Annotated in this window: 49 protein-coding genes (1 of these 49 cut by a window edge); 24 read left to right on the top strand and 25 right to left on the bottom strand. The window is 67.6% G+C overall.

Features of this window, described 5'->3' with window-relative positions; all coding sequences use genetic code 11:
• The 3 genes in view from V2S85_RS20320 to V2S85_RS20310 are tightly spaced (each overlapping or abutting the next) and all read left to right on the top strand, a layout consistent with a single transcriptional unit that may run on beyond the window.
• Positions 1–1,682 carry the 3' portion of a TonB-dependent receptor gene (locus tag V2S85_RS20320; RefSeq protein ID WP_330704641.1) on the top strand. The gene continues 559 nt to the left of window position 1, outside the view, so the window shows 1,682 of its 2,241 coding nt (coding positions 560–2,241); its start codon lies beyond the left edge, outside the window; it ends in the stop codon at positions 1,680–1,682.
• Complete coding sequence (locus tag V2S85_RS20315; RefSeq protein WP_330704640.1) at positions 1,682–2,707, top strand: DUF3089 domain-containing protein; 1,026 nt, start codon at positions 1,682–1,684, stop codon at positions 2,705–2,707. Before V2S85_RS20320 ends, V2S85_RS20315 begins: the two co-directional genes overlap by 1 nt.
• Entirely contained in the window at positions 2,704–3,654 is a 951-nt protein-coding gene (locus V2S85_RS20310) for an alpha/beta hydrolase (RefSeq protein ID WP_330704639.1), read from the top strand. The genes V2S85_RS20315 and V2S85_RS20310 overlap by 4 nt, the downstream gene beginning before the upstream one ends.
• 16 nt (positions 3,655–3,670) lie before the next feature.
• Here the strand turns inward: V2S85_RS20310 and V2S85_RS20305 are convergent, their stop codons facing one another.
• Positions 3,671–3,970, bottom strand: coding sequence for a DUF1330 domain-containing protein (locus tag V2S85_RS20305; protein WP_330704638.1), 300 nt, complete (start codon positions 3,968–3,970; stop codon positions 3,671–3,673).
• Positions 3,971–4,148: 178 nt separating this feature from the next.
• Here V2S85_RS20305 and V2S85_RS20300 point away from each other — a divergent pair, with 178 nt between their 5' ends.
• The 3 genes from V2S85_RS20300 to V2S85_RS20290 all read left to right on the top strand — a co-directional run bounded on the left by V2S85_RS20300 (position 4,149) and on the right by V2S85_RS20290 (position 7,873).
• Positions 4,149–5,612 carry an aldehyde dehydrogenase family protein gene (locus V2S85_RS20300; protein WP_330704637.1) on the top strand — a complete coding sequence of 488 codons (1,464 nt, stop codon included), beginning with the start codon at positions 4,149–4,151 and terminating at the stop codon, positions 5,610–5,612.
• Between the two features lie 255 nt (positions 5,613–5,867).
• Positions 5,868–6,638 (top strand): arylmalonate decarboxylase, encoded by a 771-nt coding sequence (locus tag V2S85_RS20295; protein WP_330704636.1) that lies wholly within the window; start codon positions 5,868–5,870, stop codon positions 6,636–6,638.
• A gap of 32 nt (positions 6,639–6,670) precedes the next feature.
• Positions 6,671–7,873, top strand: coding sequence for an FAD-dependent oxidoreductase (locus V2S85_RS20290; protein ID WP_330704635.1), 1,203 nt, complete (start codon positions 6,671–6,673; stop codon positions 7,871–7,873).
• A 167-nt stretch (positions 7,874–8,040) separates the two neighbouring features.
• Here the strand turns inward: V2S85_RS20290 and V2S85_RS20285 are convergent, their stop codons facing one another.
• The 8 genes from V2S85_RS20285 to V2S85_RS20250 all read right to left on the bottom strand — a co-directional run bounded on the left by V2S85_RS20285 (position 8,041) and on the right by V2S85_RS20250 (position 17,893).
• Positions 8,041–8,814, bottom strand: coding sequence for an SDR family oxidoreductase (locus V2S85_RS20285; protein WP_330704634.1), 774 nt, complete (start codon positions 8,812–8,814; stop codon positions 8,041–8,043).
• Positions 8,815–8,828: 14 nt separating this feature from the next.
• Positions 8,829–10,301 carry an amidohydrolase family protein gene (locus tag V2S85_RS20280; protein ID WP_330704633.1) on the bottom strand — a complete coding sequence of 491 codons (1,473 nt, stop codon included), beginning with the start codon at positions 10,299–10,301 and terminating at the stop codon, positions 8,829–8,831.
• Entirely contained in the window at positions 10,298–11,683 is a 1,386-nt protein-coding gene (locus tag V2S85_RS20275; protein WP_330704632.1) for an MFS transporter, read from the bottom strand. Before V2S85_RS20275 ends, V2S85_RS20280 begins: the two co-directional genes overlap by 4 nt.
• A gap of 25 nt (positions 11,684–11,708) precedes the next feature.
• Positions 11,709–12,041 carry a hypothetical protein gene (locus tag V2S85_RS20270; RefSeq protein ID WP_330704631.1) on the bottom strand — a complete coding sequence of 111 codons (333 nt, stop codon included), beginning with the start codon at positions 12,039–12,041 and terminating at the stop codon, positions 11,709–11,711.
• Positions 12,042–13,214 (bottom strand): class I SAM-dependent methyltransferase, encoded by a 1,173-nt coding sequence (locus tag V2S85_RS20265; protein ID WP_330704630.1) that lies wholly within the window; start codon positions 13,212–13,214, stop codon positions 12,042–12,044. It abuts the gene before it with no gap.
• 22 nt (positions 13,215–13,236) lie between these two features.
• A complete protein-coding gene (locus tag V2S85_RS20260) occupies positions 13,237–15,540 on the bottom strand; it encodes a TonB-dependent receptor (RefSeq protein ID WP_330704629.1) in 2,304 nt (767 codons plus the stop codon).
• Positions 15,541–15,676: 136 nt separating this feature from the next.
• Entirely contained in the window at positions 15,677–17,041 is a 1,365-nt protein-coding gene (locus V2S85_RS20255) for a RidA family protein (protein ID WP_330704628.1), read from the bottom strand.
• 84 nt (positions 17,042–17,125) lie between these two features.
• Complete coding sequence (locus tag V2S85_RS20250; protein ID WP_330704627.1) at positions 17,126–17,893, bottom strand: glucose 1-dehydrogenase; 768 nt, start codon at positions 17,891–17,893, stop codon at positions 17,126–17,128.
• 216 nt (positions 17,894–18,109) lie between these two features.
• On the opposite strand from V2S85_RS20250, the gene V2S85_RS20245 reads away from it, so the two are divergent.
• Positions 18,110–19,240, top strand: coding sequence for an MFS transporter (locus V2S85_RS20245; protein WP_330704626.1), 1,131 nt, complete (start codon positions 18,110–18,112; stop codon positions 19,238–19,240).
• A 91-nt stretch (positions 19,241–19,331) separates the two neighbouring features.
• On the opposite strand, the gene V2S85_RS20240 is transcribed toward V2S85_RS20245, so the two are convergent.
• The 6 genes from V2S85_RS20240 to V2S85_RS20215 form a co-directional block, all read right to left on the bottom strand.
• The gene (locus V2S85_RS20240; RefSeq protein WP_330704625.1) at positions 19,332–19,787 is read right to left on the bottom strand and encodes a nuclear transport factor 2 family protein; all 456 of its coding nucleotides are present in this window, start codon (positions 19,785–19,787) and stop codon (positions 19,332–19,334) included.
• Between the two features lie 14 nt (positions 19,788–19,801).
• Positions 19,802–20,719 carry a polysaccharide deacetylase family protein gene (locus V2S85_RS20235; RefSeq protein WP_330704624.1) on the bottom strand — a complete coding sequence of 306 codons (918 nt, stop codon included), beginning with the start codon at positions 20,717–20,719 and terminating at the stop codon, positions 19,802–19,804.
• Entirely contained in the window at positions 20,716–21,639 is a 924-nt protein-coding gene (locus V2S85_RS20230; RefSeq protein WP_330704623.1) for a polysaccharide deacetylase family protein, read from the bottom strand. The genes V2S85_RS20235 and V2S85_RS20230 overlap by 4 nt, the downstream gene beginning before the upstream one ends.
• The gene (locus V2S85_RS20225; RefSeq protein ID WP_330704622.1) at positions 21,639–22,322 is read right to left on the bottom strand and encodes an isochorismatase family protein; all 684 of its coding nucleotides are present in this window, start codon (positions 22,320–22,322) and stop codon (positions 21,639–21,641) included. The genes V2S85_RS20230 and V2S85_RS20225 overlap by 1 nt, the downstream gene beginning before the upstream one ends.
• The gene (locus tag V2S85_RS20220) at positions 22,319–23,272 is read right to left on the bottom strand and encodes a hydroxymethylglutaryl-CoA lyase (protein ID WP_330704621.1); all 954 of its coding nucleotides are present in this window, start codon (positions 23,270–23,272) and stop codon (positions 22,319–22,321) included. Before V2S85_RS20220 ends, V2S85_RS20225 begins: the two co-directional genes overlap by 4 nt.
• 297 nt (positions 23,273–23,569) lie before the next feature.
• Positions 23,570–24,373, bottom strand: a complete 804-nt coding sequence (locus tag V2S85_RS20215) for a GntR family transcriptional regulator (protein WP_330704620.1) — start codon at positions 24,371–24,373, stop codon at positions 23,570–23,572.
• A gap of 215 nt (positions 24,374–24,588) precedes the next feature.
• Here V2S85_RS20215 and V2S85_RS20210 point away from each other — a divergent pair, with 215 nt between their 5' ends.
• From V2S85_RS20210 to V2S85_RS20180, 7 genes are all read left to right on the top strand, one after another.
• Positions 24,589–25,785, top strand: coding sequence for a CaiB/BaiF CoA-transferase family protein (locus V2S85_RS20210; RefSeq protein ID WP_330704619.1), 1,197 nt, complete (start codon positions 24,589–24,591; stop codon positions 25,783–25,785).
• On the top strand, positions 25,785–27,203 hold the full coding sequence (locus V2S85_RS20205; RefSeq protein WP_330704618.1) for a 3-isopropylmalate dehydratase large subunit: 1,419 nt from the start codon (positions 25,785–25,787) through the stop codon (positions 27,201–27,203). Before V2S85_RS20210 ends, V2S85_RS20205 begins: the two co-directional genes overlap by 1 nt.
• Positions 27,203–27,829, top strand: coding sequence for a 3-isopropylmalate dehydratase small subunit (gene leuD / locus V2S85_RS20200; protein WP_330704617.1), 627 nt, complete (start codon positions 27,203–27,205; stop codon positions 27,827–27,829). The genes V2S85_RS20205 and leuD overlap by 1 nt, the downstream gene beginning before the upstream one ends.
• Positions 27,826–29,205: an FAD-dependent oxidoreductase gene (locus V2S85_RS20195; RefSeq protein ID WP_330704616.1), complete on the top strand. Its 1,380-nt coding sequence runs from the start codon at positions 27,826–27,828 to the stop codon at positions 29,203–29,205. Before leuD ends, V2S85_RS20195 begins: the two co-directional genes overlap by 4 nt.
• A gap of 139 nt (positions 29,206–29,344) precedes the next feature.
• Positions 29,345–30,199, top strand: coding sequence for a helix-turn-helix domain-containing protein (locus V2S85_RS20190; protein WP_330704615.1), 855 nt, complete (start codon positions 29,345–29,347; stop codon positions 30,197–30,199).
• Between the two features lie 207 nt (positions 30,200–30,406).
• Positions 30,407–31,288, top strand: a complete 882-nt coding sequence (locus V2S85_RS20185; RefSeq protein ID WP_330704614.1) for a helix-turn-helix domain-containing protein — start codon at positions 30,407–30,409, stop codon at positions 31,286–31,288.
• 2 nt (positions 31,289–31,290) lie between these two features.
• Positions 31,291–32,268 carry an alpha/beta hydrolase gene (locus tag V2S85_RS20180; RefSeq protein ID WP_330704613.1) on the top strand — a complete coding sequence of 326 codons (978 nt, stop codon included), beginning with the start codon at positions 31,291–31,293 and terminating at the stop codon, positions 32,266–32,268.
• 396 nt (positions 32,269–32,664) lie between these two features.
• Here the strand turns inward: V2S85_RS20180 and V2S85_RS20175 are convergent, their stop codons facing one another.
• From V2S85_RS20175 to V2S85_RS20155, 5 genes are all read right to left on the bottom strand, one after another.
• Entirely contained in the window at positions 32,665–35,046 is a 2,382-nt protein-coding gene (locus V2S85_RS20175; RefSeq protein WP_330704612.1) for a TonB-dependent receptor, read from the bottom strand.
• 524 nt (positions 35,047–35,570) lie between these two features.
• A complete protein-coding gene (locus V2S85_RS20170) occupies positions 35,571–36,587 on the bottom strand; it encodes a phosphotransferase enzyme family protein (protein ID WP_330704611.1) in 1,017 nt (338 codons plus the stop codon).
• Entirely contained in the window at positions 36,581–37,432 is an 852-nt protein-coding gene (locus tag V2S85_RS20165) for an alpha/beta hydrolase (RefSeq protein WP_330704610.1), read from the bottom strand. The genes V2S85_RS20170 and V2S85_RS20165 overlap by 7 nt, the downstream gene beginning before the upstream one ends.
• Positions 37,433–37,452: 20 nt before the next feature.
• Complete coding sequence (locus V2S85_RS20160) at positions 37,453–38,571, bottom strand: class I SAM-dependent methyltransferase (RefSeq protein WP_330704609.1); 1,119 nt, start codon at positions 38,569–38,571, stop codon at positions 37,453–37,455.
• Entirely contained in the window at positions 38,568–38,942 is a 375-nt protein-coding gene (locus tag V2S85_RS20155; protein ID WP_330704608.1) for a hypothetical protein, read from the bottom strand. Before V2S85_RS20155 ends, V2S85_RS20160 begins: the two co-directional genes overlap by 4 nt.
• A 130-nt stretch (positions 38,943–39,072) precedes the next feature.
• Here V2S85_RS20155 and V2S85_RS20150 point away from each other — a divergent pair, with 130 nt between their 5' ends.
• Together V2S85_RS20150 and V2S85_RS20145 are read left to right on the top strand one after the other, a co-directional pair.
• Positions 39,073–39,924, top strand: a complete 852-nt coding sequence (locus tag V2S85_RS20150) for an alpha/beta fold hydrolase (RefSeq protein ID WP_330704607.1) — start codon at positions 39,073–39,075, stop codon at positions 39,922–39,924.
• On the top strand, positions 39,921–41,303 hold the full coding sequence (locus V2S85_RS20145) for a flavin monoamine oxidase family protein (RefSeq protein ID WP_330704606.1): 1,383 nt from the start codon (positions 39,921–39,923) through the stop codon (positions 41,301–41,303). The genes V2S85_RS20150 and V2S85_RS20145 overlap by 4 nt, the downstream gene beginning before the upstream one ends.
• 225 nt (positions 41,304–41,528) lie before the next feature.
• Here the strand turns inward: V2S85_RS20145 and V2S85_RS20140 are convergent, their stop codons facing one another.
• Positions 41,529–42,920, bottom strand: a complete 1,392-nt coding sequence (locus V2S85_RS20140; protein ID WP_330704605.1) for an MFS transporter — start codon at positions 42,918–42,920, stop codon at positions 41,529–41,531.
• Between the two features lie 85 nt (positions 42,921–43,005).
• Here V2S85_RS20140 and V2S85_RS20135 point away from each other — a divergent pair, with 85 nt between their 5' ends.
• Positions 43,006–43,908, top strand: a complete 903-nt coding sequence (locus V2S85_RS20135) for a LysR family transcriptional regulator (RefSeq protein WP_330704604.1) — start codon at positions 43,006–43,008, stop codon at positions 43,906–43,908.
• 218 nt (positions 43,909–44,126) lie between these two features.
• Here V2S85_RS20135 and V2S85_RS20130 read toward each other — a convergent pair whose 3' ends face one another.
• From V2S85_RS20130 to V2S85_RS20120, 3 genes are all read right to left on the bottom strand, one after another.
• Positions 44,127–44,615, bottom strand: a complete 489-nt coding sequence (locus V2S85_RS20130; RefSeq protein ID WP_330704603.1) for a hypothetical protein — start codon at positions 44,613–44,615, stop codon at positions 44,127–44,129.
• Between the two features lie 26 nt (positions 44,616–44,641).
• The gene (locus V2S85_RS20125) at positions 44,642–47,059 is read right to left on the bottom strand and encodes a TonB-dependent receptor (protein WP_330704602.1); all 2,418 of its coding nucleotides are present in this window, start codon (positions 47,057–47,059) and stop codon (positions 44,642–44,644) included.
• Between the two features lie 130 nt (positions 47,060–47,189).
• On the bottom strand, positions 47,190–48,572 hold the full coding sequence (locus V2S85_RS20120; protein ID WP_330704601.1) for an MFS transporter: 1,383 nt from the start codon (positions 48,570–48,572) through the stop codon (positions 47,190–47,192).
• A gap of 145 nt (positions 48,573–48,717) precedes the next feature.
• Here V2S85_RS20120 and V2S85_RS20115 point away from each other — a divergent pair, with 145 nt between their 5' ends.
• The 6 genes from V2S85_RS20115 to V2S85_RS20090 are packed head-to-tail and all read left to right on the top strand — an operon-like array spanning position 48,718 to position 55,187.
• On the top strand, positions 48,718–49,530 hold the full coding sequence (locus V2S85_RS20115; protein WP_330704600.1) for an alpha/beta hydrolase: 813 nt from the start codon (positions 48,718–48,720) through the stop codon (positions 49,528–49,530).
• The gene (locus tag V2S85_RS20110) at positions 49,521–50,693 is read left to right on the top strand and encodes a Xaa-Pro peptidase family protein (protein WP_330704599.1); all 1,173 of its coding nucleotides are present in this window, start codon (positions 49,521–49,523) and stop codon (positions 50,691–50,693) included. Before V2S85_RS20115 ends, V2S85_RS20110 begins: the two co-directional genes overlap by 10 nt.
• Positions 50,694–50,715: 22 nt before the next feature.
• Entirely contained in the window at positions 50,716–52,104 is a 1,389-nt protein-coding gene (locus V2S85_RS20105) for an LLM class flavin-dependent oxidoreductase (protein WP_330704598.1), read from the top strand.
• Positions 52,101–52,940, top strand: a complete 840-nt coding sequence (locus V2S85_RS20100) for an alpha/beta fold hydrolase (RefSeq protein WP_330704597.1) — start codon at positions 52,101–52,103, stop codon at positions 52,938–52,940. Before V2S85_RS20105 ends, V2S85_RS20100 begins: the two co-directional genes overlap by 4 nt.
• Before the next feature lie 5 nt (positions 52,941–52,945).
• Complete coding sequence (locus V2S85_RS20095) at positions 52,946–53,899, top strand: alpha/beta hydrolase family protein (protein ID WP_330704596.1); 954 nt, start codon at positions 52,946–52,948, stop codon at positions 53,897–53,899.
• A 10-nt stretch (positions 53,900–53,909) separates the two neighbouring features.
• Positions 53,910–55,187, top strand: a complete 1,278-nt coding sequence (locus V2S85_RS20090; RefSeq protein ID WP_330704595.1) for a M24 family metallopeptidase — start codon at positions 53,910–53,912, stop codon at positions 55,185–55,187.
• Positions 55,188–55,357: 170 nt separating this feature from the next.
• Here V2S85_RS20090 and V2S85_RS20085 read toward each other — a convergent pair.
• Positions 55,358–56,499, bottom strand: a protein-coding gene (locus V2S85_RS20085) for an IS3 family transposase (protein ID WP_330704594.1) whose coding sequence is annotated in 2 segments (ribosomal slippage) — positions 55,358–56,259 and positions 56,259–56,499 — 1,143 coding nt in all. Because the reading frame shifts where the segments join, the coding sequence is not laid out codon by codon here.
• 205 nt (positions 56,500–56,704) lie between these two features.
• On the opposite strand from V2S85_RS20085, the gene V2S85_RS20080 reads away from it, so the two are divergent.
• Entirely contained in the window at positions 56,705–56,959 is a 255-nt protein-coding gene (locus V2S85_RS20080; protein WP_330704593.1) for a hypothetical protein, read from the top strand.
• The last annotated feature ends 99 nt before the right edge of the window (positions 56,960–57,058 follow it).

Genomic DNA, 57,058 nt, shown 5'->3' with positions numbered 1-57,058 from the left:
TAGCCGGAAAGATTTCCGCACCCATCACCGACTCGCTGCGCGTCATGGCCGTGGGCACGTATTCGCACTTCGGCGGCACCATCAAGAATTCGCAAGGCGCGAACCTGGGCGGGTGGGATTACAAGATCTCCGGCTCGGGCATGATCGACTTCGATCCCGGCACCGGCCTGACCGCCAACTTGTTCTACTACCATTACCAGGACAAGCAGGACGGCGGCGCGAACTACATGTTCACCAACGACTGCGGTGGCGCGATCTCGCCGGTGGTCCTGCCCAACCGCGGCGGCAGCGACCAGCGTTACGCCTGCGGCACGCTCAAGGCGCCGGACGAAGTGAACGTCGATCCGGGTTCCTTCTCCAAGCGCAAGACGAACCTCGTCATCGGCCGCATGGGCTACGATTTCGGCCCGGTCGCGCTGCGCTACACCGGTTCCTACGCCAAGTACGATACGTATGCGCTGCAGGACCAGCACCTCAATTCCTACGGCGGCACGCTGACCACCGCGCAGCGCCGCTTCACCCAGCCCTACGTCGGCCCGGTGCGCGAATGGAGCAACGAGCTGCGGCTTGAATCCTACGGCAACAAGGTGCTCGACTGGGCCGTGGGCGGCTACTGGTACGACCGCAAGGCCAACCAGTCGGTCAAGGTCGGCTACGGCTACGACCAGCTGACCCCCTCGCTCAACCTGGTGAACATCGAGAACGCGACGATGAAGTCGGTGTTCGGCCTTGCCAGCTTCAAGATCACCCCGACGCTCAGCATCGAGGCGCAGGGCCGCTGGACCTGGGAAGACAAGGACGGCACGTACACCAACCTGCTGACCAATGCCGTGCTCTCGCCCAGCCAGGACTTTTCCTACGGCACCTACCGCGTGACCGGCAACTGGGAATGGAGCGGCGACAAGATGCTCTACGCGGTCGTCGCCAGCGGCACCAAGTCGGGCGGCTTCAACAACACCGCCGTCGTTTCGGAGCAGTCCTACGGCCCTGAAAAGAACACCAGCTTCGAGATCGGCAGCAAGAATTCGTTCCTGAACGGACGCGTCACCATCAACGTCGCGGCCTATTATATCGACTGGAACGACGTGCAGATCTCCGTCCCCTCGGCGATCAGCGGCCAGACCAACCCGGTCACCAACGCCGGTTCCGCGACGGTCAAGGGCTTCGAGTTCTCCACCGCGCTGCGCCCGGCGCCGGATTGGGAAGTCTCGTTCGGCTACAACTACAACGATTCGACCTGGGATGACGGCACCGTCGATTACAGCTCCTCGCGCAATTGCCTGACGGCGGCGGCCTGCGGGCTGACGGCGTCAGGCACCGGCATCGACGTCAGCGGCTTCGCCATTCCGCGCATCTCCAAGCACCAGATCGCGGCGGCAAGCACTTACACGATCCCGCTGGCGACCTCGGAGCTGTACCTGCACGGCGACATGTCGTTCCGTTCGGAACAATCGAACTCGTCGATCGGCATCCAGAACCTGCCCGCGCAGACTTTCGTGAACGCGCGCATCGGCTGGAAGAAGGACGGCTACGAATTGTCGATCTTCGCCAAGAACCTGTTCGACAAGCGCTATATCATCTCGTCGATCACCGAGCCGGAGTTCTACCCTTCGACCACGTTCACCACCGGCTTCCTCGGCAATGGCCGGGTGCTGGGCGCCACTTTCGAAGCGGCATTCTGATGGCATGGCGGGGTATCGCGGGCGCGCTGGCAACGGCGCTGGCGCTTTGCCTCGCCGCACCGGTTTCGGCAGCGTCTGGACCAGCGGGCAATCCCCGCGCCGATGCCGGGCCGGCCCCCGACTATGCCCGGGATGAAAGCTGGGCGCTGCACGACACCGCGCGAAATCCGCGCGGTGTCGACGTGTTCTACATCCACCCTACGACGTTCATATCGCAGGACTGGAACCAGCGGATGGACAATGCCGAAACGCGCGCCTGGACGCTCCAGAGCGTCGCCGAGCGGCAGGTCAGCGCCTTTGCCGCCTGCTGCCGCCGCTTCATGCCGTTCTACCGGCAGGCATCCAGCCACGCCTTCGTCGAACGCGGCGGGCGCGGGGCGGCAGCCTACGATATCGCCTATGAAGACGTCGTGCGCGCGTTCCACGCCTACCTCGCACAGAGCCACGGCCGCCCGTTCATCATCGCCGGGCACAGCCAGGGCGCGCTGCTGGGCTTCTGGCTGCTGCAGCGCGAAATCGCCGGGACGCCGCTCGCGGCAAGGCTGGTCGCGGCCTATCTGCCCGGCATCGGCATCCCCCAAGGGGCGCTGCCCGCGGACGTCGGGCCGTGCCTGACACCCGCGCAGACGCGCTGCCTCGTCTCGTGGAACGGTTTCACTGCCAGTGCCGACGCTGCCGCCTGGACGCAGCGCTCGGTCGCCGACTATGCCGCGCCGGGGCGCGATCCGGCGATCCTGTGCGTCAACCCGATCACCTTCGACGCCGCCCGCCCCGCCGCTTCGGCCGCCGAGGGCAAGGGCATGCTGCCGGTCGCGCTCAAGGGCAGGTCGCTCCTCCCGATGGTTCCGCACCCCGCCGATGCCGCATGCCAGGACGGCGTGCTGCGCGTCACCCCCGCCGCCGGAGTGGAGGCGCCGCCGCTTCCCAATGGCGCGCTGCACATGCACGACATCGCCCTGTTCTGGGCCGACATTTCCGCCAACGCCGCATTGCGCGCCCGTAGCTGGCGCAAGGAGCACCGATGACTTTTGATCGCCGCACCCTGATCGCCGCAGCCATGGCTTCCGGCGCTGCCCTGCCGGTCCTTGCCGGAACCGCGCGCGCTGCCGCAAGCGCGTCCCCCGCCCCCTCGGCTCAGCCCGCCGGCCCTTGGACCGAGCACGGCTTCGTGCCTCGCGCCGGGGGCCGCCTCGCCTGGCATGCGCTGGGACCGAAGGACGGCGAAGTCGTCGTCCTCCTTCACAAGCTGGGCGGCTGGGCGGCGGACTGGCGCGGCGTCGCCCCGCTGCTGGGCGAGAAGCGGCGCGTCATCGCCTTCGACCTGCCGGGCCACGGCGATTCGGCGATGCTGGGCCTGCCGCCTTACGTGCAGACGGTGCCCGAAACCGCGACGATGCTGCTCGCCGCGCTCGACGAGCTGGGCATCGAACGCGCCAGCTTCGCGGGCAATTCGCTGGGCGGTGTGGTGTCCACCGAGATCGCCGCGCTCTGGCCGCAGCGGGTGGACAAGCTGGTGCTTGCCAGCGTGAGCCTGTTCGAAGGCTATGGCCGCGCCGGGCTGGCCGCAGCGGACGCGAAGCGCGACCCCAAGGTCTACGACGCCGAATGGCGCCCGGTCCCGCGCGCAACGGCCAACGGGGCGGCGATAACCGGCGGCGCGGCGGGCTTCGGCACGCTGGTGCCTGCGGTGGAAATCGAACAGGATGCCAGCCGCGCCGTCGCCGACCGCTGGGTCCGCCCCAGCGAGCGCGGCGTTGGCCTGCTCAACACGCAGGCGGCGCTCGCCCGCACCATCGCCCCGCTGCTGTTCGTCTATGGCGACCGGGGCCACTACGTGAAGTACGTCGAGACCGGCAAGGCGATGCGCCACGATGCCGAGATCGTGCAACTGGCCGAGACCGGCTCGTTCGTCCATCAGGAACGCCCGGTCGAAGTCGCCGCCGCGATGCGCAAGTTCCTCGACGCGAAATGAGCTTTGCGGGGCGCCGTTATCCCACCACGCGGATGACGAAACGCCCCGCCCGCGCCCGCAGCGGCGCAAGCGCGGCGTAGTCCGGCGAGGCGATATAGGCGCGCGCGGCTTCGGCATCCGCGAAGCCCAGCGCCACGACGACCTCGCCCGTCGCCGCCCCCTCGGCGGAACCGCCTTCGAGCACCTCGCGCACCGTGCCGCGCACCAGCATGTCGCCGCCCAGTTTCGCGTTCACGCGCGCCACGGCGGCGCGATAGTCGGCGAACGCGGCAGCGTCGCTCACGGTGACGGTGGTGAGGATGAAGGCGCCGTGCATGCTGATCTCCTGTCTCTGAAGGCCAGCGCCTAGCACCGCGCAAATCCCTTCGCCCCGCCCTGCCGCAAGCGCTCCTCGCGGTGCGAGAACTCCGGCTTCGCACATGCCGGACGCCCCCTCCCCCCGTGATAGTCCCCCGTGACAGACCAAGGCCATCAACCCCGGGGGAGCAACGCCGATGATGCAGGAAGCCGAGACGATCTACAGCGAAGTGCCCGCGAGCATACCGGGCTGGATCGCCTCGCTGCGCTTGCAGCAGACGATCGCCAACCGCGACGTCGAGGCCGCCACGCGCGATGTCGTCCACCCCGCCGACGGCGAAGTCGTCGCCCGGTGCCCCGAGGCCACGGTCGCGGATGTCGATGCTGCGGTAGAGGCCGCGCAGGCCGCCTTCCCCGGCTGGGCCGTGCTCGGCTGGAGCGCCCGGCGCGAACGGCTGGAGGCCTTCGCCGATGCCATCGAGCGCAACCGCAAGGCGCTCGCCTTCATCGTCGCCGCCGAGACCGGGCGCCCGCTGCGCCGCGCCTGGCGCGAGGTGTTCTTCTCGATCGGCTTCGTGCGTTCGATCGCCGCGCAGCAATTGCCCGAGACGGTCTACGACCGCGAAGGCATCCGCGCCCGTCTGGTCCACCGCCCGCTCGGCGTCGTCGGCGCGATCGCCCCGTGGAACGCGCCGGTGATCCTCGCCGTCGCCAAGATCGCCAACGCATTGCTGGCGGGCGATACCATCATCCTGCGCCCGGCCCCGCAGACCCCGCTCTCGGCGCTGTTCATGGGGCAACTGGCGCGCGAGGTGTTCCCGGCGGGCGTCTACAACACGATCACCGGCGACGCCTCGGTCGGCGCGGCGATGGCCGCGCATCCCGGTATCGCCAAGATTTCCTTCACCGGATCGACCGGCACCGGCCGCCTGATCGCCGCCGCCGCCGCGCCCACGCTCAAGAAGCTGACGCTGGAACTGGGCGGCAACGACGCCGCGATCGTGCTGGACGATGCCGACCCCGCCGCCGTCGCCGCCTGCGCCTATGCGATCTCGCTGGAAAACGCCGGGCAGTTCTGCGCCGCGATCAAGCGCCTCTACGTCCACGAAAAGCTCTACGGCGCGGTGCGCGACCGGCTGCTGATGCTGATGGAGAACGCCACCGCCGGTTCGCCGTTCGATGCCGCGACGATGATGGCCCCGCTCCAAAGCCAGGCCCAGCTCGACCGCGTGCAGGGCTTCGCGCAGGACGCGGCGGCGCGCGGCTGCACCGTGCACCAGCGCCCCTTCGCCGCCGGAACGCCCGGCTTCTTCATGGCCCCCGCGCTGGTCGAAGGGGCTGCCGCCGGGATGCCGATCGTCGACGAGGAGCAGTTCGGCCCGGTCCTGCCGATCATGCCCTTCAGCGACGAGGAAGAGGTGCTCGCGCTTGCCAACGCCGGTGAATACGGCCTCGGCGGCTCGGTCTGGAGCACCGACGTCGAGCGCGCGCTGGCGCTTGCGGAACGGCTGGAAAGCGGCTCGGCATGGGTCAACCAGCACGGTGCCTACGACGCGACGCTGCCGCTGCCCTTCGCCAAGCAGTCCGGCCTCGGCATGGATTATGCGCACTTCGGCGTGCTCGAACATGCCCGCGCGATGCTGATCAATGCGCGCGTGTGAAACGCCTTCTGGAAAAGGCTCGAATGCGCATTTTCGAACGGCACCGGCCCACGCCCCCACCCGGCCTCCCATCGAGGATACACTAGTGGGAGGCCGGGTGGGGGCGTGGGCCGGTGCCGCGAAATCCGCCTACGGCGGATTCCCACACAAACCTCGTTTTCGCCTGTCGATCAGCCGGGGTTTCAATCCTCGCAAGCCGTCCGCCGAGGCCATAGCCCCGATGCGGGACCAGCACGTCTCTCCAAGGAATATCCGATGACCCAGCAAGCGCCGCCGCGCGGCCCCGACAACCTTGGCTTCCGCCGCATCTTCGGCGTTCTCGGCCCCTCGACCAACACCGTGGTCCAGCCGGATTTCGACGCCATGCGGCCTTACGGCGTGACCAACCACTACAGCCGCATCGTCGTCGACGACGCGCAGGCGGTGTCCGACGAGACATTCATGGCCGGGACCATGGAGATCGACAAGAACACCGCCGCCGCCGTCGCCGGGGTGATGACCTGCCGCCCGGACTATCTCGTCATGGGCATGTCCGCCGTCACCTTCTACGGCGGCGCCGAGGGCGGGCGCAAATGGCGCGAGAAGATCGAGGCGCTGGCGGGCGTCGGCGTCTCCACCGGCGCCGAGGCGGTCGCCGCCGCGCTGGGCGCCTACGGCAACATCCGCCGCGTCGCGGTGATCTCGCCCTACTGGCCGAGCGCCAATGCCCAGGTGAAGACCTACCTGTCCGACCACGGCTACGAGGTCGTGCGCGACCTGCCGCTGCAGTGCCGGTCGTGGACCCAGATCGCGCAAGTGCCCGAAGCGCGGCTGCGCGAAGGCTTTCAATACCTCGAAGGCGACGACGTCGAGGCGATCGTCCAGGTCGGCACCAATCTTTCGACCGTGGCCTTCGCCGCCGCCGCCGAACTGTGGCTGGGCAAGCCGGTGATCGCGATCAACACCGCCACGTACTGGCACGCCCTGCGCGCCAACGGGATCGCCGACCGCATGCCCGGTTTCGGCCGCCTGCTCACCGATTTCTGACCTCTTTCCCTTTTCCTCGCGACAGGACACTCATGACCACCACCCGCAGAACCCAGGTCGTCGTCGCCGGCGGCGGCCCCGTCGGCGCCGTTGCCGCCGCCTACCTCGCCCGCCACGGCATCGACGTGCTGCTCGCCGAAGCCGGCGCCGACTGCGCGCAGGACTTGCGCGCCAGCACCTTCCACCCGCCGACGCTGGAAATGCTCGACGCACTGGACGTCACCCCGGCGCTGATCGAAAAGGGCCTGAAGGCGCCCGTCTACCACTGGCGCGACCGCCGCAGCGGCGAGATCCTGGCCTTCGACCTGACCGAGATATCGGACGTCACCCGTTATCCGTTCCGCATCCAGTGCGAACAGTACCACCTCGCCCGGATGCTGACCGAAAGGCTGGAGACGCTCGACCGCGCCGAAGTCCTGTTCAACCACCGCGTCGTCCACTTCACGCAGGACGAGGCGGGCGTCGAGGTCCATCTCGAAAGCCCCTACGGCATCGAGACGGTCAGGGCCGACTACCTGATCGGCGCCGACGGTGCGTCCTCGATCGTGCGCAAGTGGCTGGGCACCGAATTCGACGGCTTCACCTACCCGGAACGCTTCCTGACGCTGAGCACCACCTGGCCGATCGAGCAGGCCATGCCCGGCCTCGCCCACGTCAACTACGTGTCCGACCCGGACGAGTGGATGGTGCTGCTGCGCGTGCCCTCGGTGTGGCGCGTGCTGGTCCCGGCGCATGACGAGGACGAGACATTCCTGCGCTCCGACGCCAAGAAGAACGCCGTGTTCGACGGCATCATGGGCGACGGTGCCGCGGTGGAAACGCAGCACCGCACGATCTACCGCGTCCACCAGCGCGTGGCGAAGCAGTTCCGCCAGGGCCGCGTGCTGCTGGTGGGCGATGCCGCGCACCTCAACAACCCGCTCGGCGGCTTTGGCATGAACAGCGGCATCCACGATGCCTTCAACGCCTGCAGCAAGCTGGTGGAGATCATCAAGGGCGGCGCCAGCGCCGATCTGCTCGACCTCTACGACCGCCAGCGCCGCCAGGTGACCTTCGACTTCACCCAGCGCCAGACCATGGAGAACATGGAAGCGATGCGCGCCGGACAGGGCGAAACGCATGCGAAGCGCGAAGCCGCGATGCGCGCCCTGCTCGCCGACGACGACAAGCGCCGCGCCTACCTGCTACGCCAGGCGATGTTCGAGAGCCTCGAACAGGCCGCCGCGATCGGGTGAGGGTATGCGTGTTCTTCCGTCACCCTCGCATCGGGTGTGGCGGAAGAAGGCGGCGCGCGGGTTCTGGAGGCTTCGACAAGCTCAGCCTGAGCGGATTTGGGCGGCCTCTTCCCAACGTCCGCTCACCCTGAGCTTGTCGAAGGGTCGCGCGCAGGCCCCGCGCGCACTCACCGATACGCCGAAAGGATATCCCTCGGCGGCTGCTCGGCCCTCCGTTCGGCGATCTTCTCGGGCGTCAGCCATGTCAGGATCGCGCCGTTGTCCTGCCCTGATTCCAGCGCCTCGCGGATCCAGACGGCAAGCGTCTCGGGATGGTCGCCGATGAGGTTCACCACCGCCTCGCGCGCGGCGCGCTGACTGTCGGGCACGCGGGCGTGTTCGCGGAAGAAGCCTTCGGTCATCACCAGTCCGGGGCTGAAGCCGCCGATGCGATAAGGCTGCCCTTCCGCTTCCGCCGCGAGGGCGCGGGTCATGAACGTCAGGGCGGCCTTGCTGGTGGCATAGCCGTTCATGCCCGGCACCGGCTGGCCGTCCGCGCCTGCCCCCAGCATGTTCCAGACTTCCCCGCCGCCCTGCGCCGTCATCCCGGCGATGGCGACGCGGCAGGCGGTCATCGTGCCGACGAGGTTGACCGCGACCATCCGCGCGAATTCGTCCCCGCCCATGCCCGCCAGCGGCCGCCCGGTCAGCGCGAGACCGGCATTGTTGATCCACCAGTCGACGCGGCCCGCCTCGGCGATCACGCGGTCCCACAACGCCTGCACCTGCGCTTCGTCGGTGACATCGCAGGCGATCATGCGCACGCCGTCGAAGTCGGGCGCCTCGCGCATCGCGCAGCCGAAGACGGTATGGCCCGCCGCCCCAAGATCACGCGCGATGGCGCGGCCGAGACCCTGCCCCGCGCCGGTAACGACCGCGACGCGGCCGGTGCTGGTGCTCATGCTGCTTGTGTCCTTCAGTGGTACGCCCAGCCGCGATAGCTCTCGCCGGCGCGGCGGGTGGGCAGGAAGCGGTCGAGGTCGGCCTCGCGGGTGATCGCCGCCAGCGCGGCGTCGGCCTCGCGGATCACTTCCTCCTCATCCCAGCGGGTCGAACGGCCATCCTCGATCAGCCTTTCGCCCGCGACGAAGACCGAGTGGACCTGCGAGCCCTTGCCGCCCCAGACGAGCGCGCCGAGGAGCCGGCTGTCGTCCCAGGTGGGCGCGATCTCGGCGCGGGCGACGTCGATCAGGACCAGGTCCGCCGCCTTGCCCGCCTCCAGCGCGCCGCAGGTGTTCTCCAGCAGCAGCGAACGGGCGCCGCCCAGCGTCGCCATCTCGATGCAGCGCTCGGCATTGAGCCACAGCGCCGCCTCGGGCCGCTCGCCCCCGGCGGCGAGGCGCGCCTTGACCGCAAGGTTCTGGCCGAAGATCGCATGGCGCATGTTCTCGAACGGATCCTGGCTATCGCTGACCAGCGGCGCGTCGGTGCCGAGGCCCGGCAGCATTCCGGCGGCGAGGAAGTCATGCACCGGCACCCCCTGCCCGTCGAAGAAACGCAGCGTCGGCACCAGCGCCAGCCGCGCGTCGTGCTGCGCCAGCAGGGCATATTCGTGGCGCTGCAGGTTGACGCCCTTGCCCGCGTAGATCGCCCCGTGATCGAGCAGGCCATGGGCGCGGTAGTAGTCCGCCTGGCCGCCCTCGAACCCCCGCGCCTTCAGCATGGCACCGCGGCTGTTGTCGGTCATGTCGACCCCGAACGGCAGGCCCAGCGCCAGCGTGCCTTCGTGGATGCGGCGCATGTCCTCTGGATCGGCGCGGAAGCTGTAGTTCACGAAGCTTCCCGCGACGGTCAGGCGGTCGCTTGAGAAGGCGCGCAGGCGCTCCAGTTCGGCCAGCCCTGCATCGACGCTCTCGCGGCCTTCCTCGGGTACGCGGTCATCGACGATGCAGCGGCACAGGAAGCCGCGCATGCCGCTGTCGGCAAGGGCCTGCCAGCTGCCGTCCACCGAGTCCTTGCGGGCATTGGTGAAGTGCTCGTCATGGGTGGCGGTATAGCCCGCTTTCAGCATCTCCAGCGCGTGGAGGCGGACGATCGCATATGTCCGTTCGGCGTCCATGCGCCCGGCGGCCGCGAACAGTTGTTCCAGCAATCGGCGCACGGCGGCAGGGATGTCCAGAACCGGCCAGCGATCATCGTTATAGCCGCGAAAGGCGTTCTGGATCAGGTGGTTGTGGCCATTGGCGAAGCCCGGCATCGCCACCATGCCGCGCGCGTCGATCACCGCGCGCGCGGGCGGCAGGCCATCGGCCATCGACCCGACCGCCGTGATCCGCCCCCCGGCGAAAGCCACGAAGCCGCGCGTGAAGACCCGCCGCCCGGCATCGAGCGTGACGACGTAGGCGTCGCGGATCAGGGTGTCCGCGATCGCCTCGGCCGGGTGGTTCACGCCGCCCCCTGTCCGTTTTCGGCTTGCGCGAACTTGCTCTCGTCCAGATCGTAGAAGCACAGCGCGACGATGCTGAGGACGAGGAAGCCGAAGGGGATGAACGAGGCCAGCCAGTAGATCGCCTCGATCGCCGAGGCGGGCTGCACGCCGTGGGCGGCGTTCTGGATGTAGCCGGTCTTGCCCAGGATGATCCCGGTCAGCGCCGCGCCCAGCGCATAGGCCAGCTTCTCGATCAGGGTGTAGACGGCCGAGAGCATGCCTTCGCGGCGCATGCCGGTGCGGCGATAGTCCCACTCCATCGTATCGGGCAGCAGCGACTGGCCGAACAGCAGCACCGCGCCGCCCATCGCCCCCAGCGCCACCGCGCGGCCATAGACGGCGACCAGCGGCTCGTCGGCGCTTACGAAGTACCAGCTGACGTAGATCGCGCCGTAGAGCAGCGTGCCCGCCATGTAGATCAGCCGCTTGCCGCGCATGCGGGCGAGACGGACCCAGATCGGCTGCACGCAGATCATCACGCCGTAGAAGATCAGGAAGTAGATGCCCATGCGCGCATCGCCCAGCTTGAGCACGCGCTGGAACAGGAACGGCATCGCCGCCTGCGTCACCGCCAGCGCCATGAGCTGCAGCAGCTTGACCACCAGCAGCACCACGAAGGGCTTGTTGCCCGCCAGCGAGCGCGCCTTCTCGGCCCAGGTCGCCTTGACGGCAGGCTGGTAGTGGAACGGCGCGTCGCGGGTGCCGCGAAAGCATGCAAAGCCCGCCGCCAGCACGACGACCGCCAGGAATACCGACAGCGCGGTGTGACCGGCCCGCCCGCCGCCCGCGAACGTCATGATCTGCGGGCCGATGAAGACCGCCAGCAGCGAGGCGACCGCAACCGCCGAGACGCGGAACGAGATCAGCCGCGAGCGTTCATGCAGCGAGGAGGTCATCTCCGCCGGCATCGCCATGTACGGCACCGAGAAAGACGCATAGCCGGTCGCGTAGACGATCAGCGACAGCACCAGGAACCCGATCGAGAGCGCCCCGCCCCCGCCCGGCACATTGAACAGCATGAGTGCCGCAACCGCCAGCAGCACGCTACCCGCCAGGAGGAACGGACGGCGCCGCCCCATGCTGGACCGGGTGCGATCGCTGGCCGCGCCGATGAGCGGATCGATTACCGCATCGTAGAGCTTGGAGGCGGCGATGAGGCCGCCCGCCAGAACCGCGCTGATGCCGGCGTAATCGACGACATAGCGCAGCAGCAGTACGTTGACCGAATTGAACAGCGCGGCCACCGCCACGGTGCCGAGGCCCCAGGCGAGGCAGGTTTGCAGCGGCAGGGTGCCTTGGGTGGCGGCGGCGGGAGGTGGTGTCCCGGCGGTGTCAGCGGTCATGGCCGTCATGGAGTTCCTGCAGGTTTCAGTTGGTCGGCGCGGGCGCTTTGAGCCCGGCACGATCGAGGATTTCCGGGACCGAGCGGCGCACTGCCGCGATCGGTGCGCCCGCGACGAGGCGGGCGAACCGCTCGCGCTCGGCGGTGATCTGCGCGGCGAGATCGCCCGAGGGGACGAACTCGTCCAGATCCTCACGCGTGACCGAGCCCTTGGTTTCCAGAAGGTATTCGGTGACGATCTGGCGATCGCGCATGATCCACACCTCGGACGCCAGCGCCATCAGCATGCGCGCGACGTCGGTGACGCTTTCGGAGCCGAGGTAGTCGGTGCCGGTGGGCTCGGAAACGGTATGTTCCATTTATGCGGCCTCCGCCGGGCTAAGGGTTTCGGGCTTCATCGCGCGCGTGACCCAGGGATACTGGTCCTGCCCGATGGCGTAGGATTCGACGTTCACGAAGCCCGCTTCCTCCAGCATCGCATCGAGGCTGTCGTGCAGCACGGCGGAGAAGAACGGCTCCTCGCGGTGATCGGTGTCCCAGTCGAGGATGACGGCATGGAACATAGAGACGGCGCGGAACGGCGGCGGGTCGGAGATGACGATGTCCGCGCCCGGCTTCATGATGCGGAACAGTTCGCGGAACATCTCGCGGTTGGCCTTGGGCGGCAGTTCGTGATGCAGCGCGTAAGTGATGACGCCGTCGAAGCTTTCGTCGGCCTCGCCGGTGTCGTGCGCGGCGTCGGCCAGCTTGAGGTGGACCGGGAAGCCGAAGCGCGAGGCCATCTTCTGGCCGTTCTTCAGCAGCAGCGGCGACAAGTCCGAACCGTGCAGTTCGGCGTCCGGGAAGACCGAGTTCACCGCCTTCAGCGTCGAGACGCCGCCGCAGCCCGGCTCGTAGATCCGGCCGTAGCTGGCCTTGGGGAACTGGCGGATGGTCTTCGCCCGCTGCTGGGTGATGTCGTCGCCCACGCCGACCGCCGCATAGCCGCCGTGGCTGAACACGTAAGGCCCCACGCCATAGGCGAACAGCGCGCCGTAGAGGTCGTAGCCGTCCCAGCCGCCCGGCTCCAGATGCCATTCGACGCGGTCGTAGTACTTGGGGACGGAGACTTCCTTGCTGAGGTCGAGCGTGCCCATCAGCTCGGTCTCGCCCTGCGCGGCGTTGAACGCCTCGAACTTCGCGCGGCGCTCCTCGATCGCGGGGATGCCGCGATTGAAGTTCTCCTCGGCCACCCAGCGCTGGATGAAGCGTTCGAGGCGGTAGACGTTGTCGCTTTCGCACACCGCGCGCGCGGCCTTGATGCGATCGCGCGCGCTCCCACCCGGGGTAGCCGCTTCATGCTCCGCCGACAGCGCCTTGCCGCGCTTGTCGGCGGCGAAGTTCTCCGCCGCGATCGGGCGCAGCACGCCCGAGGAGAACTTCTGCACCGCGCCGAGCAGCTGCATGCCCGCGCGCCCGCGCTGGGACAGCGCGAAAGTGGGCACGGTGCCCGCCTTCAGCGTCGTATCGTCGAGGTTGGTGAGGAATGTCATGGGACTTGCTCCTTTGCGACGCTCAGAACCGGGCCGAGAGATCGACGCCGATGGTGCGACGCTCGCCCGGGTAGATGCGGGTATAGCTTACGCCCGAAGTCGGCGCACCGTCCGCAGTGGAGGCCACCACCGTCGCGCGTGCGACATATTCGGTCTGGAACAGGTTCTTGGCCCAGACCGAGACTTCATAGTTGCCGAACTTCAGGCCCGCGCGGGCGTTGACCAGCGAGATCGCGCCCTGATCCTGCAGGTTGAGGCTATCCGAATACTTGCCCGACTGCCAGCTCCAGTCGGCGCGGACATAGCCGTCGAGGCCCTCGACGATGTCGGGCACGGTCCAGCTACCGCCGATCGCGAACTGCTTCTCCGAAGTGCGGGCGATCTGGTTGCCGCCGACCGAGGAAGTGCAGGTGCTGTTGATCGCGGTCGAGCCGACGATCTCGCCGCAGATGTACGAGACCTCGCCGTCGACGACGTTGTCCTTGTACTTGGGATCGAGCAGCGCGCCGTTGGCGGTCAGCTGGATGTTCGGCGTGAGGTTCCAGGCGATCGCGCCCTCGATGCCCTTGATGTCCGCATCGCCGTTGTTGCCGACCAGCGACAGCGTCGAGAACGGGAGCTGCACCTGCGCCTGCATGTCGCGCCAGTCGATGTAGAAGGCGTCGGCGCTGACCGACAGCGCGCCGCCCAGCATGGTCGCCTTGACGCCGGCCTCGTAAGTCCAGTTGGTCTCCGCGCCGTAGCTGAAGTAGTCGGTGCCGGCGCCGTTGGAGTTGAACCCGCCGGTCTTCACGCCGCGCGCGGCGGTGGCGTAGATCAGCAGGTCGCGGTTGGGCTTCCAGTTGGCCGAGAAGCGCGGGGTCAGGTACTTGAAGGTCTGGTTGCCGGCGGCGCCGTTGGCCGAGCCGTTGCCGACGAAGTCCTGATCGTCGATCGTATAGCGCATTTCCGCCTGGAGGTTGAACTGGTCGCTCAGTTCATAGCCCAGCATGCCGTAGATCGCCTGGCCCTTGGTCTTCATCTCGCCGCCGCGGCTGGAATAGACCGGCGGGGTCGTCGTGCCCGGCTCGACGCCGCGCGTCTGGAAGCTCAGCGTCAGCACGTCCGACACCAGCGAGCTGTAGTAGTTCAGCCCGACCATCCACGACAGGCGGCTGCCCTCCTTCGAGGAGAAGCGCAAGTCGTAGTTCCAGTCGGTGCTCTTGTCGGTGGAGGCATTGGTGAACAGCTGGCGCGACAGGGTGCCGAACAGCGTCTGGTTGATCGCGTCGGGGTTGCCGGTGGTGTCGACCAGCAGGCCGTACTGGGCGGTGGTGTAGCTGACCAGCGCGGTCACATCCATCACTTCGCCGGTGTAGGACAGCTTGCCGTAGTAGATCTCGTTGTGGCCGGTGAGGCCGTAGCCGGTCTTGTCGTCGAGGGTGTAGGTGCCGGGCACCTTGAGGGTGCCGCAGTAATAGGTGTTGAGCGTGCCCGCCGCATTGGTCGCGCCGCAATTGTTCTGGCTGGTCGGCACCGAGAAGAGCGCGGGCTGGTCGTTCTTGGTCTGCGAGCGCACGCCGAACAGGTCCAGCGTCAGGTTGTCGGTGATCTCGGCCTTCAGCGCCGCGCCGGCGCTCCAGCGGTCCTCCCAGCCGTCGAGGTACTTGCCGCTGGTGTCGTTCTTGATGGTACCGTCGAATTCCGACCAGCCGCCGAACACGCGCACCGCGACGCCCTTGGCGAGCGGGATGTTGATCGAGGCCTTGCCTTCGTGGCGGTCATAGTTGCCGATGGTGGCGGTGGCATGGCCAGACCACCGCGTCGGATCGGGCTGCTCGGTCACGTAGTTGATGGCGCCGGCGAAAGTATTGCGGCCGTAGAGCGCGCTCTGCGGGCCCTTGACCACCTCGATGCTGCCGAGGCCGAGCTGGTCGAACGCCAGCGCCGAGCGGTTGTTGAGGTAGACACCGTCGATGAACACGCCGACATTGCCCTGCGCGCCGGTCTGGTCGATCTGCGCGACGCCGCGCAGCACCGGGGCGGCATAGGCGCCGTTGACGTCCTGGAAGGTGAGGCCGGCGGTCGAGGTCGCCAGATCCTTCAGCGAGGAGATGCTCTTTTCCTGCAGTTCCTGCGAGGAGAAGGCGGTGATCGCCAGCGGTACGTCCTGCAGGCGCTCCTGGCGCTTGCGGGTGGTGACCAGGATCACGTTCTCCTCGGCGGCGGCGGCGGAAGGCGCGGTATCCTGCGCGGCGGCGGGGACGGCGCTGGCCGCGATGGCGACGGCGCCGCACAGGAGAGCGGTGCGCAAGGCGCCGGCACGGATTGCATTCACGTTGGTCATACAAGCCCTCATCGTTCGTCGTGTGTCAGACGATGCCCGCAGCCACGGACACCTCCCTGGGATTCGTTGATCCCGCGTTTTATTGTCATGGGGCGGGGCCCGCAGTCCCCGCCGGTAGTCTTCAGGCGTCGTTTGGTCAGGCGTCGGGCACGTAGGCGATCAGGTCGAGCAGGGCGTTGGCACCCGGCACCACCAGCGGACCGCCGATCTTCATGGTCGTCGATGCGGGCTTCACACCCGGGAAGTGCGATGCCCATTCCTCGATCGAGTCGGCGAAATGGTTGCCCTCGTCATGGAAGCAGGCCCGGCGCACGACGTTCTCGAGCTTGGTGCCGCCCGCCTCGCAGATGGCCGCGACGTTCCCCAGCATGTAGCGCATCTGGTTCTTGCCCGGCAGGCCGTACCACGGGAAGTTCTCATGCCGCAGCATGCCCGCGGCAAGCACGCCCCGGGAATCGCAGGCCATCTGCTGCGACAGGAACAGGAAGTTGCCGACCTTGACCGCCTGCGGTTCGTGGCTCCACGGCTCGGGCGCGTCGGAGGTCTCGATGCGCTCGATCTTGAGCGTGGCGTCGTCGGCCAGCAGCGTCAGCGCGATCTCGATGCGGCTGCCGCGCGTGCCAAGGCCCATGTAGGGTATGACGCAGCGCGCGGGCGGATTGTCCTTGAACCAGCGCTTCCACGCCGCGTCCATGCCCGCATAGTCGGACGGGTCGCCGATGTAGACGTCGGCCTTGACCACGTTCTTCAGCGAGCCGCCCGCCGCCTCGGCGATGCGCTCCAGCTTGGAGAGGGTGTAGTCGGTCTGCGCCTCGATGTCGGAGCCGTACCAGACGTGCGGGTTGGTGCGGGCCTCGCGCGCCAGCGCGCCGGGGGCGCCCATGCTGCGGTGCTCGCCGTAGTCGCCCTGCCAGTCGGTGGGCACTTCGCCGGCCAGGAAGATCCAGTCGCCCCTGCGCAGCGCCGGGGAGTAACCGGCCAGCGGCGCGGGCACGCCCTCGGGCGCGGCGAAGCCCTTGGCCTCGCTGCCGTCGACGATGGCGATCACGTCGATCTCGATGCGCGCGTCGCGCACCGGCAGCGCGCGGATGCTGACGGCGGTGGACGCCGGGCGCGGCTCGAAGATGTAGTCGTTGCGCACGTCGAGGTACGGCGTGATGCGCAGCCCCTCGGGATAGCAGTCACCCTTGGCGAAATCCGGCATCGTCGGGGTTTCCCAGGGCAGCCACTGCCAGATGCGCGCGACGTCCTTCGACAGGTCGGCGCCGCCGGCGGCCAGCGTGCGCTTGAGCGTCTCCATCACGAAGCGCGACTGCAGCGCCTGGTCGGATTCGAGGTTGGGGTTCACCGGCTTCGCCTCGGGCGCGATGCCGGTCTTGAAATCGCTGGCGAGCTGGCCGGAAACGAAGATCCAGTCCGCTGCCTTCACCGCCGGGGAATAGGGCATCAGCGGCTGGGGAATATCGGGCCAGATCGCCTGCGGCGCCTTGGGATCGGTCATGGTGGTGGGTGCCCCTCGAAAGTGTGGTTCAGGTATCTCTTGGTGTCGCTAGGTGCCGGTGAGTGCCGCTGGGTGCCGGCCCGCTCAGGTCAGGCCGCCATCGATCACCAGCGTGCGCCCGGTGATCCAGCTGGCCTCCGGCGAGGCGAGAAACGCCACGGCCCCGGCGATATCCATCGGTTCGCCGATGCGCCCCAGCGGGGTCTGCCCGCCGATCGCGGCTTCCGTCGCATCGTCGATCCACGCCGTCATCGCGGTGCGCGTGGCGCCCGGCGCCACGGCGTTGACGCGAATGCCGCGTGCGCCCAGCTCCTTCGCGAACCCTTGCGTCAGGCTGGCGACGGCGGCCTTGGCGGCGCAGTAGAGCGTCATCCCCGGCAGCGGCGAGAAAGCGATGTTGGAGCTGACGTTCACCACCGCCGCGCCCGCCGCCATGTGCGGCAGGCAGGCCTGCGTGACGAGCACCACCGACTTGACGTTGACCGCCAGTTCGCGGTCGATCATCCCCGCGTCCATCCCGCCGACCGGCGCCGACGTGCAGATGCCCGCGTTGTTGACGAGCACGGCCACGCCGCCGAAGCGTGCGGTCGCCTCGGCCACCATGGCCTCCACCGCCGCCGGATCGGTGACGTCGGCGGCCAGCGCCAGCGCCTGTCCGCCGCCCGCCTCGATCTCCTCCGCCAGCGCCTGCGCCGCAGCAAGGTTGCCGTTGGCATGGACGACCACGGCATGGCCCCCCGCCGCAAGCGAACGGGCGATGGCGCTGCCGATGCCGCCGGAACCACCGGTGACGATCGCCGCACCGCGAGAAGTCGCAGAATAAGAGGCCGAAATTGAGGTCTCAGACGTCATCCGAATTCCCCGCTCATTTGATCTTTTGATATAGCTATAATACATATCCGGGACCGTCCAGATCGCAAGTGTCGCCTGACGGTCCCGCAGGCCCCTTCGCTGCCGCACCGCCATCATAAAATTGAGGGAAAAACCTTGGAAAACAGCGATTTCAGACATGTTCCCGGCGATCGTGCGACTATCCGCACAGCGAATAACGGCGCACTTCGCACCTTCGTGATCGCCCTCGCCTGCGGGCTGCTGGCGGCGAATCTCTACTATGCGCAGCCCCTCATCGCGGCGATCGGCGCGGACCTGAAGGTCGCCGATGCCACCCTGGGCCTGATCGTGACGGTGACGCAGATCGGCTACTGCCTGGGGCTGCTGTTCGTCGTGCCCCTCGCCGACCGGCTGGAGAACCGGGCGCTGGTCTGCGGCATGGTCGCCGTGGCGGCAGTGGCGATGGCCTGCGCCGGGCTGGCGCGGGAGGTGGAGCCGTTCTTCGTGGCGGTGACAGTAGCGGGACTGTCCTCGGTCGGCGCGCAGATCCTCGTGCCGATGGCAGCGCATCTCGCGCCCGAGGGACGGCAGGGGCGCGTGATCGGCACCGTCATGGCGGGCCTGCTGACCGGCATCATGCTGGCTCGCCCGGCATCGAGCGCGCTGGCCGGGCTGGGCGACTGGCGGCTGGCCTTCCTGATCCCGGCGGCACTGCTGGCGGTGCTGGCGGTAGCGCTGTGGCTCCTGCTGCCGCGCCATCGCGGCGCCGGGACGGGCAGCTACGGCGCCATCCTCGCCTCGATGCTGGAGCTGTTTCGCGCCGAGCCGCTGCTGCGCCGCCGCGCCTTCTATCAGGCTTGCCTGTTCTGCGCCTTCAACCTGTTCTGGACCGCAGCGCCGCTGCTGCTGCAGCGCCGCTTCGGCCTCAGCCACGAGGGAATCGCGCTGTTCGCTCTGGCCGGAGCGGGCGGCGCGCTGGCCGCTCCGATCGCCGGGCGCATGGCGGATCGCGGGCTGATCGGGCGCGGCACCGTGATCGCGATGGGCGCGGTGGGGATCAGCTTCGCGCTGACCGTCCCGGCCCTGGCGCTGGGCTCGGTTCTGGCGATCGCCGTCCTCGCGATCGGGCTGGACGCCGGGACGCAGGGCAATCAGGTGCTGAGCCAGAACGTCGTCTATGGCCTGCGCCCCCATGCGCGCGGACGCATCAATGCGCTTTACATGTCGCTGATGTTCTCCGGCGGCGCGGTGGGCTCGGCCATGGCGCCGCTGCTGTTCGTGCGCGGCGGCTGGCCAGCCTGTGTCGCTGCCGGGACCGCGCTGGCACTGATCGCACTGATCGCCTTCGCCGCCGAACGCCGGGGATGAAAAAGAAGCCGTCCGCGTCTGGGCGCGGACGGCTTTCGAGGTCGTCAGGGCGGTGTTCCAACCTCCCTGGTGAGGTACTCGTCGAAACTCTTCAGCGCGCGTTCGGCCGGTCGGGGCGCACCCGGGCCATGCCGCCCAGCACCTTCCAGGTGCCGTCCTGCAAGGTCCAGGTATGGGTCACCTCGAAGTGCTCGTCGGCGGGGGTGCCGTCGGCCAGCATGGTGCGGTGGGTCTTGTAGTAGATCACCGCCGTATCGCCGTTGAGCGCGAGGTCGAGGAAGGTCATCTCCAGATGCTCCTTCGTCTTGCCCTGCATCGCCGCGCCGGTGGCCTTGAGCCCGTCATTGCCCTTGGGCACTTCGTTGAACGGCGGCCAGGCCTTGTAGTCGCTCGCCGTGTTGGCGAGGTACATCGACAGATCGCCCCGGCTGCGTCCGGCGTAGATCGCCAGTTCCTTGGTCCAGATCGCCTGCCTCGCGGCTTCCCAGCGTGCGTCGTGCGTCTCGGCATGGGCGGCCGAAGCGGTGGCGAGAGCTGCGGCCATCATGATCGCGAGCGCCTTCACGCGCCTTCTGCCGGCAGGCTGGCAGCGAGTTCACCCGCCGTCGCGAAGACGGTGCCGGGCTGCGCGGACAGCCATTCGAGCAGCCCCTCGAACGCGCCCATGCGGAACGGCAGGCCCATCACGTAAGGCGTCAGGTGCAGCGGCAGGACGCGCGGCGCGCCCTCACCCGCGAGCCAGTTGAAGGCGTCCTTCATCTGCTCGACATAGCTTTCGGCGGAGTGCTGCTGCACCACGATCACCTGCCGGTCGGACAGTTCGTGGTTGTAGGGCACCGCCACCAGCGGCCCGGCCTTGGTGCTCTGGACATAAGGCAGATCGTCGTTGACCCAGTCGAGACAGTAATCGAAGCCTTCCTCGACCAGCAGGCGCGGGGTGTTCCAGCTCTGCTGCCGCGCCAGCGACATCCAGCCTTTCGGCGCGGCGCCGATCGCGGCGGCAAGGGTATCGCGCGCGGCGACGATCATCGCGCGCTCCTTGTCCTCGGGCACGGTGCTGTCGATCGTCGCGTCCATGTCAGTGGCGTGAGCGACGATCTCGTGGCCGGCGGCAAGGATATCGGCGATGATCGAGGGATAGCGCTCGGCGATTACCGCGTTGACCGCGATCGTCGCCTTCGCACCCACTTTCGCGAAGGCATCGAGCAGGCGATAGAAGCCCACCCGCGTGCCGTATTCGCGCGCGGTGTAGTGGCGGAAATCCGGGTAGGCCGTCTGCATGTGACCGGGCGCCCTGAACGGCGCCTCACCGGGAACGATGGGAAACCATTCGAGGCTGACCAGCGGCGCCACCGCCATCGTCGCTCCGCCCGGCAAGGCCAGCGGCGGACGCTCTGCGATGTTCGACCAGGGGTAGAGATCGTGATCCATGCCCTGACGGCGCATCGGATATTCGAGATAGCCGGGATCGAGGCTCATGCCGCGCTCTCCTTTGCGTAATTTGCGCAGTCGGCCTCGGCCGCCTCGTAGCCGCCGGCGCTCAGGAAGTGGTCGGCGATGTCGCCGCTGCGGGTGATCCACGCGCGGCCGTCCGCCGCGATGTGGCGCAGCACTTCCTCGAAGGGACCGATGCGGTGTGGCTGGCCGATCAGGTAGGCGTGCAGCGGAATACACATCACCGTGCCGCCCTCTTCCGCCAGCCGCTCGTACTGGCGGATCAGCGTGTCGGCGTATTCACGCGGGCTCATGTTGTAGACGAAGAAGCCGTAGTGGTCGTTGACCTCGAGGCTGTAGGGCATCGATATCAGCTTGCCGCTCTTCACGTTCACCGGGTTCGGGCGATCGTCATGATACAGGTCGCAGGTATAGCTCAGGCCATATTCGGCGATCAGGTCGAGCGTGCGCGGCGTATGCGTCAGTGCCGGGGCGAGCCAGCCCTTGATCGTCTGCCCGGTGGCATCGCGCACCGTGCGAAGCGAATCCTCGATGATCGCGCGCTCCTGCGCCTCGTCCATGCCGTAGGAATAGCGGGTGTTGTAGATGCCGTGGCTGAAGAATTCCCAGCCGCGCGCGTTCGCATCCGCCACGATCTCGGGCATGTGCTGGCACATCGACACCGAAAGGCTGACCGAGCCGGGGAAGCCGTGTTTGCTCATCACCTCGGCCATGCGCCAGTGGGCGACGCGGTTGCCGTAGTCGCGGTGGCCATAGCCGACGACATCGGGATGGACGCGCGGCCACGAGGAGCGGTGCGGGTTCTTCGGCGGGTCGATCTCGTAGAATTCGAGGTTCGGGGAGACCCAGACGGCCACTTTCTTACCGTCCGGCCATTCGATCGCCGGACGGTGGCGCCAGGGGCGGAAGCCGTAGAGGCCGGGGTCGCGTTCGCCTTCGCGCATTACCGGGCTCCGAACCAGTCGACCACGTCCTGCACCGGCACGACATCGGCGTACTTCAGTTGCAGGTCGGTGAGGTTGGCGAAGTGGTAGCTCTCGTGCTTGTCCGCGCAGGTCTCGATCGGAACGATGGTGCGATAGCCGCGGCTCAGGCTCTCGACCGCCGTGGCGCGGATGCAGCCCGAGGTGGAACCGCCGGTGAGCACCACGGTATCGACCTTGTGCCACACCAGCAGGCTCTGCAGCGGCGTTTCGAAGAACGCGCTGGGCATGCGCTTGGTGTAGATCGCGTCCACGCTCTCGTCGATTGCGCAGCGTTCGTCGAAGGCGTGGCGGTCGCTGTCATACTTGATGTTCTGGAGCGAGTCGGGCGTATCCGTGCGCGTGCCCCAGACGCCCGCGTCGGCGGCGCTGTCCATGTAGGCCACATGCGTCCAGATCACCGGCATGCCTGCCTCGCGCGCCAGCTTCGAGATCGTGTTGGTATGCTCGATCTGGCGCGGGTCGGTCTCGTACGCGGTCTTGTAGCGGTCGATGCGGGTATAGGCGTTCTGGAAGTCGATGTTGACGATCGCCACCTTCTCGCCGAAGCCGAACTTGGCGCGGGCGGGGTTCGCCATCACGTCCTCGAAGAGCTGGCGCGCGGTCTTGTCCTCGCGCACCATGCGGGTGCCGATAATCGTCATGCGAACGTCCTCACGTTTTCGGATGAAGTGGAAGCAGGCGACCAGCCTTTCGGCAGGCCCGCGTCGGGAATGAAGCCGTAGAGCGGTTCGCCCGGCAGCGCGGCGGCGACGACGCGGCGCGATTCCTGAAGCCGCTCGATGTCGATGCCGGTGCGGCAGCCCATCGCCTCCAGCATGAAAACGAGGTCTTCGGTGACGATGTTGCCGCTCGCGCCCGGCGCGAAGGGACAGCCGCCAAGGCCGCCGATCGAGGCGTCGAAGGTGGTGATCCCCGCCTCCAGCCCGGCCAGCACGTTGGCAAGGCCCAGGCCGCGCGTGTTGTGCAGGTGCAGGCCGGTGACCGCATGGTCGCCCACTTCGCCGCGCACCAGCTTCACCAGCCGCGTGACTTCGCCCGGCGTCGCATAGCCGGTGGTGTCCGACAGGCCGACTTCGTCGCAGCCCGCCTCCATCAGCGCGGCGGCGCAGCGCAGCACCGTGGCGTCGGGGATCGATCCTTCGAGCGTGCAGCCGAACACGGTGGACAGGCTGCCCTCGAAATGCGGTCGGCGATCTTCGGGCAGTTCGGCGAGCATCGCGGTGATCGCGCGCACTTCCTCCAGCACCTGCTCATGCGTCTTGCGCAGATTGGCGAGGCTGTGCGTCTCGGAGACGGAGAGCGGCAGCGTCAGCTTGTGCGCGCCGGCCGCGATCGCATCGGCGGCGCCGCGCCGGTTGGGCACCAGCACCGCCACCGTCACCCCTTCGTGGCGGCGCGTATGCGCGACGATCTCTGCGGTGTCGGCGAGTTGCGGGATCAGCTTGGCGGGCACGAACGAGCCGACCTCGATCTCCTTCACCCCGGCGGCGACCAGTTCGTCGATCCAGACCTTCTTGGCCTCGGTCGGCATGACCCGCTTGACGTTCTGGAGCCCGTCGCGCGGCCCCACTTCGCTGACCAGAATGTCCATCGGACCCGTGACCCTTGCCCTGCTTTCAGTGGAATATTTGTCCTATGCGTATAGCAATTATTCCGGGGTGCAAGGGAGTGGCGGCGGGGACTGTTCGCCTGTCGGATAGTGCGGACGGGAACGCCCGTCAGCGGCATCACCGGTCGTCGGCAGCTCTATCCTACGATGACGTTACCCCACATCGTCATTGCGAGCGAAGCGAAGCAACCCAGGGCAGTTTAGTGTTGCCCTGGATTGCTTCGCTTCGCTCGCAATGACGAAGGGTGGGTCATTCGGATCGCATCGTACCCCAGCCTCTCAGCCGAACTTCGGTGAGAACTGCCCCTGTTCGTGCATGTCCAGGGTGATGCGGTAACGGTCCGCGCGGTAGTAGGCGTTGGTGACCAGAACCGTCACGCCGGCCGCGTCCTCCACCATCCGCTCGACGTGGAGCACGGCCGCGCGCGGCTCGCACTGCAGGCGCTCGGCCATTTCGGGGTCGGCGACCATCGCCTCGATCGTCTGCACCGCGCCGCCGATCTTCACCCCGGCATCGCGCAGCAGCGAGAGGATCGGGCGCTCGGTCAGTCGCTCGGGCGTGACCGAGACGCCAAGGCCCGCGCGCATGTGGCTGACGATCAGGCCGAGCGGGCCGTTGCTGGTCGAGCGCAGGCGAACCGCGCGGATGGCCGGCTCCCCTTCGACCAGGCCGAGCTTCTGCGCGGTCGCCTCGGAGGCGGGTTCGGTGACCACTTCCAGAACTTTCACCGCCGTGTTCTGGCCGAAGGCGATCAGCGATTCGACCGCCTGGTCGATGTTGGCCTCGATCGGCTTGCTGGCCGCGCGGAAGATCACATGCGTGCCCAGCCGCCGCCGCCGCTCCACGAAGCCGCCGGTCGCCAGTTCGTCCAGCGCCCGCCGCGCGGTGATGCGCGAGACGTCGTAGTTGTCGGCCAGTTCCATCTCGGTCGGCACCGGCGAGCCGAAAGGCCGGTCGCCGCGGGTGATCTCGTCGCGCAGGGTCAGGTAGATCTGATGGTAAAGCGGGATCGCCGCATCGCGGGCAAGCTGCCCCAACCCGCCTGACCGCGCGATGGAGGGCACCCGTTTTACTGCTGTCATCCCAAGTTCCCTCAATTCGTTTCCCTTCCTAGCGCGCTCGCGCCCGCTTGGCCATCGGCCCCCGGCGTGTGTCCGCCGTGCGAACAGACGCGCAATAGGCAGGCGACGCCGACCGCCCCACCCTTGCTAGATCGGGTTCAATTGTATTATTCATATAGCAATTTCATCGCGGCCACCGAAGCGTCGCAGGCAAAGAAACCGCAGGGGGCACGATCTTGAGCGAAGAACAGGCAATGGGGCAGCAGGCGGCCAATCGACAGGCAGAGGGCCCCGCGCCGCTGGCCGGCATCACCGTGATCGAATTCACCCACATGGTCATGGGGCCCTCGGTGGGCGTGATCCTGGGCGATCTGGGCGCCGACGTCATCAAGGTGGAGCCGCCCGAAGGCGACCGCACCCGCACGCTGCTGGGTTCGGGATCGGGCTACTTCCCGATGTTCAACCGCAACAAGCGCTCGATCTGCCTCGACCTCAAGAACCCCGGGGACGTGGCCCATGCGCAGGCACTGTGCGCCACGGCCGACGTGGTGATCGAGAACTTCCGTCCCGGCACCCTCGCCCGCCTCGGCCTCGGCTACGAGCGGCTCTCGCGGGACAATCCCGGCCTCATCTACTGTTCGGCCAAGGGCTTCCTGAAGGGCCCTTACGAGGAACGCACCGCGCTGGACGAAGTGACGCAGATGATGGGCGGCCTCGCCTACATGACCGGGCCGCCGGGACGCCCCTTGCGCGCGGGCGCCTCGGTGATCGACATCACCGGCGGCATGTTCGGCGTGATCGGCATCCTCGCCGCGCTCGAACAGCGCCACCGCACCGGCAAGGGTGCGGAGATCAAGTGCAGCCTCTACGAGACGACCGCGTTCCTCGTCGGCCAGCACATCGCGCAGAAGGCGGTGACCGGCGCGGCAGCGCGGCCGATGCCGGTGCGCATCTCCGCCTGGGCGATCTACGACGTGTTCGAGACCGCCAGCGAAGGCGAGCAACTTTTCGTCGGCGTCGTCAGCGACGGGCAGTGGAAGACCTTCTGCGCCGACTTCGGCCTGACCATGCTTGCCGAACGCAGCGAGTGGGACACCAACAACGAGCGCGTGAAAGCGCGCGAGGAAATCATGCCCGTAGTCTCCGCCCTGTTCCGCGCGATGCCGCGTGCGGAACTGATCGCGAAGCTGGAGAAGAGCGGGTTGCCCTTCGCCCCGATCGCCAAGCCGGAGGAACTGGTGGAGGACGCGCACCTCAACGCGGGCGGCGGCCTGCTCAACGTGACGCTGGCCGACGGCACCGTGGCGCGCCTGCCCGCGCTGCCGCTGGAGATCGACGGCATGCGCCCCGGCCTGTTCCGCGACCTCCCGCGCCCCGACGAGCACGGCCCGGAGCTTCGAGCGCACTTGGGCGAAAAGCTGGCCGGAAACTGATGGCGCGCACCCTTTTCGAGAAGTTGTGGGACGCGCATCTGGTGCGTGACTTGGGCGGCGGCACCGGCCTTGTCGCCATCGACCGGGTGCTGCTGCACGAGCGGACCGGCGGCATCGCGCTGAAAGCGCTGGAGGAAAGCGGCCGCGCGGTGCGCGATCCTTCCCGCGTGTTCGTGACGATGGACCATGTCGTCGATACCCTGCCCGGGCGCGGCGACCGCACGATCATGCCGACCGGCACCGACTTCATCCTCGCCACGCGCGAGGCGGCGCAGCGCGCGGGGGCGACGCTGTTCGACATCGGCGATCCCCGGCAGGGCATCGTCCACGTCATCTCGCCCGAGAACGCGGTGGTGCTGCCCGGCCTCACGCTCGTCTGCCCGGACAGCCACACCTGCACGCAAGGCGCGTTCGGCGCGCTCGCCTGGGGCATCGGCTCCAGCGAGGCCGAGCATGCGCTCGCCACCGGCACCCTGCGCGTCAACCGGCCCAGGCAGATGCGCGTCACCGTCAGCGGCGATCTTGCGCCCGGCGTCACCGCCAAGGATCTGGCGCTGCACGTCGTCGCCCGGCTCGGCTCGGGCGGAGGGCGTGCCCACGTCATCGAATATGCCGGGCCGACGATCGCCGCGCTGCCGATGGAGGCGCGCATGACGCTGTGCAACATGGCGACCGAACTGGCCGCCTTCACCGCCGTCATCGCGCCGGACGCCAGCACCGCCGCATGGCTCGAAGGCCGCACTTATGCGCCGAAGGGCGACGACTGGCAGGCCGCGCTCGCCGCATGGGCGGACCTCGCCACCGACACCGGCGCCGTGTTCGACCGCGAAGTGTCCATCGACGCCGCCGACGTTGTGCCAATGATAAGCTGGGGCACCGCGCCGCAACAGTCGGTGCCGCTGGCGGGCCGCGTCCCGCAACTGGCCGCCCCGCCCCCCGGCACCGCGCCGACCACGCCCGAAGCCCACGCCCGCGCGCTCGCCTACATGGATCTGGCGGAGGACACCGCGCTTCTCGGCCTGCCGATCGACGCGGCCTTCATCGGCTCGTGCACCAATGCCCGCCTGCCCGACCTGCGCGCCGCCGCCGGGATTCTCGCGGGCCGCAAGGTGGCCGCAGGCGTGCGCGCGATCTGCGTCCCCGGCTCCACCCGCGTCAAGGCCGAGGCCGAGGCCGAAGGGCTCGACAAGGTGTTCCTCGCCGCCGGGTTCGAATGGCGCGAGGCGGGCTGCTCGATGTGCTTCTTCGCGGGAGGCGAGCATTTCGGCGAGGAGGAACGCGTGATCTCCACCACCAACCGCAACTTCGAGAGCCGGCAGGGCCCGCGCACCCGCACCCACCTTGCCTCTCCCGCCACGGTCGCGGCATCGGCCATCGCCGGGCGCATCGCCGATCCGCGCGAACTGGAGGCCCAGTGATGGAACCGCTGCGCACCGTTACCTCGATCGCCGTGCCCCTGATCCGCGACAACGTCGATACCGACGCCATCATCCCCTCGCGCGAGATGAAGTCGGTGTCGAAGACCGGCCTGTCGGTGGGCCTGTTCGCGGGCTGGCGCTATTCCGACGTCGATGCGCGCGTGCCCAACCCGGACTTCGTGCTCAACCGCCCCGAATACGCGGGCGCACGGATCCTGCTCGGCGGCGCCAACTTCGGCAGCGGATCGAGCCGCGAGCATGCCGTCTGGGCGCTGGCCGAATACGGCTTCCGCGTCGTGATCGCGAGCGGGTTCAGCCCGATCTTTCGCGGCAACTGCATCCGCAACGGCGTCCTGCCCATCGTCATGGACCCGGCCCCCTTCGACAAGCCCGGCCTGATGCTGGAGATCGACCTGCCCGCGCAGGAGATCAGAGCCAAAGGCAAGGAACCCGGCGAAGTCTGGCGCTTCGACATTGACGAGGAAGCCAAGCTCATGCTGACCGAGGGGCTCGACCCGATCGCCCTGACCCTGCTCGACCGCCCCGCGATCGACGCCCACGAAAGCACCGACCGCGCCGCCCGTCCCTGGGCGTGGTCGGTCCTGCCCCAAGGAAATGCCGCATGACGACTGAAACGATGCACGTCCCCGTCGTGGTGATCGGCGCGGGCGCCACCGGCCTGTGCGCCGCGCTGGCCGCCTGCGACGCGGGCGCCGAAGTGCTGGTGATCGAGCGCGACGAGACGCCGCTCGGCTCCACCGCGATGTCGACCGGGCTGATCCCCGCCGCCGGCACGCCGGAGCAGGCGCAGCAGGGCCTTGTCGATTCCCCGGAGATCTTCGCCGAGGACATCGCCCGCAAGACCAAGGGCGTGGCCGACCCGGCGATGGCGCTGAACCTCGCACGGCACTCGGCCGAAACGGTGGCGTGGATGCGCGATAGCCACGGTATCCCGCTCGACCTGCTGGACGGCTTCACCTACCCCGGCCACAGCGCGCGGCGCATGTACGGGACGCCCAAGCGCTCGGGCGGCGAACTGATGGGCTGCCTCCAGAGCGCCGCCGAGGACGCGGGCGCGATGCTGGTGACCGACGCGACCGTCACCGATCTGATCGCCGACCAGACCGGCCGCATCACGCTGGTGCGTTTCGAGCGCCCCGACGGCAGCGTCGAGGACGTCACCTGCGACGCGGTGATCCTCGCCTGCTCGGGCTTCGCGGGCAACGCGGGGCTGGTGGCGCGGCACATCCCCGAGATGGCCGAGGCGACCTTCCACGGCCACCCCGGCAACAAGGGCGACGCGCTGCGCTGGGGCGAACAACTGGGCGCGGCCACGGCGGACCTCACCGGCTACCAAGGCCACGGCGGCCTGGCGGCAGGCCACGGCATCCCGATCCTGTGGCCGCTCATCATGCAGGGCGGCTTCCAGGTGAACACGCATGGCCAGCGCTTCAGCAACGAGGCGGCGGGCTATTCGGAGCAGGCCGCCAGGGTCAACGCCCAGCCGGGTCATGTCGCATGGTCGATCTTCGACGAGCGCCTGCACACGTTGATGTGCGAGTTCGAGGACTACCGCGATGCGATCTCCGCCAACGCGGTGGTGCAGGCGCCCGATCTCGAGACGCTCGCCTTCGCCACCCGCCTGCCCGCCGACGCGCTGGCCCGGACGGTGGCCGAGGTCGCCGCGCTGACCCGGGGCGAGGCCGAGGATGCGTTCGGCCGCGATTTCACCGGCAAGCCCGAGCTGGCAGGCCCGTGGTATGCGGCCAAGGTCACCGGCGCGCTGTTCCACACGCAGGGCGGCCTGGTGGTGGACGACGCGGCGCGCGTGCTGCGCCCCGACGGCAGCGCCCTGCCCAACCTGTTCGCGGGCGGCGGCGCGGCGCGCGGGATTTCGGGCGACGGCTCCTACGGCTACCTCGCGGGCAACGGCCTGCTCACCGCGACGACGCTGGGCAAGATCGCCGGGCGCAGCGCCGCCGCGCTGGTGGAGGCGAAGTAGCCGTTACCGGGACCGCCCGAAGAAATTTCTCGCACTGCGAACATTCGCTTGTCCCCGACTGATGTATATGTACTAATATGCATACAAATAGAGTCGTTCGGCTCTCCGGGATTCGCTTTGCAAGGGGTGGGAAAAGGTCATGGCATCACGCGCGGTCATTCCTCTGGGTGAACGGAACGTCCCCGGCATCGCCAATGATATCGAGGAGGACGCCTCCAGCCGGGGCATCCCGATCCGCGCGATCAGCCGCGCGATCAGCGTGTTGCAGGCGATCAACCGATCCGGCTCGCTGAACATGATGGAGATCGCGCAGCAATCGCAGGTGCCCTATCCCACCGCGTGCCGTATCGTGCAGACGCTCCTGCACGAAGGGCTGATCGAGCGGGAGGGAACGCGCAAGCACTACCGCCCGACGCCGCTGGTGCAGACGCTGTCACAGGGGTTCCAGGGTCACGGCGAACTGGTCCACTTCGCGCGCCCGCACATCGCCACGCTGACGCGCGAGATCGGCTGGCCCATCACCCTGTCCACGCATGTCGGCAGTTCGATGGTGCTGCGCGATTCCACGCATTCGCTGACCTCGCTGACCTTCAACGAGTACCATCCCGGCTATGCGATGCCGATCCTCGACTGTGCCGCGGGCCTCGTCCACCTTGCCTTCTGCAGCGCGGAAGAACGCGAGACGGTGCTGACCAGCCTGTCGCGCTTCGGCGATGACGAGATCCGCCATGTTCTGGGCGTGCTGCGCGAAGGGGCGCTGCTCGACGGCGTGCGGGCCAGCGGCTACGCGGCGCGCGGCTACAACCGCTTCACGCTCAATCCGGGCAAGACGTCCTCGATCGCCGTGCCGATCCTGTCGGGCGAGACTGTCCATGGCTGCCTGACGGTGGCGTTCTTCGCGGCCGCGCTGGAAATCCGCGAGGCCGTGCGCGAACTGCAGCCGCGGCTCAAGGCCTGCGCGGCGCAGATCGCGGTGCACATGGAACGTCCGTAGGGATCAAATGGCTCATACGCCTTACGTATGAGTCCGCGCGGCATTCGGAAATCAGTCCGTATTATTTTCACAAGTGTCTGATTTTTATCTATTTAATCTCCGGAAACGCGGATTTCAGAAACGCAGGTCATTTTGCACTATTGTTGCAACAATATGCCAAATTAGTTAGCCTCCTCCCATTCGACCGCATGAGTGGGGACCGGACCGATGGCTACGCGCGCATTCATTCCGCTGGACGACGACCTTTCCGCCGAGACCGACCGCGATTCGGAGCGCGGCATTCCGATCCGCTCCGTCACCCGCGCGGTGGCGGTGCTGCAGGCGATCAATCGCAACGGGTCGCTCAACATGATGCAGGTGGCCCAGGCATCCAACGTGCCGTACCCGACCGCCTGCCGCATCGTGCAGACGCTGATCCACGAAGGGCTGATCGAGCGCGAGCCGCAGCGCAAGTTCTATCGGCCCACGGCGATGGTGCAGACGCTGTCGCACGGCTATCAGGGTGACAGCGCGCTGGTCGACGCGGCGCGCCCGCACATCACCGCGCTGACGGCGAAGATCGGCTGGCCGGTGACGATGACCCAGCCGGTCGGCGCGGCGATGGTACTGCGCGACTCCACGCATTCGCTGACCACGCTGACCTTCAACCAGTATCACCCCGGATACTCGATCCCGATCCTCGCCTGCGCGGCGGGCCTCGTCTACCTCGCCTTCTGCCCGCAACAGGAGCGTGACAAGACCCTGTCGATGCTGGAGCGCTTCGGCGACGAGGATACGCGGCACATGCTGCATCTGGCGCGCGACGGCGGGCTGCTGGCAACGGTCAAGGCCAGCGGCTATGCGGCGCGCGGCTACAACCGCTTCACGCGCAATCCGGGCAAGACCTCCTCGATCGCGGTGCCGATCATCGTCGGCGGTGCCATCGAAGGCGCGCTGACGGTGGCCTTCTTCGCCGCCACGATCGAAATCCGCAAGGCGGTGCGCGATCTGCTCGAACCGCTGCGCGAATGCGCCGCCGCCGTCGGGCGCGAGATGGCCCGCACCCGCGCCGATGCAGAGCCCGCGCGCCCGGCATTGCGGCAGGTTTGAGAGTGCCTGGAAAACGCGGGAAGACCGCAACCAGAGTCATCGCCGGTCTGCTGACCGTCGGCGTCATCGGCACGGCCGCATTCGTCGGCGCCGCGCGCGCCGGCTGGCTGGCGCGCAGCGACGCGGCGGTGCTGGCGCAGTACCGCACCCCGCAGTCGCGCTTCGTGACGGCCGGAGGCGTGCGCATCCACTATCTCGACGAAGGCGCGGGGCCGCCGGTGCTGCTGCTCCACGGCTCCTACCTCGACGTTCACGCCTATGACGGCTGGGCGCGCGAACTGGCCCGCGATCACCGCGTCATCCGGCTCGACCGGCCCGCTTTCGGGCTGACCGGGCACGACCCCTTCCCCGCCGCCGGCTACGAGCGCGAGGCCGACGTCGTCGCCGCTTTCGCCGATGCCCTGGGGATCAGGGGCGCACTGCTGGTCGGCGCGTCGAGCGGGGGCACCACGGCGGCGCGCATCGCGGCACGCCGGCCCGATCTCGTCTCGCGGCTGGTGCTCATCAACTTCCCGCTGGCGCGCCGCTTCATCCAGCCCGAGCGCGCCTATGCCCTGTCGATCTGGCTGCGCGATACGGTGCTGCTGAACTACCAGCCCGCGTGGCTGACGCGCTGGATGCTCAACCAGAACCTCACCGACAACGCCGCCGCCTCGTCCGAAATGGTGCGCCGCCTGACCGCCGAGGCGAACCGTCCCGGCGTGCTGGCCGACCGTCGCCGTCTGGAAGCGGGCGCGCACGGCTACAGCCAGACCAAGCGCGAGGCGGACCTCGCCGCGATCCGCGCGCCGGCGCTGCTGATCTGGGGGCGCGACAACCCGCTGCTTACGGTCAGGAGCGGCCAGGACGCCTTCGCCAAAGTGGGAGCCGCCGACAGGCGCATGGCGGTGCTGGACCATGCCTCGCACATGGTCCCGGTGGAGAAGTCTGCCGAAAGCCTGGCGCTGGTCCGCAAGTTCATGCGCGATACCGGCGGCTAGGCTGCCCGGGCAGGTTCCCACTTCGACGAACGACCGCGAACCGGCATGGTCGATTACCGGATCTGGGGGCAGCGGCCGTCAGTTCCTCCCCGGCACGGGGAGGGGGACCACCCGCAGGGTGGTGGAGGGGCACCCTCGGTTTACATGCCATCGCGCTGATACGCTTCCCAATGCCCCCCGATCGAGGTCTGGCGATCCGCCGCGTGCCCCTCCACCATGCTGCGCATGGTCCCCCTCCCCCAAAGGGGGAGGAACGGAGCGCTTCCGGAAAGTCCACGTTCGGCTGTAGATCGCGCACGACGGACAGCGTCGGCATCGCCCAAGCCGCACACTCATAGCCAAGAAAAACGGGCGGGGATCGCTCCCCGCCCGCCCTCTTGCGCCTCTCCCGTCGGATCAGAAGTCGACGCTGGCCCGCACGCCCACGGTGCGCGGATCGGCCAGCGAGACGATGATGCCGTTCACGCTCCGGGTCGTGCCGGTGGCGCTGTATTCGTTGTACGCGACGCGGGCGACGCTGCTGGGGGTGCGGTCGTCGAACAGGTTCGTGGCGAAGGCCTCCAGCCGGATATTGTCGACCTTGGCGCCCACGCGCAGGTTGACCTTCACGTTCTGCGGAATCCACGCCGCGTTCGCCTCGCTCTCGTAGATCCGGTCGGTGTAGACCGCGTCCACCCGCACGAAGGGCGAGAGGTGATCGGTATAGGCATGCTCCCAGGTCACGCCGAGGCTGGCGGTCTTCTCCGGGTAGTACGGCAGCTGCGTGCCCACCGGGCTGGCATTGCCGGTGATCGCCAGCGCATCGGCGCTGTAGGTGCGGCGGATATCGGTATGCGCGTAGCCGAGCGTACCTTCCACCATCCAGTCGGGGTGCGGCAGGTACAGCAGTTCCATCTCAAGCCCCGCTAGGTCGACCTTGCCGGCGGGCGCGGTGACCTGGATCTGGCTCAGCACCCCCGATGCCTGCGCCGCCTCGTTCGCATAATAGAGGATGGTGCTGGGGATGTGGCGGTTCTTCCACTGCCCGTAATAGGCCGAGGCCATGACCCGCAGCTTGCGGTCGATCAGCCAGCCCTTGTAGCCCGCCTCGTACATGTAGAGCTTGTCTTCCGGCACGACGCCGCTGACGTTCGCCTGCTGGTCGATCTGCGAGCGCACGAACTGCGACTGCGAGTAATAGGCCGAGTTGAACTCACCGGGCCGGTTGCCGACCGAGAACGAGGCATAGACCATGCTGTCCGGGGCCACCTTGTACTGCAGGATCGCGCGCGGGGTGAACGAACGGAAGGTATCCTGGAACACCGGGTTCGTGCCGGAGAAGGTCTTCTGGTACTGCTTGTCCCACTGGTAGCGCGCCTCTCCCGAGACGCTCAGCGCATCGGTGATGTCCCAGTTGACCGAGCCGAACAGGCCGATCGTCTCGGTGTTGTTGAGCGTGCGCGGGGTCACCACGCCGTAGCCCGCACCGGTGTAGGACGTGGTGATGACGTCGTAGTCCTGGTTCAGGTAATTGAGGCCGATGGTCGCCCGGATCGGCTTCGACCGGGGCGTGGACAGGCGCACTTCGCCGTAATAGCTCTCGTCGCGCGGGCCGCCCTGGATGAGGTTGTAGGCGTAAGGCAGGTTCGCCGCGCCGATGCTGGGAATGTCACGCGTGTCGTAGCCGAACAGCGTCTGCATGAAGTTCCACTTGTTGACGTCGTAGGACGCCAGCGCGCTGACGTTCCAGGTGCCGATGTCCCAGTCCATGCTCACGCGCGCCTGCGCCGCTTCGCGGTGAAGGCCCAGGTGATCGATGAAATTCGGGCCGAACAGCTGCGAGCCGTTCTGCAGCGCCGCAAAGGCGGTGGGGTTGAGATCCTGAATCCAGGTCACCGTATCCTTGGGATAGCCGGTCAGCTTGCCGCAAGTGTAGTTGAGCGACCCGGCAGCCGCCGCGCCGCCGTTGCAGTTCCAGGTCGACTGGTTGTAGCGCGCGTTGGCGGGCAGCCCGTCGTCGTCGTCCCAGTAGACGCCGAAGGCCTTGAAGTGCAGGTCCGGCGTCGGGTCGAAGCGCAGGGTGCCGCTGATCGACTTGGTGTCGCGCTCGCCCAGCCGCTCGCCGGGGTAGTTGACGTCCTTGTAGGCGCCGTCGGTGTGGTAGACGTGGCCGCCGAGGCGGAAGGCCAGCACGTCGCTCACGATCGGCCCCTCGATGCTGCCCTTCAGGTCGTACGTGCCGAAGCTGGCATAGCTGGCGTCCAGCTTGCCGCCCCAGTCGTAGGCGGGCGGGCGGGTGACGAGGTTGATCGCGCCCGCGAACGTCGCGCGGCCGAAGAAGGCGCTCTGCGGGCCCTTGACCACTTCGATGCGCTCGATGTCGGAGACGCCCTCGAAGTTGCCGCCCGGAACCGGCGCGCCGTCGACGAACAGCGTCACGCTCTGGCGCGAGGACGAGGCGCTGCCGGGCACGACGCCGCGGATGATGTACTGCTTGTAGCCGCGGTCGTTGCGACCCACCGACTGGTTCTGGTTGCGCAGGCCCGGGGTGAACGCGGCGACGTCGCTCATGTCCTTGATGTCGCGCGCCTGCAGCGCATCGGCGGTGAGCGCGGTGATCGCGATCGGAACCTCGGTGATGCTCTCGTTGGTCTTGCGCGCGGTGACGACGATGTCGCCTGCGGGGTTGCTCTCCGCCTGCGGGGCTTGCGCGTCCTGGGCCTGTGCGGTGCCCAGCGGAAACAGCAGCGCGCTCGACAGCAGCAGCGCGGTGCGGGACAGCGTGATGGATCGTCTCATATAGATTTCCCCCCTTGCCTGGTAAGCGCCGCGCGCCCCCCTGTCGGGGTCGCCGCACCGGGCCTCTGTCGGCCCACGGTCATGGATAAGGAGCAGGCTCTCCCGAGCGCCGCCTGAGAACCACCTCGCAATGCGCGCTGTTCACGTGATGGAGAGTGAGGGGAACAAGGCCACCGCCAGACAGGGGAAAATCCACTTTATTCAATTGATTTATATGCATTAATTCTGTGCCGGAGGTTTTTGTCTTGAATCCGGCACATACGTTTTGCGTATGACGTTCGCGACACTTCGACATTGCCATCGGTGCGATGTTGCAACAGGGTGAAGGACGCGTGATCCTCCCCGACACGGGGAGGGGGACCACCCGCAGGGTGGTGGAGGGGCACGCGCAAGATTGCGTGTCCTCTCGCCCATACTCTCGAAGAAAGCGCGCCGATCAGGGTCGGATAAGCCGCCTGTGCCCCTCCACCATGCTGCGCATGGTCCCCCTCCCCCGCAGGGGGAGGATCGGACACCCCCGGCCCTCAGTCCGCCAGCAGGCCTGCGTGCCGTTCCATCCCTGCGCGCACTTGCGCGGCGAACCAGTCCAGCCCCCGGAACCGCAGCGAGGCGCGGCCCACCGAGTTGACGTTGCGGGCGATCCCCGCCGCCAGTTGGAACGTCTTCACGAACACGAAGAAATCGAGCATCCGGTGCTCGTCCTCGGTCATCGGCCGCACTGCGTCGTAACCGCGCACGAAGGCCGCGCCGAGGTCGGCCGGGAAGCCGTAGAAATCGCTGCCGAACACGTAGTTGGCGATGTCCTTGAGCAGGTAGCCGTTGCCGCAGCCGTCGAAGTCCAGCACCGTGATCCGGCCCGCAGCATCGACATGCGCGTTGCTGGGGTGCAGGTCGCCGTGGCAGGCGCCTTGTGGCAGGTCGAAGCGATCGAACCGGTCGATCGCGGCCTGCACTTTCGGGGCGAAGCGGGCGTAGTCCTCGCCCTCTCCGGCACGGTCGGCGACGAGGTCGAGCAGGCTGGGCAGATCGCGCAGCAGGTTGCCGCGCCCGAGGTCGATGGGATGCGCAGGCACGTAGTCGCGCCCCAGCACATGCATGCGCGCCAGCAGGCGGCCGACTTCCGCCGCGACTTCGGGGGTGTGGTTGTCGAACACCTTCACCCCCGGCGCCCATTCGTAGAGCGCCACCGCGCGCAGCGCCTCGGGCGCCTGCAGCGTGAAGTACCAGCCGCCATCGCGCAGCGGCACCGGGAACGAGGCGGGAAAATCCTTGCCCCGCAGGAAGTTGAGGAACGCCAGTTCGTTCTCGACTTCGTCCATCCCGCGCCAGGTGCCGCGCCAGACGCGCAGCGCCCAGCGCTGCCCGCCTGCGGTGACGACATAGACGTCGTTCATGCCCCGGAACAGCAGCGAGGCGCGGACCTCGCCCGGCAGGTCGTAGCGCGCCGCGACCTCGCGGGCGAGGGCATGGGCATCGAGCACCGAATGGGCGACGAGGCCCGATGCTGCGGTCTCGGGGCGCTCCTGCGTGGCGGTCAGCATGGTATCGTGTCTCCGTTCAGGAATGCCGCGAGGGCGGCGGCGTAGCCGCCGAGCCCGCCGACCGGCGCGCAAGTGCGCCCCTGCGGCATGAGCGCGGCGATGGTGGCGGCGGCTTCGTTGAGTTTGGGCGGCCCCCACTCCGGCTGCATCAGCAGCGCGGGCGCCTGCACTTTTGCTGCGCGCGCGTGCGAGGGGTAGGCGAAGGCCGCAAGGTAGGGGATGTGGTAGGTATCGAGCGCTCTCAGGATATCGAGCGCGCCTTCGTGCAGCACCTCGGGCGGCGGCACGTCCTTGGCCAGCCGGTACGCCGCCTCGCGCCGGAAATAGGGCGCGAAGAGGTGCTGGTCGCGCACGAAGTGAAAGCCCCAGACCATCTGGCGGCCGTATTCGTCCGGCGCGACGCGGGGCACGTAGCTGTCGGTGTAGAGCGCCTGCGTCGCGGCGTCGTACTCGGTGATGCCGCTCATGACGAGGGCGCCGACGCGCTCCGGGCGGGATGCGGCGATCTCGCAGGCGATGCGCGCGCCGGTGTGCGATCCGTAGAGGTCGAACACCTCCAGCCCCAGCGCATCGGCCATGCGCACGGTGGCATCGGCGAAGTAGGCGATGTCTGCGTCGGTACGCGCAGGGGCTGCGGAATCGCCGTTGCCCAGCGTATCGGGCGCGATGATCGCGCCGCCGTGGCCGCCCGCGCGCAGCGCCCGCATCAGCGGCTCCATGCTGCGCGAAGAGGCGGGCGACAAGTGCAGCATGACCAGCGGCCGGACATGCTCCGCACCCGGCAGCGCGGACAGGATGCGGTAATGCACCTGCCCTTCCGCGATGCGCACGAAACCCCTGTCCACCGCGGAAACGCCTGTGTCCATCACTTGCGCGCGGAGATCATGAACCACGACCGGAACGGGCCGGAGGATTCGCCCGAGAATCCGCCGCCCGCGCCGCGTTTCGGCTGCGGTGCGGCAAGCTGATAGCCAACGGTGGGCTCGGCGAACCCGGCCTCTCGCGCGACTTCGGCGAAGTCCATGTTCTGCATGCCGCGCCAGAACGGCTCGTTGTTGTAGAGCGCCTCGAAATCGCCCTGGATATTGCCCCAGACGCCGAGTTCGTCAGTGCGGCCGGGCACTTCGTTGTGGATCATCACCCCGCCCGGACGCAGCAGGCGGTGGCATTCGCGGAAGATGGCGCGCGCCGCAGCATTGGACGTCTCGTGCAGCAGCACGCAGGAGTAGACGACATCGAAGCTTGCGTCCTCGAACGGGGTCTTCTCGGCATCGGCCTGGACGAAGTGGACCCGCTCGCCGAGATGTTCGGCGCGGGCATGGGCATAGCGCAGCATCGCGCCGCCGACATCCACCGCGACCACTTCGGCGTCGGGGAAATGGCTGGCGACGGCAACCGTGCTGGCCCCCACCGCGCAGCCCAGATCGAGGATGCGCTTCGGCTCCAGATCGGGGTAAAGCTCCCACAGATGCTGCACCGTGGTGTGGCCGCGCACGTCGTTCATCAGCCCGCCGTTGCGGCCCAGCATGTAGACCGCGCCGCCCCGGTCGATCAGCGCGCCCTGCCGCACGTCGCCCTGCCCCTGGTCGTGGTGATAGCCCCCCGGCATCAGGTGGACGTCGAGCGCGGCGATATAGGGCGGCGGGGTGAAATCGGGGTCGAGCGTGACCGATCCCTTCGGCTCGGCGATGCGCGCGCGCGTCTGCAGCGTGTCGATCTGCCGGTCGATCGAGCGGCCGACCGCATCCCACATCATCTCCTGCGACAGCCGGCGATAGCCGATCCAGCTGCGGAACACCTCGGTATCCATCAGCTGGCGGCGCACTTCGGACATGCGTTCGGTGCCCGCGACCTCGGAGACATTCTGAGCCACACCGCGCATCTGGGCGCCGACGCCCTCGCCCAGCCAGACCTTGAAGTCGCGGACGAAGAGCTGCTCGGCGTGTTCGTCGTGCGTCGTTTCGGGCATCATCGGATGGCTCATAACAATTGCTCCTTGGCGAGGATGGCATCGGCGAGGCGGGTGCGTTCCGCGCCCTGCGCATCCTCGCGGGTCTGTTCGAGGGCGCGCTCGGCGTCGGCCTTGAAGGGGTGCATGACGACGTCGATCATCCGCTTGCGGACGGCGCCCCGCTCGGCCTCGGCGGCTCCTACGGCGCGGTAGGCATCGAGCGCGGCGCGGTCGAGCCAGCCGGCCGCCTCGCCCATGCGCTCCACGGTGTCGAGGCGTTCGCGGGTGATCGCGAGTTCCTGCAGGAGCGCGACGGTCATCGCGGTGAGCCGGGCGATCTCGGGCGTCTCCCCGGGAATGGCACGGCGCGGCTGGGCATGATAGCGGGCAGGGCTGTACGTCATGGCGACAATCTGGAGCCTCGCCGCCGCCCGGCCAATCCCGAAGCCATGCCGCCTGTCATGCATGAAGCGTATGACCTCGCGGTGCCGACGTAGCTAGTCGCGCGGGGCGTGCGGCGTAGAACCTTGCCCCATGCCAGACTATCTTCCTTCAGCCGACCGTGATGGCCCCGCGATACGGCGCGGCTACACCGAATGCCGCTTCGGCCAGTTGCATTACCGCCATGCCGCGCCGGACAGGCCCACGGACAAGCCCGCGCTGGTGCTGCTGCACCAGAACCCCTCGTCCTCGCAGGAGTACCTGCCGCTGATCGCGGAAATGGCAAAGGACCGCGCCGTCTGGGCCTTCGACACGCCGGGCAACGGCATGTCCGACACCCCGCCGGGCCCGCAGCCGCTGGACGAACTCGCGGGCGCCTTCGCCGATGGCATGGCCGCGCTCGGCCTTGGCGAGAAGCGGCCGGTAGACGTGCTGGGCTACCATTCCGGCACGTACCTGTGCACCGAACTGGCGATTACCGCGCCGCAGCGGGTCGGCCGCCTCGTCCTGTCCGGCCTGCCGATGCGCTCGCAGGCCGAACGCGAGGCCAATCTCGCCAAGGCCCGCGCGGTGACGCTGCCCGATCAGGACGGCGACGAGATCCTCGCCTGGCTGCGCTGGCTATGGGACTTCACCGTGGTCCAGCGCCTGCCCGGCGCCGATCTGGAGCAGGCGGTCTGGACCTTCATCGACAAGGCCGGCGCCATGCACCGCCGCGCCTGGACCTATATCGGGGTGTGGTCCTACGACGCCCCCGCGCGCCTGCCGCTGGTGACCCAGCCGGTGCTGATCGCCCAGCCCCATGAAGCGCTGCTGGAGATCAGCCGCGAGGCCGCCGCCCTCTTCCCCGATGCCCGCTTCGAGGAGCTTCCCGGCCTCAGCCGCGACGTCTTCGCCGTGGGCATCGCCGATTTCGCCCGATCCATCAGGAGTTTCTGCCAATGACTCCATCTTCACCGGACGTGCCCGTCCTGATCGTCGGCGCCGGCCTTGCCGGGCTCTATGCCGCGATGGAACTGGAAAAGCAGGGGATCGCCTGCCAGATCGTCGACGCCGCGCCGGTGCTCGGCGGGCGCATCCGCACGATCCTGGTCGATGGCCAGCCGGTCGACATCGGCGGCACCGGCCTTGGCCCCTCGCACCTGCGCGCGCATGCCATGGTGGAGCGCTTCGCCCTGCCCTCGCGCCCGCTGACCCGGCGCGGCAAGGCGGCGTTCTCGATCAACGGCCACCTGTTCGACGCCGACGCGTGGGAGCACCACCCCGCCAACCGCTGCGTCGGCGAGGAGCGCGAGATCCTGCCCGCACGCATGGACAGCTACTACATGCAGACGCTGCTGCCCTTCTTCGAGATCGAGGGCTGGCTGGACCCGAAGAACGCGCAGTACGACATTCCCTTCGCCGACTACCTGCGCAGCCACGGGTTGTCCGAAGAGGCGCTGCGCCTGATCAACATGTGCATCAACACCAACGACATCGAGACCGTCTCGGCGCTGTCGATGTTCCGCGATGCGATCAAGTGGCGCTCGGTCGGGTTCGACGATCCCAAGAACTTCGACCAGTACGGCGATGCGCAGTACAAGCCGATCCGCCTCGACGGCGGCATGGTGAAACTGCCCGAGGCGATGGCCGCATCGCTGGCCCGCGCGCCGATGCTGGGGCGCAAGGTCACCCGCATCGCGCACGGCCCCGAGGGCGTCACCGCGACGTTTGAAGACGGCACCGCCCTGTCCGCTTCGCGCGCGATCGTGACGGTGCCGTTCGTCGCGCTCAAGCACGTCGCCTTCGACCCGCCGCTGCCCCAGCCGCTGGGCGAGGCGATCGGCTGCGCCGCCGCATCGGGCAACACCCAGTTCATCCTCAAGACCTCCAGCCGCTTCTGGGAAGAGGACGGCCTGGCGCCCTCGCTGTGGAGCGACACCCTGTTCGAGCGCCTGTTCGTGGAGTTCAACGAGGACGACAGCGTCAACCACCTGCGCATCTGGATCAACGGCGACAACGCGATGCGCGTCGATGCCATGGGCGCGGCGGCGGGCGAGGAACTGCTGGCGACGCTGGCGCGCATCCGCCCCTCGACCGCGGGCAAGCTGGAGATCGTCCATCAGGTGTCATGGGGCGCCGAACCGCTGATCGGCGGGGAGAAATACGTGATGGGCGCCGGCCAGGTCACGCGCTTCGCCCGGCATATGGCGGTTCCGGCCGGCAGGGTCCACTGGGCGGGCGAGCATCACAAGAGCCGCGAAGTGGGCATCGAGGCCGCGCTGCAATCGGGCGAGCGCGCGGCGGCGGAAGTCATCGCGGCGATGCAGCCGCAGGCGGCGTAACCGGCGGGTTCGGTTGGTACGCTGCCATTCTTGATCATCGTCATCCCGGCGCATGCCGGGACCGTGGGCAAGTCTCGAGGCGATAGCTCACGTCTGGGCGCCACAGCGCAAGGTCGCTCCTAAAGACAGCCAACGGTCCCGGCATGCGCCGGGATGACGATCATGTCCAACGGCTGACCCCGACCCGCTCAGCCCGAGCGGGTCGGGGGGCAAGTGTTCGCTCCCCTACGCCCTCCCCGTCACCACTGCACGAAACTCCGCGTCATCCGCCAGCCGCTTCGCCATGCCCTTCGCGGCCAGCCCGTAGAGCACGAGACCCAGCGCGATCACCGGCAGGCCCACGGTGGTCATCGAGGCACCGATCAGGGCCGGGTCGCGGTAGATGTGCTCGGTGGAGAAGGCGATCAGCAGCGGGCCCATCGTTGCGCCCAGCAGGGTGTTGGTCAGGCCCAGCATCGAAGTGGCGACGCCGCGCATGTTGCCCGGCACCAGTTCGGTGATGCTGGAAATCATCGTCGTGCCCAGCATCGGCATCACCGCGATCGACAGCGCCACCATCGCCAGCCCCACCGGGAACGAGGGCGCGAAGGCCAGCAGCGTGCTCGGCAGCGCGACGCAGCACAGGATCATCAGCAGCCGCAGCTTGATGTCGGGTCTGCCGGCCTGAGCAAGCGCCGCCGCGCGGTCGTTGATCCAGCCGGCGCTCAGCGCGCCCGCCGCGCCGCAGATCATCGCCGCCGTGCCCAGCCACTCGCCCACTTCCACCGGGGTCCGCTCGAAGGTGCGGATGAGGTAGGTCGCGTTCCAGCCGCTCAGCCCATAGGTGTGCATCACCGCCACCGCGAAGCCGACGTAGAACGGCACGAAGACCAGCCAGTTGCGCTTCAGATATCCGAACGCCTCGCCGAAGCCCGCCCCTATTCCCTTGGCCCCTTGCGGCGCCACGGCGCTGCGGCGCACCGGTTCGCGGTAGACCAGCATCAGCGCCGCGACGACAAGGCCGATCAGTCCGCAGATCGCGAAGACCAGCCGCCACGGGGCAAGGCCGCCGAGCAGCGGCAGGTGGTCGAACACACCGGTCGGCGCGGCGGCGAGCACTTTCGCGGTCAGGAACAGGCCGATCCCCGGCGCCACCGCCTGCCCCAGCAGGTAGACGCTGATGGGGCGGCCGCGCTGGTGCGCCGGGAACATGTCTCCGATCATCGAGATCGCGCAGGGCGCCAGCGCCGCCTCGCCCAGCCCCACCAGCAGGCGCGCGGCGAAGAGTTCGGCGAAGCTCGACGCCTCGGCGCCGTAGAGCGTGGCGAGGCTCCACACCACGATGCCGAACATCAGCAGCCGCTTGCGCGAGACGCGGTCGGCCAAGAGGCCCAGCGGAATGCCCATGACCGCGTAGAAGATGCCGAACGACAGCCCCTGCAGCAGGCTGACCTGCAGGTCGGTGATGCCCAGTTCCGCGCGCACCGGCTGCACCACCAGCGTCAGGATGCCCCGGTCGATCACCGACACGATCGAGGCGATGCAGAACAGCACCAGCACGCCCCACGACCGCAGGCGCGGCGGATAGGGCTGGAACGGCGGCGAGGCGGCCCGGTGTTGAGTCCGGTCTTCGGTCATGGTCGTCCCTTGCCTTCGGTCAATTGTTCCATCACCATGACATTTGAATCAGAACAGGGACACAGGGTTGCGGCGTTCTATCGACATGCGGAGACTCGAGCAGTTCGTCGCGGTGGCGCGCACCGGCAGTCTCGGCAAGGCCGCGCAGGAACTGGGGATGACCCAGCCCACGCTCACCCGCAACATGCGCGGGCTGGAGACCGACCTCGGCTCGCGCCTGTTCGCGCGCGGGCCTTCGGGGACGATGCTGACGCCGGCGGGCGACCGCTTCCTGCCGCGCGCGGAAGAACTGCTCAACGGGCTGGAACGCGCGCTGGCGGAGATCGACGAGGAAGGCGCGCAGGCGACGCTGAAGCTGGGGATCTCGCCCAATTTCCACTTCGACCTGATCCCCGGCGCGATCAACCGCAACGTGCAGGAAAACCCGCTGCTCAACATCCACGTGATCTCCGCCACGCGCGAACAGATCGTCGAGGACTTGCGGCGCAAGGAGATGGACCTGGGCTTCTGCCTGATCCCGACGTTCTTCTACACCCGCAGCACCGAACTGAGCGAGATCGAGTTCGAGGCGCTGGGCGAGGAACTGATCCTGCCTTACGTGCGCCCCGACCACCCCTATGCCGCGGTGACGCGGCTGGAGGACACCGCCGGCATCCGCTGGGCGGTGCCGCACCAGGTCTCGGTCAGCTACCGGTTCGAGAGCGCGTTCTACCGCAACAAGCTGCCGGTGCCGCCGCAGTCGCTCAACGCCACGTCGCTGTCGCTGTTGCGCAGCTCGGCTCTGGAAAGCGACATGGCCGCGCTGCTGCCCACCCGCTATGCCAAGGCCGACGTCGAGGCCGGGCGACTGGCGGTGCTCGACATCGAGGCGATGCGCTTCGACTTCGTGTTCGGATTCATGGAACGCCGGGGCGTCCAGCCGAGTCCGGTGGCGAGCCGCTTCAAGTCGCTGGTAAGGGCGGCGCTGGGCGGCGTGGAACAGGGTTGAGGCAGCGCTTGGTGCTGCGGTGGTACTCCTAGGTGCCGTTGAGTGCCGCTCAAATTCCCGTCACCCTGAACGTGTTTCAGGGTCCATCAGGCCCCACGCCCGACGGCTCGCGGCCGCAAATCGCGGGGGCTGCTGGTGACCTGAACCCTCCGGTCACGCGGCCCTATGGACCCTGAAACAAGTTCAGGGTGACGGCGGAAAAAAGCAAGGCAGCCGCTCTACTTACCCACCTCAGGGGCCTTTCGCAGCGGCAGCGTGCGCTCCAGATCACCCAGCGTCACCTGCATGACGAGGCATACCTTCTTGCCCGTCTTCGCCTCGCAGCGGAAGCGGTGGCCCTTGCCGGTCCAGTTGTCGGCGAGCACCGCCTCACCGGGTTCGAGGCGGTAGGACTTGCCGTCGCCGGTGTCGATGATCTGGTTTCCCTGCAAGTAAATCAATACGTTGGTGTTGGTCGCATAGTGCCATTCGGACTGGAAGCCGTCGGGCCAGTAGGCGATCACCACGCGGCGCACCTGCCGGTCGAACAGCACGTTCATGCCGTAGCTGCCCTTGGCGACGGGCACCGCCATCTCCTCGATATGGGTCATCCCGTCGTCGGCGGAATAGAGGTGATACCAGCGCACCGGATCGCCGAAATCCCCCATCAGATTGTCCGCCGCCGCAGTCGCCGGGGGCGGCGCGACGGCCGCCCCCAGAACCGCCATCATCCCGGCTATCCTATTGACACGCATTAGAAATTGTACCGGAAGCGAGCACCGACCTGACGGCCGGTGCGCAGGCCGACGAGGATGTCGTTGCTGTTGGAACGCAGCACGTCGACGTTGCGCGTGATGCTGGTGTAGGTCCGCTCGTTGGTGAGGTTGAGCACGAAAGCCTCGATCCGCGCCCGGTCGGACGACAGGCCCGCGCGCAAGTTCACCAGATGCGTATCCGGCGTCCAGGCGAGGTTCGCCTCGGTCTCGTACATGCGGTTCTTGTAGATGTAGTCGGCGCGCAGATACCACTGGTCGAACAGGCCGCCGACGATCGGCGCGGGCAGATCGGCGGTATACTGCGCCCCCGCCGTCGCATTGACCGAAGGCACACGCGGCAGGCTGTTGCCCGAGACGTCCGAACTGCCGGTGATCGAGACCGCACAGGTCACGCAGACGTAGTCGATGATCTCGCTGTAGTTGTAACCCACACCTGCGTTGAGCGCGAGGTTCTCGGTCGCACGCCAGTCCAGCTGGCCCTCGATACCCGCCAGCCGCGTCTTGCCCGCATTGGCGGAGAAGGTCTGCACTTGCGTCTGGCCCGTCGCGCCGCCCGCCGGAACGACCGCGTTGACCGAGATGATCTGGTCTTTCCACGTCCCGTAATAGGCGCTGACATCGTAGCTCAGCGTCCCGAACAGGCGGCCCTTCACGCCCAGTTCCCATTGCTCCAGCTTCTCGGGCTTTACCGTCGTCTGCGCGCCGGTCTGCTCGTAGGCGGCATCCTGCACCGCCTGCGATGCGGTGGCGAGCGAGGAGTTGAACGCGCCGGGGTTCATACCCTTCGACCATGAGGCATAGACCGTCAGGTCGCGCGTCGGCTCGATCGTCAGGCTGACGCGCGGCAGGAAGTTCTTGTACTGCGCCTTGAGCAGCGTGTCGGTCGGCTTGTCGTAGACGCGGCGGCGCGAATAGATGTTGTCGATCTGGTAGCGCCCGTCGAAGCTGAGGTTGGCGATGCCCAGCGTATAGCCCAGCCCGAAGAACCCGCTCCAGGTCTTGGCCTGATTGATGACGGCCCCGGTAGAGACACGGTAGCCGGTGGGATAGAGCGCGTTGGCGTTGGGCGTGCTCAGCGCTTCGGTATAGTTCGCGCCCACCGTCCAGGTGAACGGCCCGCTGCCGGTCGATGCGGCGCGCAGTTCGGCCGACCAGTCGTCGAACATGTATTCGACGTAGGATTCGTAGTCGACGAAAGGCCGCACCAGACCGGCGTTGCTGCCGGTGAAGTTGGGGTTGGCAACCCCGCGCGTGTCCTCAAGGTCGAGGTCGTTGAGCGTCGCGTAGTGGTTCTGGTTCCATGAAGCCAACGCCGAGATGCTGACCGGGACCGAGGGCACGTCCCACGTCAGGCTGCCATGGACGTGGTAGGCGCGGCGCTTCAGGCCCGCCTCGGTCTGGGTCAGGTCGTCGAACAGCAGCGGCACGTTGGGGTTGTTGATGACCTGGTCGCGGAACAGCGCATCCATCACGACGTTGCTTGCGGGCGTCAGCGAGGGGCTGCCGGGCAGCTTGCCGCAGATGTAGTTCAGCCCCTTCCCCAGCCCGGCGTCGCAGTTGTAATCGGGGCTGGCGAACTTGCCCACAGGGCCCGGGCCGTCGTCGTCATGCCAGCCAAGCCCGAACACGCGCAAGGTCAGGTTGTCGGCAGGCTTGGCGATCAGGGTGACCGAGAGGCTGGTCGATTCCTGCTGGCCCAGCGTATCGGACGAGCCGCCGGGGTTGTCGTAGTCGCCATCGGTGTAGAAGTGCCGGCCGCTCACGCGGAACAGCAGCTTGTCCGGGATGATCGCGCCTTCGAGCGAGGCGGTGAAGTTGGTCCAGTTGTTCGAGGCGATCTGCCCCTCGACCGAACCACTGAGATCGTTGCCGGGATCCTTGGTGACGAGGTTCACCGCGCCCGCGAAGGTCGCACGGCCGAAGTAGGCGCTCTGCGGACCTTTCAGCACTTCGACGCGGGCAAGATCGCCGATACCCTCCACGAAGCCGCCGGTGACCGGCGCGCCGTCGATGAAGACCGAGACGTTGCCGTTGGCGGTGGGCGAGGAGGACGGCGTCATGCCGCGAATGATGATCTGCTGGTTCGAGCGGTCGGCGCGGCCCGAACCCGAGTTCGACAGGTACATGCTGGGCGTCACGTCGGCGACGTCGTTGAGGCTGGCGATGTTGCGCTTCTGCAGCGAGGCGGAATCGAGCGCGGTGATCGCGATCGGCACGTCCTGCAGCGATTCCTCGCGCTTGCGAGCGGTGACGACGATATCGCCGGGCAGGCTCTGCTGCGCCCCGGCTTTCACTGGCGCTTCCTGCGCGAAGGCCGGAGCGGCGGCCAGCCCCTGCCCGATAACACCTGCCGCCGCCGTCGCGAGCAGCATCCGAAGATACGATTTGCGGTCCATGCTTATCCCTGTTCCTTGCCTTGTTGCGCAGCAGGAAACCTCAGCGGGGCGGCGACGCTAAGCAGCCAAACGCGGCTCTCCACTGTGCGGTAAACCGGGCGCACTCGCGGACGGACTCGCCACTGTGCGATCAGATCCCGGCGTCCTTGCGCGCCTTTTCGAGCGCGGCGGCATCGAGACCGTAGAACCAGATCAGCGCAGCCGCCGTCAGATTCGCAAGGATCGGCAGCCCGACCAGCAAGCCGTAAAGCGACAGGACCGCAGTGTGCGGCTGCGCGACGATGGCGCCGCCCGTCGTCGGGATATAGCCTCCAAAAGCCAGGAAGCCGCCGATCAACGCCGGAGCCACGGCGAAGGCGATCTTCTCGACGATGGCATAGACGCTGGCGAACATGCCCTCGCGGCGCAGGCCCGTCCTGTAGAAGTCGAACTGCATCGTGTCGGGCAACATCGCCGTCCCCGCCAGCAGGATGCCGGCGCTGAACACCCCGCGCAGGAAGCCGCGCGTCGCCAGCGTGAGCGCGGTTTCCTCGATTCCCGGAAGCAGCCAGGCAAGGTAGATCAGGCACTGTGCAACGAGGCCCAGCAGATAGACCGGACGTTTGCCCCAGCGGTTGATCGCCCTGACCCACAGCGCCAGCGACCCTGCCAGCGCGATGTTCTCGGCCACGCTGAACCAGACTTGCCCGGCATAGCCTGCCTTGGCGACATTGAGCAGGAACAGCAGCTGCGTGCTCGCGGTCGCCGCCTGCCCGAACAGCAGGAACAGCTTGGCGCTCATCAGCAGCACGAAGGGCCGATTGGAAAAGACCATGCGCGCATGCGCCAGAGCCTTTACCGGAGAACCCGTCTCCACCCGTTCCTGCCGCCGCGCCTTCGCGGTGAACACCACCGTCAACTGCGTGGTGCAGACGATGACGAGCGCCAGCGTCAGCCCCATCACCGCGTAACCGCGCTCGCCCCGCCCGAACAGCGCGATCAACTGCGCGCCGCCCGCCACCGAGACCAGCTGACCCACCGCGATGAAGAAGCTGCGCCACGAAATCAGCGAAGTGCGCGATGCGGCATCGTCGGTCATCTCGGCGGGCATGGCGATATAGGGGATGTTAAACAGCGAATAGCCGGTCGAATAGATCACCAGCAGCACCGCCAGGCTGACGATCAGCCCGGTCCCGCCAGGCAGCAGCCACGGGTTGAAGATCAGCGCGAAGGCGCCCGCGCCCATCAGGCTGCCAACGAACATGTAGGGCCGCCGCCGCCCCCAGCGCGACTTCGTGCGGTCGCTGGCGGCGCCGATCAGGATGTCGGCAACGATGTCGTAGAGCTTGGAGCCGGTCAGCAGCATCCCCGCGATCGCGGGCGAAAGCCCCAGCACCGTCGCCAGCATCGCCGGGAAGTACATCGAGATCGGGTTGAGCATGCACGACACGCCCACCGTCCCGATCCCGAAGGCGAGCGAAAGCGAAAGCGGGAGTTCGGATTTGCGCGCGGGCGCGGGGTTCTGGGCGGCCATGGCTGCATCAACTGCTTCAAACCCGCGCCGCGCCAGCCCTCCCGGCGCCACTTCTCGCACGACGAGAAGTCGCGATCCGATCCGTGACCCGCGCCGAACGGGCCTGCTAGCCCGGAACCAACGAACGGCAAGGAGGCCCGGAAAGGTGCAGATCGTGCGCAGCTACGCGAAAGGCCGCTGGGGGCAGGTTCACCTGCGCTCGGCAGGCAGTTCGGGCGGCGAGAAGCTGCCGCTGGTGTGCATCCATTCCACCCCCAGCAGCGGCGCGATGTGGGATGCGATCCTGCCCCGCCTCGGCCGCGACCGGCTGGTCATCGCGCCCGACACTCCCGGCTACGGCATGAGCGATCCGCCGCCCGCGCCGGTCTCGATCCGCGATCATGCGCAGGCACTGGCAGTGCTGTGCGACGAACTCGGCCTCGGGGGCATCGATCTTGCGGGGTTCCACACCGGCTCGATCATCGCCACCGAACTGGCCAACTTGCGCCCCGATCTGGTCCGCCGCGTGGTCGTCTTCGGCCTTGCCGCCTATGACGCAGAGGCGCGCGCAAAGCGGCTCGCCGGAGTGCGCACCGTCTTTCCCGAACCCGCCGCCGATCTCGTCCATATCGAGAAGCTGTGGGCGAAGCTGACCGAACTCGCCGACCCGCGGCTCCAGCCCGAGGAGCGCCACGTCGCCATGGCCGACACGCTACGCACCGGATCGCGACTGCCCTGGGGCTTCATGGCGGTCTACGGCCACGACTTCATCGCCGCGATGGGTCAAGTCGCGCAGCCGGTGCTGGTGATGAACCCCGAGGACGACCTCTGGCTGCCCACCCGCGCGCACTGGCAGGCTTATCCCGATGCTCGCCTCGTCGAGATCCCCGGCGTGAAACACGGCGTGCTGAAGCTGGAGACCGACCGCGTCGAGGCGGAAATGCGCGCCTTCCTGGATATGGAGCCGACATGCTGCTGAACCGCGACCGCGCCGATGCGATCATGGACCGCGAGGGGCTGGCGGCGATCGTCGCCTCGACCCCGATCAATACCTATTACCTCAGTTCGTGGGCGACCGACGCCAGTTGGGGCTTCGGCGACCTTGCGCTCTGCGTGCTGCCGCGTGACCGGGCGCTGCCGCCCGCCGTCATCACCGTCGAGGTCGACGCTGGCCAGCCGCAGCAGCGTGACGGGACGTGGATGGACATCGTGCGCGGCTATGCCCGCCGCCCCGGTATCGGCCCCGGCGGCACGCAGGCGAGCGCGGATGCAACAGGCCTGCCGCCCGACCATGCGACCGCGATCGCCGCGTGGTTCGCCGAGCTGGGCCTTGCCGATACCGCGATCGGCTTCGAGGACCGGGGCCTTGGCGCAGACGTCGCCGCGCTGATGCCCGGCTTGCGCGTGGCCGATGCCAAAGACCTCCTGCGCGAGATACGCATGGTCAAGACACCGCCGGAGGTCGCCTTCATGCGCGCCGCCGCGCGCAAGACGGATGCCGCCATCGCCTTGTGCGCCGAAGCCATCGCGGCGGGCGCCACCTGCGCGGAGGCCGAGCGGGTGTTCTGGGCGGGCGTGCCGATGATGGGCGCGCGGCCGATGTTCCTGCTCATCACGCCCTTCCGGCCCGGTCACGGGCGCCTGCCCAAGGCCGCGCCGCTGCTTCCCGGCGATACCGTGACGTTCGACGCTACCGCCGAATTCGCGCACTATACCAGCGACATCGGCCGCACGCTCGTGATCGGCGAACCCAGCGCGGAACAGCTGCGCTGCTACAACGCGACGCGCCACGGCTGGCTCGCCTCGCTCGATGCCTTCCTGCCCGGCGCGCATTCGACGCAGGTCGAGGCGCAAGTGACCGCAGCGATCCAGGCGGCGGGCAATCCGGCCTACAAGTCCGCCAACATCCATTCGGTGGGGCTGGAGCACACCGACCATCCGCACCCCGGAAACGCCATGGCGCCCTTCACGCTGGAACGCGGCATGATGCTGAGCTGCGACCTGCCATGGATCGGCCCGGAGGTAGGCAAGTTCCACTTCGAAGACCTGATCTACCTTGGCGAAGGCGGCGCGGAAATCGTCAACCGGGCCGACAACCGGCTCATAGCCTGCATCGACGGCCGTACCGAGCACGTCGGCTGAGCGCACCAGAGAGGCATTCTTCGTGACAGACACCCCCCGTCGCCAGATGATCTTCGCGACCTTCATCCACAACGCCGGAGCGCACCCCGGCGGCTGGCGCTTCGGTGATGGCCCGGCCGAAGACCTGCACGACTTCGCGGTCTACGCCCGCCTTGCGCAGACCGCCGAGCGCGGCAAGTTCCACTGCTACTTCTCGGGCGATGCACAGGGCTACCATCATATCTCGGGCAGCGAGGCGTTCAGCGCCACCGACAACGCCGGCAAGCTGGAGCCGACCGTGCTGCTGGGCGCGCTGTCGCAAGTGACGCATTCGATCGGGCTGATCTCCACCGCTTCCACCACGTACAACGAGCCTTACGCGATCGCGCGCCGCTTCGCTTCGCTCGATCACCTGACGGCGGGCCGCGCGGGCTGGAACGTGGTGACCTCCGCCACCGAGAACGAGGCGCACAATTTCGGGCGCGATCTCCACATGGATCACGACCAGCGGTACGACCGCGCGGAGGAATTCGTCGATGTCGTGCGCGGACTGTGGGACAGCTGGGAAGACGGCGCGATGGTCCGCGACAAGGCGGCGGGGCGCTATTTCGAACCCGCCAAGGTCCACGCGCTCAACCACAAGGGCCGCCATTTCAGCGTCAGCGGGCCGCTCAACGTCGGACGACCACCGCAAGGCCATCCGATTGTGGTCCAGGCTGGCGGCTCGGAACCGGGCCGCGCGCTGGCGGCGCGCACCGCCGACCTCGTCTTCACCGCGCAACCCTCGCTGGAGAAGGCGCAGGCCTTCTACGCCGACATGAAGGCCCGCGCGCGCGCCTTCGGCCGCGATCCCGATCAGGTGAAGATCATCCCCTCGATGCAGATCCTCGTGCGCGCAACCGGGGAAGAGGCGCGGCGCGATACGCAGGCCCTGCTCGACCTGATCCCGCTGGGCCTCGCGATCGGCAAGCTGGAGATGCTGCTGGGCGATATCGACCTGTCGCGCCACCCGGCCGACGGTCCCCTGCCCGAAGTGCGGCTGACCAATGCCGGACAGTGGGTGCAACAGCAGATCATCGCCATGGCCCGCGACGAGAACCTGACGATCGAACAACTCGCCCGCCGCGTCTCCGTCTCGCGCGCGAGCTTTGCGATGGCAGGCACGCCCGGGCAAGTCGCCGACATGTTCCAGCAGTGGTTCGAGAGCGGCGCGGCCGACGGTTTCTCGATCTCGCCCAATTATCTGGACGGCAATCTCGATGACGTGGTCGATCAGGTGATCCCGATCCTGCAGGCGCGCGGGCTGTTCCGCACCGACTACGCCCCCGGCACCCTGCGCGACAACCTGGGCCTGCCGCGCCCGGAGAACCTGTTCGTCGCCGACCCGACGCTCGGCGGCGAGCCGACGATCTGGCAGCCGCTGGCATCATGAGCGCCCCCGCCGTCTCCCCGGTGCGCCGCGCCTATTGCGAGGGGCCTTACGGGCAGGTCCATTACCGCATCGCGCGCCCCGCCTGCCCCCCCACGCTGCCGCCGCTGCTGTGCCTCCACCAGACGCCCAAGTCGGGCTTCGACTACGAGCCTGTCATGCCCTTGCTGGCGATGAAAGGCCGCGTCGTCCTCGCGCCCGATACCCCCGGCTACGGCGGCAGCGACGCGCCGCCCGCGCCGATCGGCATCCCTGATTTCGGCCATGCCATGGCCGCCTTCCTCGAAACGATGCGCGCCGACGGGGTGATCGGCGAAGGCCCGGTGGACGTCATGGGCTATCACACCGGTTCGGTCACCGCGACGGACCTGGCCGTGACCCGCCCGCGCCTGATCCGCCGCCTAGTCCTCGTCAGCCTCGCCGCCTACGACGCGGAAGAACGCGCCCGGCGCCTCACCACGATCGAACGCTTTCCGGTGCCGCGCCCCGACGCCAGCCACGTCGCCGAACTGTGGAACCTGATGGAGACGATGCACGACGCGCGCATCGACCTCGACTGGAAGCATGCCTCGCTGGCCGAGCACTTGCGTCCCGGCGCGCGGTTGCCATGGGGCTTTCGCGCGGTCTACGAATACGACTTCATCGGCGCGCTGGAGAAGCTACGCCAGCCCACCCTGCTGCTGTGCCCGCAGGACGACTTGTGGGATGTGACCCACCGCGAGGCCCACAGGATCGCCGATGCACGCCTCGTCGAGCTTCCCGGCGCGGCTCACGGCTTCCTCAAGCTGGACGCCGAGGCAGTCGCCGCGCGTATCGATACATTCCTGAAAGAGCGTTGATCCCCATGCCCTCCAGACTGTCCCGTCGCATCGCTGCCCCGCTTCTCGCATTCGGGCTTGGCAGCGCGATGACCCCGGCCAGCGCCGCGCCGGACTCCCCCCCGGCTCCCGTCGTCTCCACCGACCCGGTGATCGTCACGTCCACGCAAGGCCGCCTCGCCCTGCGCGTGACGGCTCCCGCAAACGGTACGCAGTTGCCAGTGCTGGTCATGGCCCACGGCGCCGCGCTGAACCGGTCCGACTACCGCCCGCTGGTGGAAGCGATCGCGCGTGCGGGCTACATCGTCGTGCAGCCCGACTTTCCCGATGCCTCGGCGGACGGCATCGCCCCCAAAGGCTGGCCCGACGACACCTGGCGCGTGCGCTATGACACCGTCGCCTGGATCGGCACGCATCTGCCCGCCGTTCTGAAACCCATCCCCGGCCTTGCCCACCGCGCCGACCTCACGCGCACTGCGATCGCCGGGCACAGCTTCGGCGGCCATACCGCCGCGCTCGCGATGGGGGCGAAAGTTAAGGGCATGGTGGCCCAGGCTCCCCTCCCCTATCGCGCCGCGCTGCTCCTGTCCGCCCCCGGCAACTGGGAGGGCATGACGCCCGCATGGCAGGCCCGCGCCGCTTACCTCAAAGTCGACTGGTCCGGCATGCACGGCCCAGTGCTGATGGTGAACGGCACCGCAGACACCGGGCCGATGAGCGATCTCGGCGCGGTCTGGCACGATGACGGCTTCCGTCTCAGCCAGCCTGGCCACGACACCTGCCTGATGCGTGTCGAGGGCGCGGGGCACTATCTGGGCGGCATCGATTCCGCGCTGCGCCCACCCACCGGCGACACCACCGCAGAACGCCGCGCCGCCGTGCTGCGTGACAGCATCGCCTTCCTCGACCATGCCCTGGACCGAAAGACCGAAGCCGCCGCCGCGTGGCCCGCCTTGCGCTCCGCCCTCACCTGCAAATAAGGCTTTTTCGATGCTCCTCAACCGCGAACGCGCCAATCAGGTGATGGACCGCCACGGGCTCGACGGCATCGTCGCGGCCTTCCCGGAGAATATCTACTACTTGTCCGACTACTGGGGCCCGATGTTCCTCATGTCGCGCAACTACACGCTTTACGCGCTGCTCCCGCGTGACGAGAATGCGCCCGCTGCCCTCGTCATGCCTGGCACCGGGGTCTATCATCTGGAGCACTGCCCGACCTGGATGCCCAACGTCGCGACTTTCGTGACCCGAGTGGCTCCGCGCACGCCGCGTGACTTCGAGTTCTCGACCGAGGAACTGGATCTCGAGCAGATGGTGACGCAAGTCCATGCCGACACTCCCCTGACCCCCTACCCGACCCGCGAAGGCGCCGAGATGGCCCCGCGCGACAAGCAGCTGCTGGGCCGCTACGCCGCGCATCAGGGGCGCTCGGAAGCGACCGCCGCGCGCGCACTCGCCCGCGCCGTCGATGATGCCGGCCTGACCCAGGGCCGCCTGGGCTTCGACGACCCGCGCGTGCTTGGCTGGCTGCACGATATCGGCCAGACCGGCCTCACCGGCATGGACGCGCTCAACGTGTTCAAGGAAATCCGCATGGTGAAGAGCCCGGCGGAAATAGACCTGCTGCGCATCGCAGGCCAACGCGGCGAAGCCGTGCTGAACGGCGTGATCGACCGGATGCACGTCGGCATGCCGCTGGACGCCATCGGTGACATCCACGCGCGCCTCTCCGCCGAACAGGGATGCCGGTCGGAGTGGATCATCGCCAATATCCGCGGCCTTGCCACCGGCGTCGTGGAAGCGGGCGAACTCATCAAGCTCGACAGCGTCGTCAGCTACCGCCAGTATCGCGGCGACGTCGGCCGCTCGGTGTTCTTCGGCGAACCCGACGCCGAGATGCTGCGCCGCTCCGAAGCAGTGAGCCGCGCACTCGAAATCGCCTATGCGGAAATCCGCCCCGGACGCAGCTTCAAGGAGATCGTCGACCTTACCCTCGCCGCCGTCCACCGCGAAGGGTTTCCCGGCTTCGTCATCGCCGGGCCCCACAGCGTCGGTCTGGAGCACACCGACCACCCCGTCTCGGTCGGAGCGCAGATGCCCGGCCACCACCCGCTGACGTTCGAGGAGAACATGGTCTTCACCCTCGACATGCCCTACCACGAATTCGGATGGGGCACGACGCACGTGGAGGACATGATGATCGTGCGCAAGGACGGGTGCGAGCCGATCACCTCGATGGACACGCGGCTTCGGGTGAAGCCCATCTGACTACCTTCGCAGATCGTTCGTCTCTGCGTTTCCTCGCGGGACACCGCCTTGGGATCAGCTTTGACGCTTCACCGCTGGCAAACAGGTCTACTCTACCTCCGTAAGCCAGACCGCCTCCAGACTGTTCCTTTTCGACATGCCCGCGCAAACCTTGAATAGCCCCTAGTTTTCTAGACGCCTTGAGCCATCAAAGCCTGCTGCCGTTCGAACTCGACGGGCGACAGCATCCCGTTCCTGACATGCTTGCGGACCGGATTGTAGAACATCTCGATATAATCGAACACGTCCTGCCCGGCCTCTTGGCGTGTTTTGTAAGTGCGTCGCCGGATGCGCTCGCGCTTGAGCAGATTGAAGAAGCTCTCGGCAACAGCATTATCGTGGCAGTTTCCCCGGCGGCTCATGGAGTGTTCCAGATTGTGAGCCCTGATGAAGGCAGCCCAGTCGATACTGGTGAACTGCGAACCCTGGTCCGAATGAATGAGCACGCGGTTCTTCGGCTTTCGCCGCCAGACCGCCATGTGCAGGGCCTGCAAAACCACATCGGTTGTCTGACGGCTTTGCAACGACCATCCCACTACACGGCGCGAGTACAGGTCGAGCACGACCGCCAGATAGGCAAAGCCTTCCATTGTCCGGATATAGGTGATGTCCGTCACCCAGACACGATCAGCCTGTGCCACGTCGAACTGGCGATCCAGGGTGTTGGCAGCGGCGGCCGAAGGCCTTCCACCTGAACTGCCCGGACGTCGCTTGTAACCGATCTGCGCCTTGATGCCTGCCAGACTGGTCAGGCGGGCGACGCGGTTGGGACAGCAAGTCTCGCCCTGATCGAGCAAATCATCATGCAGCTTGCGGTAGCCATAGACCTTGCCGCTGTCCTTCCAGGCCTGTCGGATCAGCGCAGTCTGACGGGCATCCTCCTGTGCCCTGTGGCTCAGCGGGCTCTTCTGCCAGGCATAAAAGCCGCTGGGCTGGATCGCCAGGCACCGGCACATTGCACGGACGCCGAACTGGCCCTGATGCTCGGCAACGAAGGCGTATCTCACTTTGCATCTCTGGCGAAATACGCGGTGGCTTTTTTTAGGATGTCGCGCTCCTCTGTCATCCGGGCCAGATCGCGCTTCAACTGCCGGATCTCGGCATCCTTGGCAGCATCGCCCGACGCCACCTTCCCGAACTGCTTCCTCCACGAATACAGCGAGTGCTGGCTGACGCCGAGCCGCTCGGAAACCTCTGCTACGCGATAGCCCCGCTCCGTAATCTGAGCCACTGCATCACGCTTGAACTCATCGCTGAAATTGGCATTCCCCATCGTCGCCTCCTGTCCTCAAAATTAGGACCCAAGGCGTCCAGAAATCTAGGGGCTATTCATTCCGCCGGCTTTCTGCAGCTTGCAGAAGAAAATTTACGGCATACCAGTGCCGCCCCATGTGAGGGGAAATCGATCCAGATTTCCTGAACGCGCGATAGAATGCCTTCGGCGGAAATGCTGATCCATCTTCACGGAGCAATAGAATATGACCAAAGGTCGATTTCTGCTGCATTCGCAGGATCCGTATAAAATCCTGGTGAGCGATGATCTGCTTGACGAGAAAGGTTTCAATTTCGACAAGGCGGGTCTTGTTTCCTTTTCCGGTGACCCTGAGATACTTCAGCTTCCCAGAACCTTGCTGCACCAGCGCGTCATTGCGAAGATTGATTACCTCGCTCAATCTCAAGCCGCACCCGTAAATGAGCAAGGCGCCAAGCTGGAGACCCGCAAAAACCGGTAGCGTTTGGACGGCTATAATGATTCATTGAGGGCGCGCGATCACGGAGGCCAGCTATGGATCCCAAGTCCCTGTTCAGTTTGAGCGATCACCTTGAGGCAT

Source organism: Novosphingobium resinovorum (assembly GCF_036352595.1).
Classification (GTDB): domain Bacteria; phylum Pseudomonadota; class Alphaproteobacteria; order Sphingomonadales; family Sphingomonadaceae; genus Novosphingobium; species Novosphingobium resinovorum_B.
Note: the sequence above shows the minus strand (reverse complement) of the source record. Positions and strands in the feature narration are given on the sequence as shown.

What these genes read in the sequence shown, in the direction of transcription:
- V2S85_RS20225 (WP_330704622.1), bottom strand. Translation starts at nt 22,322, where the DNA reads ATGACGATTATCGGCACCCGCATGGTGCGCGAGGACAAGACCGCGCGC.
- V2S85_RS20240 (WP_330704625.1), bottom strand. Translation starts at nt 19,787, where the DNA reads ATGATGGCCGCAGCTCTCGCCACCGCTTCGGCCGCCCATGCCGAGACG.
- V2S85_RS20250 (WP_330704627.1), bottom strand. Translation starts at nt 17,893, where the DNA reads ATGACGTCTGAGACCTCAATTTCGGCCTCTTATTCTGCGACTTCTCGC.
- V2S85_RS20275 (WP_330704632.1), bottom strand. Translation starts at nt 11,683, where the DNA reads ATGACCGCTGACACCGCCGGGACACCACCTCCCGCCGCCGCCACCCAA.
- V2S85_RS20220 (WP_330704621.1), bottom strand. Translation starts at nt 23,272, where the DNA reads ATGGACATTCTGGTCAGCGAAGTGGGGCCGCGCGACGGGCTCCAGAAC.
- V2S85_RS20170 (WP_330704611.1), bottom strand. Translation starts at nt 36,587, where the DNA reads ATGCTGACCGCCACGCAGGAGCGCCCCGAGACCGCAGCATCGGGCCTC.
- V2S85_RS20215 (WP_330704620.1), bottom strand. Translation starts at nt 24,373, where the DNA reads ATGACAGCAGTAAAACGGGTGCCCTCCATCGCGCGGTCAGGCGGGTTG.
- V2S85_RS20190 (WP_330704615.1), top strand. Translation starts at nt 29,345, where the DNA reads ATGGCATCACGCGCGGTCATTCCTCTGGGTGAACGGAACGTCCCCGGC.
- V2S85_RS20145 (WP_330704606.1), top strand. Translation starts at nt 39,921, where the DNA reads ATGACTCCATCTTCACCGGACGTGCCCGTCCTGATCGTCGGCGCCGGC.
- V2S85_RS20305 (WP_330704638.1), bottom strand. Translation starts at nt 3,970, where the DNA reads ATGCACGGCGCCTTCATCCTCACCACCGTCACCGTGAGCGACGCTGCC.
- V2S85_RS20140 (WP_330704605.1), bottom strand. Translation starts at nt 42,920, where the DNA reads ATGACCGAAGACCGGACTCAACACCGGGCCGCCTCGCCGCCGTTCCAG.
- V2S85_RS20130 (WP_330704603.1), bottom strand. Translation starts at nt 44,615, where the DNA reads ATGGCGGTTCTGGGGGCGGCCGTCGCGCCGCCCCCGGCGACTGCGGCG.
- V2S85_RS20235 (WP_330704624.1), bottom strand. Translation starts at nt 20,719, where the DNA reads ATGAGCCTCGATCCCGGCTATCTCGAATATCCGATGCGCCGTCAGGGC.
- V2S85_RS20095 (WP_330704596.1), top strand. Translation starts at nt 52,946, where the DNA reads ATGCCCTCCAGACTGTCCCGTCGCATCGCTGCCCCGCTTCTCGCATTC.
- V2S85_RS20080 (WP_330704593.1), top strand. Translation starts at nt 56,705, where the DNA reads ATGACCAAAGGTCGATTTCTGCTGCATTCGCAGGATCCGTATAAAATC.
- V2S85_RS20150 (WP_330704607.1), top strand. Translation starts at nt 39,073, where the DNA reads ATGCCAGACTATCTTCCTTCAGCCGACCGTGATGGCCCCGCGATACGG.
- V2S85_RS20290 (WP_330704635.1), top strand. Translation starts at nt 6,671, where the DNA reads ATGACCACCACCCGCAGAACCCAGGTCGTCGTCGCCGGCGGCGGCCCC.
- V2S85_RS20315 (WP_330704640.1), top strand. Translation starts at nt 1,682, where the DNA reads ATGGCATGGCGGGGTATCGCGGGCGCGCTGGCAACGGCGCTGGCGCTT.
- V2S85_RS20185 (WP_330704614.1), top strand. Translation starts at nt 30,407, where the DNA reads ATGGCTACGCGCGCATTCATTCCGCTGGACGACGACCTTTCCGCCGAG.
- V2S85_RS20110 (WP_330704599.1), top strand. Translation starts at nt 49,521, where the DNA reads ATGCTGCTGAACCGCGACCGCGCCGATGCGATCATGGACCGCGAGGGG.
- V2S85_RS20265 (WP_330704630.1), bottom strand. Translation starts at nt 13,214, where the DNA reads ATGACATTCCTCACCAACCTCGACGATACGACGCTGAAGGCGGGCACC.
- V2S85_RS20205 (WP_330704618.1), top strand. Translation starts at nt 25,785, where the DNA reads ATGGCGCGCACCCTTTTCGAGAAGTTGTGGGACGCGCATCTGGTGCGT.
- leuD (WP_330704617.1), top strand. Translation starts at nt 27,203, where the DNA reads ATGGAACCGCTGCGCACCGTTACCTCGATCGCCGTGCCCCTGATCCGC.
- V2S85_RS20100 (WP_330704597.1), top strand. Translation starts at nt 52,101, where the DNA reads ATGAGCGCCCCCGCCGTCTCCCCGGTGCGCCGCGCCTATTGCGAGGGG.
- V2S85_RS20120 (WP_330704601.1), bottom strand. Translation starts at nt 48,572, where the DNA reads ATGGCCGCCCAGAACCCCGCGCCCGCGCGCAAATCCGAACTCCCGCTT.
- V2S85_RS20125 (WP_330704602.1), bottom strand. Translation starts at nt 47,059, where the DNA reads ATGGACCGCAAATCGTATCTTCGGATGCTGCTCGCGACGGCGGCGGCA.
- V2S85_RS20285 (WP_330704634.1), bottom strand. Translation starts at nt 8,814, where the DNA reads ATGAGCACCAGCACCGGCCGCGTCGCGGTCGTTACCGGCGCGGGGCAG.
- V2S85_RS20195 (WP_330704616.1), top strand. Translation starts at nt 27,826, where the DNA reads ATGACGACTGAAACGATGCACGTCCCCGTCGTGGTGATCGGCGCGGGC.
- V2S85_RS20260 (WP_330704629.1), bottom strand. Translation starts at nt 15,540, where the DNA reads ATGACCAACGTGAATGCAATCCGTGCCGGCGCCTTGCGCACCGCTCTC.
- V2S85_RS20310 (WP_330704639.1), top strand. Translation starts at nt 2,704, where the DNA reads ATGACTTTTGATCGCCGCACCCTGATCGCCGCAGCCATGGCTTCCGGC.
- V2S85_RS20230 (WP_330704623.1), bottom strand. Translation starts at nt 21,639, where the DNA reads ATGCGCGAAGGCGAACGCGACCCCGGCCTCTACGGCTTCCGCCCCTGG.
- V2S85_RS20270 (WP_330704631.1), bottom strand. Translation starts at nt 12,041, where the DNA reads ATGGAACATACCGTTTCCGAGCCCACCGGCACCGACTACCTCGGCTCC.
- V2S85_RS20135 (WP_330704604.1), top strand. Translation starts at nt 43,006, where the DNA reads ATGCGGAGACTCGAGCAGTTCGTCGCGGTGGCGCGCACCGGCAGTCTC.
- V2S85_RS20090 (WP_330704595.1), top strand. Translation starts at nt 53,910, where the DNA reads ATGCTCCTCAACCGCGAACGCGCCAATCAGGTGATGGACCGCCACGGG.
- V2S85_RS20155 (WP_330704608.1), bottom strand. Translation starts at nt 38,942, where the DNA reads ATGACGTACAGCCCTGCCCGCTATCATGCCCAGCCGCGCCGTGCCATT.
- V2S85_RS20160 (WP_330704609.1), bottom strand. Translation starts at nt 38,571, where the DNA reads ATGAGCCATCCGATGATGCCCGAAACGACGCACGACGAACACGCCGAG.
- V2S85_RS20175 (WP_330704612.1), bottom strand. Translation starts at nt 35,046, where the DNA reads ATGAGACGATCCATCACGCTGTCCCGCACCGCGCTGCTGCTGTCGAGC.
- V2S85_RS20295 (WP_330704636.1), top strand. Translation starts at nt 5,868, where the DNA reads ATGACCCAGCAAGCGCCGCCGCGCGGCCCCGACAACCTTGGCTTCCGC.
- V2S85_RS20300 (WP_330704637.1), top strand. Translation starts at nt 4,149, where the DNA reads ATGATGCAGGAAGCCGAGACGATCTACAGCGAAGTGCCCGCGAGCATA.
- V2S85_RS20255 (WP_330704628.1), bottom strand. Translation starts at nt 17,041, where the DNA reads ATGACCGATCCCAAGGCGCCGCAGGCGATCTGGCCCGATATTCCCCAG.